Source organism: Falsiroseomonas tokyonensis, from assembly GCF_019024325.1.
GTDB lineage: Bacteria > Pseudomonadota > Alphaproteobacteria > Acetobacterales > Acetobacteraceae > Falsiroseomonas > Falsiroseomonas tokyonensis.
The window spans coordinates 54,696-108,125 of sequence record NZ_JAFNJS010000011.1 but is presented as its reverse complement, the minus strand read 5'-3'; the positions used below and the strand labels follow the sequence as shown (position 1 = coordinate 108,125).

At 71.3% G+C, this 53,430-nt stretch carries 60 protein-coding genes and 1 other RNA gene (2 of these 61 running past the window's edge); 31 read left to right on the top strand and 30 right to left on the bottom strand.

Annotated features, from left to right (window positions below; genetic code table 11):
* Positions 1-638, top strand: the 3' portion of a protein-coding gene (locus J3S20_RS26275; protein ID WP_216839898.1) for a M20 metallopeptidase family protein. Its footprint begins 538 nt before the window's first position; the window shows 638 of its 1,176 coding nt (coding positions 539-1,176); its start codon lies off the left edge, out of view; its stop codon occupies positions 636-638.
* Entirely contained in the window at positions 635-1,618 is a 984-nt protein-coding gene (locus J3S20_RS26270; protein ID WP_216839897.1) for a ketopantoate reductase family protein, read from the top strand. The genes J3S20_RS26275 and J3S20_RS26270 overlap by 4 nt, the downstream gene beginning before the upstream one ends.
* Here J3S20_RS26270 and J3S20_RS26265 read toward each other — a convergent pair.
* Positions 1,600-2,535: a DUF429 domain-containing protein gene (locus J3S20_RS26265; protein ID WP_216839895.1), complete on the bottom strand. Its 936-nt coding sequence runs from the start codon at positions 2,533-2,535 to the stop codon at positions 1,600-1,602. The two genes, J3S20_RS26270 and J3S20_RS26265, sit on opposite strands and share 19 nt — an antisense overlap.
* Positions 2,536-2,608: 73 nt before the next feature.
* Between J3S20_RS26265 and J3S20_RS26260 the strand changes: the two genes are divergently transcribed.
* Positions 2,609-3,199: a cytochrome b gene (locus J3S20_RS26260; protein ID WP_216839894.1), complete on the top strand. Its 591-nt coding sequence runs from the start codon at positions 2,609-2,611 to the stop codon at positions 3,197-3,199.
* 6 nt (positions 3,200-3,205) lie between these two features.
* Here J3S20_RS26260 and J3S20_RS26255 read toward each other — a convergent pair whose 3' ends face one another.
* Positions 3,206-3,442, bottom strand: a complete 237-nt coding sequence (locus J3S20_RS26255; protein ID WP_216839893.1) for a hypothetical protein — start codon at positions 3,440-3,442, stop codon at positions 3,206-3,208.
* Positions 3,443-3,679: 237 nt separating this feature from the next.
* On the opposite strand from J3S20_RS26255, the gene J3S20_RS26250 reads away from it, so the two are divergent.
* Together J3S20_RS26250 and J3S20_RS26245 are read left to right on the top strand one after the other, a co-directional pair.
* Positions 3,680-4,006, top strand: coding sequence for a hypothetical protein (locus tag J3S20_RS26250; protein ID WP_216839892.1), 327 nt, complete (start codon positions 3,680-3,682; stop codon positions 4,004-4,006).
* 66 nt (positions 4,007-4,072) lie between these two features.
* Complete coding sequence (locus tag J3S20_RS26245) at positions 4,073-4,405, top strand: DUF1491 family protein (RefSeq protein WP_216839891.1); 333 nt, start codon at positions 4,073-4,075, stop codon at positions 4,403-4,405.
* 4 nt (positions 4,406-4,409) lie between these two features.
* Here J3S20_RS26245 and upp read toward each other — a convergent pair whose 3' ends face one another.
* From upp to J3S20_RS26200, 9 genes are all read right to left on the bottom strand, one after another.
* Positions 4,410-5,042, bottom strand: coding sequence for a uracil phosphoribosyltransferase (upp, locus tag J3S20_RS26240; RefSeq protein WP_216839890.1), 633 nt, complete (start codon positions 5,040-5,042; stop codon positions 4,410-4,412).
* 25 nt (positions 5,043-5,067) lie between these two features.
* Positions 5,068-5,775 carry an MOSC domain-containing protein gene (locus J3S20_RS26235; RefSeq protein WP_216839889.1) on the bottom strand — a complete coding sequence of 236 codons (708 nt, stop codon included), beginning with the start codon at positions 5,773-5,775 and terminating at the stop codon, positions 5,068-5,070.
* Entirely contained in the window at positions 5,772-7,625 is a 1,854-nt protein-coding gene (locus J3S20_RS26230; RefSeq protein WP_216839888.1) for a peptidoglycan -binding protein, read from the bottom strand. The genes J3S20_RS26235 and J3S20_RS26230 overlap by 4 nt, the downstream gene beginning before the upstream one ends.
* 444 nt (positions 7,626-8,069) lie before the next feature.
* Positions 8,070-9,209 carry a flagellar motor protein MotA gene (locus tag J3S20_RS26225; protein ID WP_216839885.1) on the bottom strand — a complete coding sequence of 380 codons (1,140 nt, stop codon included), beginning with the start codon at positions 9,207-9,209 and terminating at the stop codon, positions 8,070-8,072.
* Positions 9,210-9,213: 4 nt separating this feature from the next.
* Positions 9,214-9,630 (bottom strand): OmpA family protein, encoded by a 417-nt coding sequence (locus J3S20_RS26220; RefSeq protein WP_216839884.1) that lies wholly within the window; start codon positions 9,628-9,630, stop codon positions 9,214-9,216.
* Between the two features lie 95 nt (positions 9,631-9,725).
* Positions 9,726-10,580: an inositol monophosphatase family protein gene (locus J3S20_RS26215; RefSeq protein WP_216839883.1), complete on the bottom strand. Its 855-nt coding sequence runs from the start codon at positions 10,578-10,580 to the stop codon at positions 9,726-9,728.
* A gap of 153 nt (positions 10,581-10,733) precedes the next feature.
* Complete coding sequence (efp, locus tag J3S20_RS26210) at positions 10,734-11,303, bottom strand: elongation factor P (RefSeq protein ID WP_216839882.1); 570 nt, start codon at positions 11,301-11,303, stop codon at positions 10,734-10,736.
* 86 nt (positions 11,304-11,389) lie between these two features.
* The gene (locus tag J3S20_RS26205) at positions 11,390-12,082 is read right to left on the bottom strand and encodes a hypothetical protein (protein WP_216839881.1); all 693 of its coding nucleotides are present in this window, start codon (positions 12,080-12,082) and stop codon (positions 11,390-11,392) included.
* A gap of 301 nt (positions 12,083-12,383) precedes the next feature.
* Complete coding sequence (locus J3S20_RS26200) at positions 12,384-13,400, bottom strand: lysine-2,3-aminomutase-like protein (RefSeq protein ID WP_216839880.1); 1,017 nt, start codon at positions 13,398-13,400, stop codon at positions 12,384-12,386.
* 53 nt (positions 13,401-13,453) lie between these two features.
* Between J3S20_RS26200 and epmA the strand changes: the two genes are divergently transcribed.
* The gene (gene epmA / locus J3S20_RS26195; RefSeq protein ID WP_216839879.1) at positions 13,454-14,587 is read left to right on the top strand and encodes an EF-P lysine aminoacylase EpmA; all 1,134 of its coding nucleotides are present in this window, start codon (positions 13,454-13,456) and stop codon (positions 14,585-14,587) included.
* Here the strand turns inward: epmA and J3S20_RS26190 are convergent.
* The 5 genes from J3S20_RS26190 to J3S20_RS26170 all read right to left on the bottom strand — a co-directional run bounded on the left by J3S20_RS26190 (position 14,573) and on the right by J3S20_RS26170 (position 18,792).
* On the bottom strand, positions 14,573-15,298 hold the full coding sequence (locus J3S20_RS26190; protein WP_216839878.1) for an FkbM family methyltransferase: 726 nt from the start codon (positions 15,296-15,298) through the stop codon (positions 14,573-14,575). The genes epmA and J3S20_RS26190 overlap by 15 nt on opposite strands.
* A 61-nt stretch (positions 15,299-15,359) precedes the next feature.
* Complete coding sequence (locus J3S20_RS26185; RefSeq protein ID WP_216839877.1) at positions 15,360-15,851, bottom strand: peptidase S1; 492 nt, start codon at positions 15,849-15,851, stop codon at positions 15,360-15,362.
* A 147-nt stretch (positions 15,852-15,998) separates the two neighbouring features.
* Positions 15,999-16,865, bottom strand: coding sequence for a PhzF family phenazine biosynthesis protein (locus J3S20_RS26180; RefSeq protein WP_216839876.1), 867 nt, complete (start codon positions 16,863-16,865; stop codon positions 15,999-16,001).
* Positions 16,866-17,390: 525 nt separating this feature from the next.
* A complete protein-coding gene (gene thiE, locus J3S20_RS26175) occupies positions 17,391-18,029 on the bottom strand; it encodes a thiamine phosphate synthase (RefSeq protein WP_216839875.1) in 639 nt (212 codons plus the stop codon).
* A 28-nt stretch (positions 18,030-18,057) separates the two neighbouring features.
* Entirely contained in the window at positions 18,058-18,792 is a 735-nt protein-coding gene (locus tag J3S20_RS26170; RefSeq protein ID WP_216839874.1) for a sulfite exporter TauE/SafE family protein, read from the bottom strand.
* A gap of 59 nt (positions 18,793-18,851) precedes the next feature.
* Here J3S20_RS26170 and J3S20_RS26165 point away from each other — a divergent pair, with 59 nt between their 5' ends.
* Positions 18,852-19,301 carry a c-type cytochrome gene (locus J3S20_RS26165; protein ID WP_216839873.1) on the top strand — a complete coding sequence of 150 codons (450 nt, stop codon included), beginning with the start codon at positions 18,852-18,854 and terminating at the stop codon, positions 19,299-19,301.
* Between the two features lie 81 nt (positions 19,302-19,382).
* Here J3S20_RS26165 and J3S20_RS26160 read toward each other — a convergent pair whose 3' ends face one another.
* Together J3S20_RS26160 and J3S20_RS26155 are read right to left on the bottom strand one after the other, a co-directional pair.
* Positions 19,383-20,294, bottom strand: coding sequence for a class I fructose-bisphosphate aldolase (locus J3S20_RS26160; protein WP_216839872.1), 912 nt, complete (start codon positions 20,292-20,294; stop codon positions 19,383-19,385).
* Between the two features lie 41 nt (positions 20,295-20,335).
* Entirely contained in the window at positions 20,336-20,800 is a 465-nt protein-coding gene (locus J3S20_RS26155; protein ID WP_216839871.1) for a hypothetical protein, read from the bottom strand.
* A gap of 113 nt (positions 20,801-20,913) precedes the next feature.
* Between J3S20_RS26155 and J3S20_RS26150 the strand changes: the two genes are divergently transcribed.
* From J3S20_RS26150 to J3S20_RS26130, 5 genes are all read left to right on the top strand, one after another.
* Entirely contained in the window at positions 20,914-21,132 is a 219-nt protein-coding gene (locus J3S20_RS26150; protein ID WP_216839870.1) for a hypothetical protein, read from the top strand.
* Positions 21,133-21,462 (top strand): cell division protein ZapA, encoded by a 330-nt coding sequence (locus J3S20_RS26145; RefSeq protein ID WP_216839869.1) that lies wholly within the window; start codon positions 21,133-21,135, stop codon positions 21,460-21,462. It abuts the gene before it with no gap.
* Between the two features lie 9 nt (positions 21,463-21,471).
* Positions 21,472-21,628: non-coding RNA, 6S RNA (gene ssrS / locus J3S20_RS26140), on the top strand.
* A gap of 273 nt (positions 21,629-21,901) precedes the next feature.
* Entirely contained in the window at positions 21,902-22,483 is a 582-nt protein-coding gene (locus J3S20_RS26135) for a 5-formyltetrahydrofolate cyclo-ligase (RefSeq protein ID WP_216839868.1), read from the top strand.
* Positions 22,480-23,301: a TIGR00282 family metallophosphoesterase gene (locus tag J3S20_RS26130; protein ID WP_216839867.1), complete on the top strand. Its 822-nt coding sequence runs from the start codon at positions 22,480-22,482 to the stop codon at positions 23,299-23,301. Before J3S20_RS26135 ends, J3S20_RS26130 begins: the two co-directional genes overlap by 4 nt.
* 81 nt (positions 23,302-23,382) lie before the next feature.
* Here J3S20_RS26130 and J3S20_RS26125 read toward each other — a convergent pair whose 3' ends face one another.
* The 3 genes from J3S20_RS26125 to J3S20_RS26115 are packed head-to-tail and all read right to left on the bottom strand — an operon-like array spanning position 23,383 to position 26,525.
* Positions 23,383-24,339, bottom strand: coding sequence for a hydroxymethylglutaryl-CoA lyase (locus tag J3S20_RS26125; protein WP_216839866.1), 957 nt, complete (start codon positions 24,337-24,339; stop codon positions 23,383-23,385).
* A gap of 24 nt (positions 24,340-24,363) precedes the next feature.
* Positions 24,364-25,092 carry a metallophosphoesterase gene (locus tag J3S20_RS26120; protein ID WP_216839865.1) on the bottom strand — a complete coding sequence of 243 codons (729 nt, stop codon included), beginning with the start codon at positions 25,090-25,092 and terminating at the stop codon, positions 24,364-24,366.
* The gene (locus J3S20_RS26115; protein ID WP_216839864.1) at positions 25,092-26,525 is read right to left on the bottom strand and encodes a cryptochrome/photolyase family protein; all 1,434 of its coding nucleotides are present in this window, start codon (positions 26,523-26,525) and stop codon (positions 25,092-25,094) included. The genes J3S20_RS26120 and J3S20_RS26115 overlap by 1 nt, the downstream gene beginning before the upstream one ends.
* A gap of 185 nt (positions 26,526-26,710) precedes the next feature.
* Between J3S20_RS26115 and J3S20_RS26110 the strand changes: the two genes are divergently transcribed.
* Entirely contained in the window at positions 26,711-27,322 is a 612-nt protein-coding gene (locus tag J3S20_RS26110) for a fasciclin domain-containing protein (RefSeq protein WP_216839863.1), read from the top strand.
* Between the two features lie 86 nt (positions 27,323-27,408).
* On the opposite strand, the gene J3S20_RS26105 is transcribed toward J3S20_RS26110, so the two are convergent.
* Both J3S20_RS26105 and J3S20_RS26100 read right to left on the bottom strand, forming a co-directional pair.
* Positions 27,409-27,819 (bottom strand): hypothetical protein, encoded by a 411-nt coding sequence (locus J3S20_RS26105; protein WP_216839862.1) that lies wholly within the window; start codon positions 27,817-27,819, stop codon positions 27,409-27,411.
* Between the two features lie 95 nt (positions 27,820-27,914).
* Complete coding sequence (locus J3S20_RS26100; protein WP_216839861.1) at positions 27,915-29,423, bottom strand: ABC transporter substrate-binding protein; 1,509 nt, start codon at positions 29,421-29,423, stop codon at positions 27,915-27,917.
* Between the two features lie 83 nt (positions 29,424-29,506).
* On the opposite strand from J3S20_RS26100, the gene J3S20_RS26095 reads away from it, so the two are divergent.
* The 13 genes from J3S20_RS26095 to J3S20_RS26035 all read left to right on the top strand — a co-directional run bounded on the left by J3S20_RS26095 (position 29,507) and on the right by J3S20_RS26035 (position 42,546).
* Positions 29,507-30,643, top strand: coding sequence for an NAD(P)/FAD-dependent oxidoreductase (locus J3S20_RS26095; protein WP_216839860.1), 1,137 nt, complete (start codon positions 29,507-29,509; stop codon positions 30,641-30,643).
* The gene (locus J3S20_RS26090; RefSeq protein WP_216839859.1) at positions 30,627-30,923 is read left to right on the top strand and encodes a (2Fe-2S)-binding protein; all 297 of its coding nucleotides are present in this window, start codon (positions 30,627-30,629) and stop codon (positions 30,921-30,923) included. Before J3S20_RS26095 ends, J3S20_RS26090 begins: the two co-directional genes overlap by 17 nt.
* Complete coding sequence (locus J3S20_RS26085) at positions 30,920-32,341, top strand: FAD/NAD(P)-dependent oxidoreductase (RefSeq protein WP_216839858.1); 1,422 nt, start codon at positions 30,920-30,922, stop codon at positions 32,339-32,341. The genes J3S20_RS26090 and J3S20_RS26085 overlap by 4 nt, the downstream gene beginning before the upstream one ends.
* Positions 32,342-32,501: 160 nt before the next feature.
* Positions 32,502-33,617 (top strand): NAD(P)/FAD-dependent oxidoreductase, encoded by a 1,116-nt coding sequence (locus J3S20_RS26080; RefSeq protein ID WP_216839857.1) that lies wholly within the window; start codon positions 32,502-32,504, stop codon positions 33,615-33,617.
* A 33-nt stretch (positions 33,618-33,650) separates the two neighbouring features.
* Positions 33,651-34,634 carry an ABC transporter ATP-binding protein gene (locus J3S20_RS26075; protein ID WP_216839856.1) on the top strand — a complete coding sequence of 328 codons (984 nt, stop codon included), beginning with the start codon at positions 33,651-33,653 and terminating at the stop codon, positions 34,632-34,634.
* Complete coding sequence (locus J3S20_RS26070) at positions 34,627-35,319, top strand: SDR family NAD(P)-dependent oxidoreductase (protein WP_216839855.1); 693 nt, start codon at positions 34,627-34,629, stop codon at positions 35,317-35,319. Before J3S20_RS26075 ends, J3S20_RS26070 begins: the two co-directional genes overlap by 8 nt.
* On the top strand, positions 35,316-35,591 hold the full coding sequence (locus J3S20_RS31000; RefSeq protein ID WP_216839854.1) for a (2Fe-2S)-binding protein: 276 nt from the start codon (positions 35,316-35,318) through the stop codon (positions 35,589-35,591). The genes J3S20_RS26070 and J3S20_RS31000 overlap by 4 nt, the downstream gene beginning before the upstream one ends.
* Positions 35,588-36,946: an NAD(P)/FAD-dependent oxidoreductase gene (locus J3S20_RS26060; protein WP_216839853.1), complete on the top strand. Its 1,359-nt coding sequence runs from the start codon at positions 35,588-35,590 to the stop codon at positions 36,944-36,946. Before J3S20_RS31000 ends, J3S20_RS26060 begins: the two co-directional genes overlap by 4 nt.
* Positions 36,946-38,064 carry an NAD(P)/FAD-dependent oxidoreductase gene (locus J3S20_RS26055; protein WP_216839852.1) on the top strand — a complete coding sequence of 373 codons (1,119 nt, stop codon included), beginning with the start codon at positions 36,946-36,948 and terminating at the stop codon, positions 38,062-38,064. The genes J3S20_RS26060 and J3S20_RS26055 overlap by 1 nt, the downstream gene beginning before the upstream one ends.
* A gap of 32 nt (positions 38,065-38,096) precedes the next feature.
* Positions 38,097-39,656 (top strand): ABC transporter substrate-binding protein, encoded by a 1,560-nt coding sequence (locus J3S20_RS26050; RefSeq protein WP_216839851.1) that lies wholly within the window; start codon positions 38,097-38,099, stop codon positions 39,654-39,656.
* 106 nt (positions 39,657-39,762) lie between these two features.
* The gene (locus tag J3S20_RS26045) at positions 39,763-40,704 is read left to right on the top strand and encodes an ABC transporter permease (protein ID WP_216839850.1); all 942 of its coding nucleotides are present in this window, start codon (positions 39,763-39,765) and stop codon (positions 40,702-40,704) included.
* On the top strand, positions 40,701-41,579 hold the full coding sequence (locus tag J3S20_RS26040; protein ID WP_216839849.1) for an ABC transporter permease: 879 nt from the start codon (positions 40,701-40,703) through the stop codon (positions 41,577-41,579). Before J3S20_RS26045 ends, J3S20_RS26040 begins: the two co-directional genes overlap by 4 nt.
* A complete protein-coding gene (locus J3S20_RS26035; RefSeq protein ID WP_216839848.1) occupies positions 41,572-42,546 on the top strand; it encodes an ABC transporter ATP-binding protein in 975 nt (324 codons plus the stop codon). Before J3S20_RS26040 ends, J3S20_RS26035 begins: the two co-directional genes overlap by 8 nt.
* Here J3S20_RS26035 and J3S20_RS26030 read toward each other — a convergent pair whose 3' ends face one another.
* On the bottom strand, positions 42,547-43,569 hold the full coding sequence (locus J3S20_RS26030) for a zinc-binding alcohol dehydrogenase family protein (protein WP_216839847.1): 1,023 nt from the start codon (positions 43,567-43,569) through the stop codon (positions 42,547-42,549). It lies immediately after the preceding gene.
* 84 nt (positions 43,570-43,653) lie between these two features.
* Here J3S20_RS26030 and J3S20_RS26025 point away from each other — a divergent pair, with 84 nt between their 5' ends.
* A complete protein-coding gene (locus J3S20_RS26025; protein WP_216839846.1) occupies positions 43,654-44,571 on the top strand; it encodes a LysR family transcriptional regulator in 918 nt (305 codons plus the stop codon).
* Here the strand turns inward: J3S20_RS26025 and J3S20_RS26020 are convergent.
* Entirely contained in the window at positions 44,568-45,527 is a 960-nt protein-coding gene (locus J3S20_RS26020; protein WP_216839845.1) for a Bug family tripartite tricarboxylate transporter substrate binding protein, read from the bottom strand. The genes J3S20_RS26025 and J3S20_RS26020 overlap by 4 nt on opposite strands.
* A 104-nt stretch (positions 45,528-45,631) precedes the next feature.
* Between J3S20_RS26020 and J3S20_RS26015 the strand changes: the two genes are divergently transcribed.
* Genes J3S20_RS26015 through J3S20_RS26005 form a run of 3 tightly spaced genes read left to right on the top strand, consistent with a single transcriptional unit; the run spans position 45,632 to position 47,918 of the window.
* Positions 45,632-46,936 carry an FAD-dependent oxidoreductase gene (locus J3S20_RS26015; RefSeq protein ID WP_216839844.1) on the top strand — a complete coding sequence of 435 codons (1,305 nt, stop codon included), beginning with the start codon at positions 45,632-45,634 and terminating at the stop codon, positions 46,934-46,936.
* Positions 46,933-47,106, top strand: a complete 174-nt coding sequence (locus J3S20_RS26010; RefSeq protein WP_216839843.1) for a DUF1289 domain-containing protein — start codon at positions 46,933-46,935, stop codon at positions 47,104-47,106. Before J3S20_RS26015 ends, J3S20_RS26010 begins: the two co-directional genes overlap by 4 nt.
* Complete coding sequence (locus tag J3S20_RS26005; RefSeq protein WP_216839842.1) at positions 47,103-47,918, top strand: phosphate/phosphite/phosphonate ABC transporter substrate-binding protein; 816 nt, start codon at positions 47,103-47,105, stop codon at positions 47,916-47,918. Before J3S20_RS26010 ends, J3S20_RS26005 begins: the two co-directional genes overlap by 4 nt.
* A 3-nt stretch (positions 47,919-47,921) precedes the next feature.
* Here the strand turns inward: J3S20_RS26005 and J3S20_RS26000 are convergent, their stop codons facing one another.
* From J3S20_RS26000 to J3S20_RS25990, 3 genes are all read right to left on the bottom strand, one after another.
* Entirely contained in the window at positions 47,922-48,887 is a 966-nt protein-coding gene (locus J3S20_RS26000; RefSeq protein WP_216839841.1) for a Bug family tripartite tricarboxylate transporter substrate binding protein, read from the bottom strand.
* A gap of 97 nt (positions 48,888-48,984) precedes the next feature.
* Positions 48,985-50,334 carry an MmgE/PrpD family protein gene (locus J3S20_RS25995; RefSeq protein WP_216839840.1) on the bottom strand — a complete coding sequence of 450 codons (1,350 nt, stop codon included), beginning with the start codon at positions 50,332-50,334 and terminating at the stop codon, positions 48,985-48,987.
* Between the two features lie 14 nt (positions 50,335-50,348).
* On the bottom strand, positions 50,349-51,206 hold the full coding sequence (locus tag J3S20_RS25990; protein WP_216839839.1) for an NHL repeat-containing protein: 858 nt from the start codon (positions 51,204-51,206) through the stop codon (positions 50,349-50,351).
* 137 nt (positions 51,207-51,343) lie between these two features.
* Between J3S20_RS25990 and J3S20_RS25985 the strand changes: the two genes are divergently transcribed.
* Positions 51,344-52,297 carry a tripartite tricarboxylate transporter substrate binding protein gene (locus J3S20_RS25985; protein WP_216839838.1) on the top strand — a complete coding sequence of 318 codons (954 nt, stop codon included), beginning with the start codon at positions 51,344-51,346 and terminating at the stop codon, positions 52,295-52,297.
* 4 nt (positions 52,298-52,301) lie between these two features.
* On the opposite strand, the gene J3S20_RS25980 is transcribed toward J3S20_RS25985, so the two are convergent.
* Together J3S20_RS25980 and J3S20_RS25975 are read right to left on the bottom strand one after the other, a co-directional pair.
* Complete coding sequence (locus J3S20_RS25980; RefSeq protein ID WP_216839837.1) at positions 52,302-53,042, bottom strand: FadR/GntR family transcriptional regulator; 741 nt, start codon at positions 53,040-53,042, stop codon at positions 52,302-52,304.
* A gap of 74 nt (positions 53,043-53,116) precedes the next feature.
* A protein-coding gene (locus J3S20_RS25975) for an alpha/beta hydrolase (RefSeq protein WP_216839836.1) crosses the window boundary here: on the bottom strand, positions 53,117-53,430 show its end. 571 nt of this gene lie beyond the right edge of the window; only the last 314 of its 885 coding nucleotides appear in the window; its start codon lies beyond the right edge, outside the window; its stop codon occupies positions 53,117-53,119.

Here is a 53,430-nt window from a genome sequence, read left to right as displayed (position 1 = left end):
TCGCGCGCGGCGCCTGCCTCGCCGCCTCCGATCGCTTCGACCTCGTCATCCGCGGCAAGTCCGGCCATGCCGCGCATCCCTATGCCGCCGTCGATCCCATCGTCGCCGCCAGCGCCTTCGTCGGCCAGGTGCAGACGGTGGTGAGCCGGGAGGTGAAGCCGCTGCATCCGGCCGTCGTCACCATCGGCGCCTTCCAGGGCGGCACCACCTACAACATCATTCCCGAACGCGTGCATCTGAAGGGTACGGTGCGCACGTTGCACGAGGCCGCGCGCAACACGGCCGAAGCCGCGATCCGCCGCCTGGCCGATGGCCTGCAGACATCGATGCGCGTGGCGTGTTCACTCGACTACCAGCGCATGGTGCCCCCGCTGGTGAACGAGGACCGGGTGATGGCGCCGGTGCTGGCCGCCGTGCGCGCGCAATTCGGCGAGGTGATCGACGAGGGCGAGGCCTCCATGGGCTCCGAGGACTTTTCCGAATTCGCCGCGCGCGCGCCGGCCTTCCATCTGCGCATCGGCAGCGGCGCGCCGGGGCGCGACGACCGTTTGCACAATGCCTTCTATCAGCCGGACGAGGCCTGCATCGGCAACGGCGTGCAGGCGCTGGCCCGCGCGACATGGGAGATCCTGGCATGAGGATCTGCGTCTATGGCGCCGGCGCGATCGGCGGCCATATCGCAGGGCGGCTGGCGCGCGGCGGGGCGGATGTTTCGCTGGTCGCGCGCGGCGCGCATCTCGCCGCCATCCAATCGAATGGCCTGACCGTGCAGGCGCATGACGGCACGCATCACAGCCGCCCGAAGGCGAGTGCTGATCCGCGCGAACTCGGGCCGCAGGATGCGGTGATCGTCACAGTGAAAGCGCCGGCGCTGCCCGATGTCGCAGCCAGCATCGCGCCCTTGCTGAAATCCGATACCGCCGTCGCCTTCGTCATGAACGGCATTCCCTGGTGGTATTTTCTCGGACACGCCGGCCCGCATCGCGACATGCGGCTGCCCGCCGTCGATCCCGGTGGCGCGCTGGAGAAGGCGGTGGGCCTGCCGCGCACCATCGGCGGCGTGGTCTACTCCGCGAGCGAGGTCGTCTCGCCCGGCGTCGTGCATTCCGAACACGGCAATATCCGCGTCATCCTCGGCGAACCCGATGGCCGCATCAGCGACCGTGCCAAGGCGATCTCCGCGGTGCTGGAGGCGGGCGGCATGCCGTCTCCGGTGACGCCGGAGATCCGGCTCGAGGTCTGGGCCAAGCTGCTAGGCAATCTCGGCAACGGTCCGATCTGCGTGCTGACGCGCCGCGGCGTGCGCGACAGTTTCGCGGACCCGCTGCTGCGGGACGCCGCGCGGCGCAGCGCGCAGGAGGCGCAGGCGATCGCGGCGGCCCTCGGCGTCACGCTGCCGGATTCGCATGTGGCGCGCGTGGCCGGCGCAAACATGGCGCACAAGCCCTCCATCCTGCAGGACCTCGAGCTCGGCCGGCCGATGGAGATCGAGAGCCTGTTCGCCACCCCGCTGCACCTGGCGCGGCTGACCGGCACGCCGACGCCGCAGCTCGACCTGCTGGTGGCGCTGGCAAAGCAGGCGGCGCGCGCCGCGGGGCTCTATCCCGAGATCACCTGACGCGGCATCTCGGTCTGGCCCAGCACCCATCCCTCCCAGCGGCGGATCCAGGGATCGTCCGGGATGTGGTCGGGCTGGGCGCCGTCCAGCACGGCGATCAGCGCGAGCAGGCCGAGCACGCAGTCCAGCCGGTCTTCACCCGCCGCATCGGCGCCAAAACCATCGGCGATGGCGGCGGCGAGCGCAGGGGAGGGTGTCACACGCAGCCGCGCCATGGCTGCCCGTAGCGCTTCGGCCATCGCCCGCCGCGGCGCCTGCACCCGCTTGCTGCCGGAAAGCTTGAGGCCCAGCTGGCGCAGCGCCTCCGCCGGATAGACCTCGGCCAGCGTGATACGCCCCGAGGCCAGCAGCCCGTGCAGCGGCCCCGCGAAGGGCCAGAGCGCGATCGGCGCGCCGGCGGCCAGCGCGGGCGCGATCCAGTCGCGCCAGGCGGCGATGGCGGCCTTGCCGGACTGGTTGGCGCCCAGCGTCCAGAAGACCGGCGCCCCCGCCGGGCGCAGCGCCGTCGCCCGGTCACAGAGGCGGGAGAGGGAGGCCGCGCCCGCCAGCCCCAGCGCCGCCGCATGCGCCGCCCGCGTCATCCCCTTGATGCCGCGCGCCGGGTAGAAGGGCCGCGCGGGCGAGACCTGGTCCAGCGTCGCGGCGACGCAGAAGAAGCCGGGGTCTTGCGCCAGCCCGGCCAGGAAGCTCGGAAAATCCGGCTCCGGCCGCGCCGCAGCCCAATCCCGCGGCACGCCGAGCGGCAGATCGAGCCCCAGCGCCACCGGCTGGCCGCTGGACAGCAACCGCGGCAGCAACTGCGCGGTATCGCCCACCGGCCGCGGTGCTTCCGCCCGCCAGCTTCCGCCCGCGCGTTCCGCCACGGCCATCCAGCGTTTCGCCGGCGCCAGGCTCCAATCCGCGTGGGCTGCGATCATCGTCCCGGTTTCGCTTCCATGGGCGCGCCTGCCTCATGCCATAATGGCGCAGGGCAGGGGAGAATTCGGGACAATGGAAGGGATCGGCGCGTCACCGCTACAGGCACCAGTCCGGGGGCAGGATGCGCTGCATCCGGACGGCCAGTATTCGCGCACGGCCAAGTGGTTCCACTGGCTGACGGTGCCGTTGCTTTTCGCCGCCTTGTCCACCGGCCTTGTCATCCGCTTCATGAAGGATGACGCCAAGATGCCCTTCTACGCGCTGCATGAAAGCCTCGGCCTGCTGATCCTGGGGCTGGCGGTGGCGCGGCTGGCCTGGCGCGGCATCAGCCCGCCGCCGGCCCTGCCGCCCCACATCCCGGAAGTGCAGCGCCGGGCGGCGGCGATGGTGCATCATGCGCTTTATGCCGCGCTGATCCTGCAGCCGGTTCTGGGCTTCCTGACCACCAATGCCTACGGCTTCCCGCTGCAGGGGCAGACCGCCTTCCTCGGCTTCATCGACCTGCCGAAGTTCATGGAAGCCGCGCCCGGCCTGGCGGGGGTGCTGCATTGGGGGCACAGCCTGCTGGGCTGGGCCTTTCCCCTGCTGCTCGCCGCCCATATCGGCGGGGCCATCTACCATCACGCGCTGCGCCGCGACGGCACGCTGCTGCGGATGTTGTGAGGCGCGCTACTTCAGCGGCTTGTGGGCGCGGTCCAGGATGCGGCCGAACCAGCCCTTCTTCTCCGGCTCCTTGGCCTTCGCGGCCTCGGCCAGCTTGGCGGCGGTATCCTCGGCACGGGCGCGCCTGGCCTTTTCGGCCAGCCACTTGTCGAGACTCATGCCAGCCTTGGCCGCGCGGCGCGCCTCATAGGCGCGCTGCGCCTCGGTCAGTTCCGGGGTCTTCAGGTCCTGCTTCTTCGCCATGGCGAGGTCTCTCCGTCCGCACCGTCAATGGCGCGGCGGGCGCCGCTTCGCAAGATGCCGCCATCCGGGCTGCGGCGATCCTGTAACCCCTGTTGTGGCGGCAGTAGGAAAAAGCAATGGCTGCCATTGTCGCCATGCCGTGGACGTTGCCGAAGCGCCAGCCTCATACTCGGGGCAGAAAATAACGGGGTGCCGAACATGCGGGTCATTTCAATGGCGGTCGTGGCTTTGCTTCCAATGCTGCCTCTCAGCGTGCAGGCGCAGGCCAATCCGCATCAGCTGGTCGTCTGCATCAACCAGCAGGGCGGCTATGTCGCGGATATCCAGCTGTTCAATGGCAGCCCGAATCTCACCCTGCCGATCGGCCGGCGGCATTGCCTCACCGAACCCGCGCCGACCTTCGGACGGAAAGCCATCACCTTCGTCGCCCGCGCCTTCAATGGCTTCGGCTATACGTGGATCTGCGCACCCAGCTACAGCATCACCCCGGGGAACAGCCGCAATGTCGAGGTCTATCTCGGCGGCACGACCTTCCACCCCTCCTGCTCCGGCCCGCCGAATTGAGCACGGGTGCACTCGCCCCGCCCGCCCGGGCTTGCGCACGCAAGGCCATCCGCCGAGTATCCGCGCATGGATCCAAAGGTAAAGGCCGGCATCTGGGTTTCGATGGCCCTGCGGCTGTCCGATATCGCCGGTCGCGCCGGCGCCGTGCTGCGCAAGGGCGACCCCGATAGCGGCGGCATTCTGTGCGTGCTGCGGGCGCGGGATGCGATGGTGGTGCTGTCCCAGGTCCGCGACGCGGAAGGCCGCCCGGCCTGGATGCGCGGCACCGGCACCGTGCCGGTGGACCAGCAGGCGGCCGATGCCTATGTCGAGCGCCAGGTGCGGCGCGACCCGGATCTCTGGGTGGTCGAATTCGACGCGCCCGACCTCAAGCCGCCCTTCGAGGCCAGGCTGATCTGAGTCCCTATTCGACCGTACCGAAGCAGCGGTCCCCGGCATCGCCGAGACCCGGCACGATGAAGCCGCGATGGTCCAGCTTCTCATCCAGCGCGGCGGTGTAGATCGGCACGTCCGGATGCGCGGCGGAAAGCCGCGCCACGCCCTCCGGCGCCGCCACCACGCAGACGAAGCGCAGGCTCGGCGCCCCGGCCTCCTTCACCCGCTGCACCGCCGCCACCGCGCTGCCGCCGGTGGCCAGCATCGGGTCGAACAGGATGGCGCCGCGCGAGCGCACCTCGGGCGGCATGCGCAGCATGTATTGGCTGGGCTTCAGCGTGTGCTCGTCCCGCACCAGGCCGACATGGCCGACGGGGGCCTCCGGCAGCACCTGCATGCCGCCCTCCATCAGCCCGAGGCCCGCGCGCAGCACCGCCACCAGCACCGGCTCGGGCGCCGCCAGAACCTGGTGATCCATCTCCATCAGCGGCGTGGTGATGCGGGCGGTGCGGCTGGGCAAGGCGCGCGTCGCCTCCAGCGTCAGGATGGCGCCGATCTCGGCCAGCAGCCGGCGAAAGCGGGGGGAGGGGGTGGCGGCATCGCGCAGCTCGGCCAGGCGATGGGCGAGCAGCGCGTGGTCAACGACATGCAGCTGGGTCATGGGAAGATCCGGAAGGAAAAGGCCATCAATCGAACAGGCGCACCGTATCGCCCAGCCGGATCATGCCCAGCCTGGCCGGCGCGGCATACATGCCAAGGCGGTTGTCGAAATGCTGCGCCACGCTGCGCAGCACGCGCGGGTCCCGCGCCGCGGTCTCCGGGCAGATGGTGACCATGGCGCAGCGCGGCGCGCCCTCCGCCAGCAGCAATTGCGCGCCATCGCCGAATTCCAGCACGCGGCCGGCCCATTCGGCATCCGGCGCCTCGCTCTCCACCAGGATGTTGATGCGGAAGCGGCGCGCATCCAGCGCCGCGCCATGCAGCGTCTCCAGCAGCGCCAGGCTGCGTGTGGTGATGACGGAAACCGGCATGGAATCGAAGACGCCGCGCCCGACATGCAGCAGCGCGGAAGGTTTGCCGGACTCCGTCGAAAGCCGGTCGGCCAGGGCAGCGTCCTTCAGGTCGAAGACCGCGCCATCCGGCGCCACCACCGCCACCGGCGAACGCCGCGGATCCTCCGGCTGCAGATAGCGCGGCTGGTAGCGGACCATCCCGGACAGCTCCCGCCCCGTCAGCCAGGGGAAGTGGCCGTGATGGCCCTGCTGCACGAAGCCGTATTCGCGGTCCCCCGCCAGGCCTCGCCATTGCAGTTCCATCGCCGGCATCGCCTCGCCGGCCATGGACTTCACCGGGAAGCGGGCGAGGCCCACCACCTTGCCGACCACACTGCTCATCGGGCTGCTCCCGCGCTGCCGGTGGGGGCCGGTTCCAGCCGCAGCTCGATCCGGCGGTTGCGCGCCATGGCCTCCGGCGTCTCGCTATCCTCCAGCGGCTGGGTATCGCCGAAGGCCACCGCGGCCACGCGATTGGCGGGCAGGCCGGACTCGATCAGCAGCCGCGCCACCGCAATCGCCCGCGCCGCCGACAATTCCCAGTTGCTGGCGAAGCGGCCGCCGGCGCGGATGGGGCTGCGATCGGCATGGCCATCGACGCGCAGGATCCAGCCCAGGTCGCGCGGGAACTGCCGCGCCAGGTCCAGCAGCACCTGGCCGATATCGCGAATCTGCTGCTGCCCGGCCGGCGACATCTCCGCCGAGCCGACCGGGAACAGCACCTCCGACTGGAAGACGAAGCGGTCCCCGACGATCCGCACCTCCGGCCGATCGCCCAGCACCTGGCGCAGCCGGCCGAAGAAGTCGGAGCGGTAGCGCTGCAACTCCTCCACCCGCGCCGCCAAAGCCACATTCAGCCGCTGGCCGAGGGCGACGATCTGCGCATCCTTGTCGCGCCCCGAATCCTCCGCTGCCTCCAGCGCCGCGGCGACGCGGGCCAACTCGCTGCGCAGCGCCTCCAACTGCCGGGTCAGCAGCGCCACCTGCACGCGGGCGCTTTCGGAGAGCCGGCCATATTCGCCGGCCTGGGCCTCCGCCGCCGCGCGCCGGCGCTCCTCCTCCGCCGCCCGGCGCCCGGCCTCGCTCGCCAATTGCGCGGCCGCGGCACGGCCCTGCTCGGCCTGGGCGGCGCGGGCATTGGCCTGGCCCAGCAGCTCCAGCGCCTCCCGCCGCGCCGCATCCGCCGCCGCCCGCTGCTGCGCCTCGTCCCCCGCCCGCGCCAGGGCCTGCTCCGCCTGACGCTCCAGCTGCGCGCGCAGGGCCTCCAGCCCCTGGATCTGCGTGGTCAGCCGGGCGATGTCGGACAGCCGCGCCTGGATCGTCGCGCGATCCGCCGTCACCGTCTGGTCCAGCCGCGCCGCCTCCGCCCGCAGCGCCGCCACGTCGCGCCGCGCCGCCTCCAGGCTCGCCCGTGCCTCCGCAAGCTGCGCGGCCAGCGCCTCGGCCTCCCGCTGCCGCGCCGCCAGATCCTGCTGCGCGGCACGCCCCGCCGCACGCTCCGCCGCCAGGTCGCGGTTCAGCGCCTGCGCGTCTCGCTGCGCCGCCTGAAGGCTGGTCCGCGCCGCCGACAGCTCCCGCGCCAGCCCCTCCGCCTCACGCCGCCGCGCCTCCAGCTGCTGCGCCGTCAGCGCCCGCAACTCCACCAGCTCCCGCTCCGTCGCCGCGCGCGCCGCCTGCGTCTCCGCCAGGCCCCGCTCGGCCGCGCCACGCGCCTGCTGCTCTCCGGCCAGATCGCGGCCCAGGGCCTGCACCTCGCCCCGCGCCACCTCCAGGTCCCGCCGTACCGCCTCCAGCGCCGCACGCTCCGCCGCCAGCAGGCGCTGCGCATCGGTCAGCGTGCGCACCGTGCGCGCGGTATCCCCGCCCGCCGCCTCGGCCCGCGCCTGCGCCTCCGCCAGCCGCCCCTCCAGCTCCGCGATCCGCGCCGAGCCGTCCCGCGCCGACAACTCCAGATCCGCCAGCCGGGCCGAAAGCCGGGACCGCTCGGCCCGCGCGGCATCCCGCTCCCCCACCAGCCGATCCCGCTCCTCCCGCAACCCCGACAAACCCGCCAAGGCCGAATCCCGCGCCGCAATCGCCGTCCGCAACTCGTCACTCACCCGACCCAGCGAAGCCCGCAACTCCTCCGCCTGGCCGCGCTCCAGCGACAACAACTCCGACAACTCACTGACCTGCCGGTTCAACCGATCCAAAGCCCTGTCCCGCGACGACAAGGCGACCGACAAAAACCCCTGCCCCAGGACAAACACCAACAGGACGAAAATGATGACCATGAGCAGGGTGGACAACGCATCCACATACCCCGGCCAAGCATCCAATCCCCCCCCACCCCGTCGCCTGCGCCCCCCGATCGCCATGGCGCTAGGACCGTCGCGGTGAGGGGGAGAGGTGGTGCTGGGTGGTTCGCAGGGAGGGCGCTGCCCTCCCTGCACCCTCCCGCGAAGGGGCAGTGGCCCCTTCGAACCCAGGGATGAGGGGCAGGAGGGAGGAGGGGCTCAGCGGGCGCGCGGATGGTGCGGGACCGCCGGCCCCTCCTCCCTCCTGCCCCTTAACGGGATTCCAAAGGGACCACTGTCCCTTTGGCGGGGGTGCAGGGGGCAGCGCCCCCTGCAAGTAACCCGCGCCAACCTCCCCCCTCATCGCGGCGGTTCTTCCGCCAGGGCGGCGATGGTGCGGGCGAGGATTTTGATTTCGTTGCGGATTTCGGTGGTGGCTTGCATGCGGCCTTGGGTCATCTCTTCCAGGATGCGGGCGAGGTAGAGTTCCTGGTTGCGGATGTGGCCGCGGGAGGCGTCGTCGAGGGCGCCTTGGGCGTTGGTCTCGGCCAGGCGGTTCAGTGTGGGGGCGAGCTGGGCCTGGTTTTCGGCCATGCGGGTCATCAGGACCTGGGAGGCGCGCATCTGGTCGGCGAGGATGGAGAGGCGTTCGGTGAGGGTCATCAGCGCCTGGTTGGCCTGGGCGCGGCCTTCCTCCCCGCGGCTGATGGCGCGCTGGAGTTCTTCCATGTTCTCGGCGGATTGTTCGAGCAGGGCCTGGACATAGGCCGGCATGGAGCCTTCGCCGTCGCCGCCGAGCGCGCCGGACGACAGGCGCGTGGCGCTGGCGAGCCAGTCCTCGAGTTCGGAGTAGAAGCGGTTCTGCGCCTGCCCGGCGGTGAGGTCGAGGAAGCCCAGCACCAGGGCGCCGGCCAGGCCGAGCATGGAGGAGGAGAAGGCGATGGACATGCCGCGCAGCGGCTGCGCCAGGCCGGTCTTCAGCTGGTTGAACAGGGCGTTGATGTCGCCGGAGCCCACGGACATGCCGCCGATCACGTCGGAGACTGCGCTGATGGTCATCAGCAGCCCCCAGAAGGTGCCAAGCAAGCCGAGGAAGATCAGCAGCCCGGTGCCGTAGCGCGAGAGTTCGCGGCTTTCGTCGAGGCGGGAGGAGATGCCGTCCAGCACGCTGCGCATCGCCATGGCCGAGAGCGAGAGGCGTTCGGAGCGGCGGCCGGCGAGCATGCTGGCCATGGCGGCGAGCAGGCGGGGCGGCTTGCGGGAGGGGGCGCCGGGGACCGGGTTGCGGAAGGCTTCCAGCCATTCGACTTCGGCGGTCAGCACCAGCACCTGGCGGATGTTCCAGGCGATGCCGAGCAGCAGCACCACGGCGATGACGCCGTTCAGCATCGGGTTGGCGGCGAAGGCGGTGGTGAGTTCGCCGGCGAGCAGCCCGACCAGCACCGCGACCGCCGCGAGGAAGGCGAGCATGCGCCAGAGGTAGGCGGTCGGGCTGGTCATGCGTCTACCTGGTGTTCCGGGGCAGGCCCGGGGGGAGGATGTCCGCGGCATCCGCGGGCGGGTCCAGCAGGCCGAGGCTGCGGAGGTCGATGCGCGTCGGCTCCACGCCCGCTTCCACCAGCGCGTCTCGCACCGCGCGGGCGCGGGCGAGGGAGAGGCGGCGGGCGATGGAGGCGTCGTCGGCCGGGCCGCTGGCCTGGGCGGTGATGGTGATGCGCCCGCGATCCAGCGCGGCGAGGTGCGGGGCGAGGCTTGCGATGGTCTGGCGGGCGGTGGCGTCCAGCGTCGCCTCGCCGCGCGCGAAGCCGAGCCGCCAGCCGCCGTCCGGGCTTTCGGGCAGCGGCTGGCCCGCCGCCAAGGGGGCCACCAGGGGGCTGGCGAGCGGCAGCAGCAGGGCGGCGAGGAGGGTGCGGCGCATCATTCTGCCGCGGAGGCTAAAGCAATCGCCCCGCGGTGGGAATCATCCGATCCAGGTTTTGGCCCTGGTTTCAATATCTTCTCACGGACCCCGCCGGTTCAGCCGGCGGCGGCGGCGCGATGCGCCTGGGCGGCGGCGATGCCTTCCGCCACCACTTCCCGCAGCTTCGGGTGCAGCGCCTGGTTGCCGCAGACCACGTCGCCGGTCTCGTAATGGGTTTCGCCGCCGGCGGGGTCGGAGAGGAAGCCGCCGGCCTCCTTCACGATGACCAGGCCGGCCGCGATGTCCCACTTGTTCAGGCCGAGCTCCCAGAAGCCGTCATAGCGGCCGGCCGCGACCCAGGCGAGGTCCAGCGCCGCGGCGCCGAAGCGGCGGACGCCCGCCACCTGCGGCATCAGGCGCGCCAGGGTCGCGCTGAATTCGGCCTTGCGGGTGATCTTGCCGAAGGGGATGCCGGTGGCGAACAGGGCGCTGCCCATGTCGCGGCGGGCGGAGACGCGCAGGCGCTTGTCGTTGAGGAAGGCGCCCATGCCCTTCTCGGCCCAGAACATCTCGTTGCCGGCGGGGTTGTAGATGCAGCCGGCCATGAGTTCGGAGGTGTTTTCGCCGGTGCGCTTCTCGACGCCGACCGAGATCGCCCAGTGCGGGATGCCGTGCAGGAAGTTGGTGGTGCCGTCGAGCGGGTCGACCACCCAGCGCCATTCCCAGTCGTCATTGCCGGACTGGCCGGACTCCTCCATCAGGAAGCCCCAGCCGGGGCGGCCGCGGGACAGTTCCTCGCGCAGCGTCTGTTCGGCGCGCAGGTCCGCCTGGCTGACGAAATCGCCGGCGCCCTTGGCGGTGACCTGCAGGGATTCGACATCGGCGAAGTCCCGCAGCAGGCGGCGGGCCGCCTTCTGCATCGCGGCCTGGAGGACCGACATGGCGGGGGAGAGGCGGGGCGAGACGGCCATGGGGGCAGCGATTCCGGAATGAATGAGCAGGTCTTGGGAGGCCCCCCAGAGCCCTCTCCCCCTGCTTGGGGGGAGAGGGTCGCGCAGGCTCGGCGCGCAGCGCCTAGCCGAAGCGGGTGAGGGGGGCTTCCGGGAGCAGGTTAGGCTTTGGTCTTAGCTCTTGGCGCGTTCGTAGTACGAACCGTCTTCCGTCTTCACCACGATCTTCTCGCCGACGGTGATGAAGGGCGGCACCATGGTCTTCACGCCGTTGGACAGCACGGCGGGCTTGTAGCTGCTGGTGGCGGTCTGGCCCTTCACGACGGGGTCGGCCTCGACCACTTCCAGCGTCACCTGCTCGGGCAGCGTCATGGCGACGGGCTCGCCCTCGATCAGGCGCACGCCGACGGTCATGTTCTCGACCAGGAAGGGCAGGCGCTCGCCGAGGATATCCTTCGGCACCTGGGTCTGCTCGTAGGTCTCCGGGTCCATCAGGACGATCATGTCGCCCTCGGCGTAGGAGAAGGTGAACTCCTTGTCCTCGGTCTGCAGACGCTCGACCGTATCCGCGGTGCGCCAGCGCTGGTCCTTCTTGGCGCCGGTCTTGATGTTCCGCATGTCCACCTGGATGATCGCGTTGCCCTTGCCCGGGATCATGATGTTCTGGCGGATGATGGTGTAGCGCTGGCCCTCGAACTCGATGACCATGCCGGCACGCATCTGGTTGGCCTGCATCTTCGCCATGGTGGGGTAGTCCTGAATGAGCGGTGGGAATGTGGGGCGCGGATACAACGGCGGGCGGCCAGGGGCAACCTTCAGCAGGCGATGCGTCAGCCTCGCCTTACCCGTCGCCCACCGTGCTGCGCCTTCAGGTCGAGACTGATCGGTACATCGCCGCTCTGTATCAGCACCTTATCAAGATCGACCGGGAGTAGTCCGATTTCAGCCGCCAGTTCTGATGGACGCAACGCCCGGACCTTAAGTACTCGCTGAAGCGTCCGGTTTTTATTGCGAAGCGCGTTGATAATCTTAAAATCCGTCGTGAGGAAATATTCGATGCCATGGACTTGCGCGCTGTGAACATGCCAGGCGTCCAAAGTGTGATGGCTGCCTAACTGCGCCACCAGCGTTTTAAACGGTTCGTCAGAAATGTGTTTGAGCCACTCCTGGTGCTTTTGTTTAGTGCTGAATTGTTCCGTTATATCGCAGCCGAGTCGATGAATATCATGCAGTTGCTCATTAAATGGGGTGAATTTATACTTTACTGCTCGATCATAAATTCCATAGCCCATATAGCGGCCTGCGGTTTGGCGCCACTGCTCACTGCGGAGTTCACGTGACTGATGAAGGATAAGAAGATCGAGCTGGGAGAGCAGCGCTATGCCATCCAGAAAACGCAATTCCTGTCCAATTGCCGTGTCTTTGTCCGCAAACTTTCGCGGAACTCTAAATGTCTTGACTCCATCAACCTGTAGCGGACCCCAAGGAATAGTCGACTTGACCGACACCGTGACGTGAGTCACCGAATGCGCGAGTACAGAGTTGTCGACCAGCAGCCGAAGCGGTCCGTTGGCTGTCAGCTGCGCCTTTGCAGCAGCGACGCTACGACTGATCTCGTTCAGGGTTGCTCATCCGCCATATGGGTTGTGTAAGGTCAATGTGATCGACAAATTGAACGCTTTCGGCCATGCAGCCGTAAGCGCTGCCAACTGCTCGACTTTGGGGCGTTGGTCGTGAGGGACACTTGATCGTTGGGGTTGTCACGGACCCCTCGTCACATTTGATGCGCACATGTGGTCATTCGATGCGGCATTCCAAGCATTTTCACGATAAGGCAGCGGCATCCGCCCAGCCAGGCCCAATCGGTGCCTTCCCCCCGCCATTCGGCCGTTCCTGCACATAGGTCGGCCAGGCCAGCCCCGTCACCCGGAAGCGCAGTTCCGACAGTATCGCCCGCCCTTCCTCCGGCGGCACCGCGAAGCGCGCGGTGCCCGGCGCCGGGTCCAGCTGGTGCAGATAATAAGGTTTCACCCGCCCCCGCAGCATCGCCCGGAACAGCTCTTCCAGCGCCGCGGCGGAATCATTCACCCCGCGCAGCAGCACGCTCTGCCCCATCAGCACCACCCCGGCCCCGGTCAGCCGCCGAAGCGCCGCCATGGCCTCCGCCGTGAACTCCCGCGCATGATTGGCGTGCACGCACAGATACAGCGGCTTCTCAACCGTCAGCGCCGCCGCCAGCGCCGCATTAACCCGCCCGGGATCGGCCACCGGCACCCGCGAGTGGATCCGCAAAATCTCGATATGCGGAATGGCGGAAAGCCGCTCCAGCAGCCAGGACAGCCGGCGCGGGCTCAGCATCAGCGGGTCGCCGCCGGTCAGGATCACCTCCCGCACCTGCGGGGTCCGCGCGAACCAGGCGATCGCGGCTTCCAGCTGTTCCGTCGTCAGCAGCCCGCCATCCGGCCCCACCACCTCCCGCCGGAAGCAGAAGCGGCAATAGACCGGGCAGGCCAGCAGCGGCTTCAGTAGCGCGCGGTCGGGGTAGCGATGCACCACGCCGGGCACCGGGGTGAAGGGCGCATCCGCCGTCGGGTCCTCGATCTCATGCGGCGCGGTCCGCAACTCCGCCGGATCCGGGATGTATTGCGCGGCGATCGGGTCGCGCGGATCGGCGGGGTCGATCAGCGCCGCCATGGCCGGCGTCACCGCGATGGCATAGCGCGCCTGCACCGCCTCGATGCCGGCAAAATCGGCCTCCGGGCGCAGCAGCCCGGCCTCGGCCAGGCTGGCGGCGTCGCGGAGGGTGCGGGAATGGTTTCGGGGCGCGGCGGGATGGGGCATGGTCCGCGCTGCTAAACCCCAACCCCACCGCATCAACAAGGGGGAACGCATCCATGCCCGAGGCTCCCATCCCCGCCGAGACGCCCCGCCGCCCCTGGACCCGCGAAAGGCTCGCCGCCCGGCTGCCCTTCCTGCGCCGCCGCGCGGCACTCACCGCCGCGGTGCGCGGCTTCTTCCATTCGCGCGGCTATCTGGAGGTCGAGACCCCCTGCCTGGTGCCGGCGCCGGGGATGGAGGTGCATCTGCGCGGCTTCGCCACCGACTACCGCCCGCATCTCGGCATCGGCCAGGACACCACGCTCTGGCTGCGCACCTCGCCGGAGCTCGCCCTGAAGCGGCTGCTGGTCGGCGGCGCCGGCAAGGTCTTCGAGCTCGCCCGGGTCTGGCGGAACGGGGAGGCGAGCCCGCGCCACGCCCCCGAATTCACCATGCTGGAATGGTATGCGCCGGATCTCAGCCTGGCCGGGCTGATGGAGGAGACGGAACTGCTGCTGCGCTCCGTCTGCCCCGGCCTGGTCGGTCATGGCGAGGTGACGGCCGACTTCGCGCTGCCCTTCGAACGCCTGACCATGGCCGAGGCCTTCGGCCGCCACTGCCGCGGCATGGACATCCTGGGCACGGTGGATGCCCGGACCGGGGAGGGCGATGCGGCAAGACTGCGCGCCAATGCCCGCAAGTCGGGCCTGGAGGTGCCGGATACGGATAATTGGGAGGATGGCTTCTTCCGCCTGGTGATGCGCTATATCGAGCCCGCCATCGGCCGCGGCCGCGCCACCTTCCTCACCCATTGGCCCGCGCCCCAGGCGGCGCTCGCCCGGCGCGACCCGCGCGATGGGCGCGTCGCGCTGCGCTTCGAGTTGTTCGCGGCGGGGCTGGAGCTCGCCAATGCCTTCGAGGAACTGACCGACCCGGTGGAACAGCGCGCCCGCTTCGAACGCGACGTGGCGCAGCGCCGGGCGGAGACCGGGGAGGATGGCTGGGACGTGGACGAGGATTTTCTCAATGCGCTGGAGGCCGGCATGCCGCCTGCCTCCGGCATCGCGCTGGGCTTCGACCGGCTGGCGATGCTGGCCAGTGGGGCCACGGATATTGAGGACGTGCTCTGGTTGCCCGCCATCCCGCGCGGCCCGCAGCAGGCTTTGGCGGCGCCGCCGAAGCTGCTGGCCGGCCCCTCAGCCGTAGGCTAGCGCGGCCTGGATGGCGGCGGAGCGTTCGGCCGGCCAGGCGAAGAAGGTGAAGACGTAGGGGTCGCTGGCGGCGAAGACCGCCGGGTCCGGCGAGGCCACCTGCATGGTCGCGGCATCGAACTCCGCGTGCTTGTGCCATCCGCCGTCGAGGGCGAACCAGGTCTCGTAGCCCAGGCCGGCCAGCAGCGCCGGCACCTCCCGCGTGCTGCCGGGGCGGTGGCGTTCCTCCACCTCCAGGCTCAGCACCGGGCGGCAGCGGGTGAGGGTGGCGCGGCCGCCTCCCAGCACCTCGGCCTCGAAACCCTCGGCATCCAGCTTCACATGCATCAGGTCGCGCAGGCCGAGCGCATCGATGGTGGTCACCGGCACGGCATGGCGCTCGACGGTGACGGAGTCGAAGCCCGCATAGCTTTTCGCGGTGGAGGCCCATTGCTCCTGCGCCACCCCGTCCAGCACGGGCACGGACAGGGTCAGCTGGCCGGGCTGCGCGCCCAGCGCCTCCGGGTGCAGTTCGATCTGCGGCGGGATGGCGCCGTATTCGGCGTGGATGGCGGCCTGCAGCCGGGCGAAGGCGCTGGGCAGCGGCTCGAAGGCCAGCACCCTGGCGCCGGGCAGGCGGGAGAGTGGCAGGGTCAGCAGCCCGTCATGCGCGCCGATATCGAGGATGCTGCCCGGGCGGTGCAGCTTTTCGTGAAAGGTCAACTCGTCCATGCGCCGGCCGGCCCTCTTGGTCAGACCCGTCCATGTGGGGTGGCCGGCGCGGAACGCAGCCTCAGTTCGGCGGCACTTCCGAAATCCGCAGCTGGGCCGGCACGCGCGACCCGCGGTCGTAATGGCCGATCCAGATGTCGTACTGGCCGGATTGCGGCCGGCGGAAGATCAGACCGGGATCGGTGCCCCGGAAATCGTCATTGCAGGCCCAGGTGCCGTCCGGAAGGTTCACCACAAGCGTCACATCGGCGCGGGAGACCGCCGAGAGATACAGCGGCAGCCCCTGGCCGGCGCGGTAGTTCAGCCGCACATCCGGCGCATTGGCGATGGAGCCCACGCATTGCGACCCGCCGAGGCGCTCGGCCGGCAGCCCGCCGCCGGCGGTCACGTTCACCACGAAGGGGTCGGGCGCGAAATTGGCGCTGAGATTGACCGTGCCGAAGGAGGGACGCCGATTGTAGTCCTGCGCGAAGCTTGGCGTCGGCGCGAGGCTGAGGGCCAGCGTCGGCGCGGCGGACAGCGCCAGCAGCATGGCGATGTGTCGGGGCAGCATGCTTGGTCTCCGGGTGGCGGCGCGGGATGCCGCGGCGCGGGTGGACATTTCCCCAATCCTTTGGGCCGGCTGCATCCGCCGCGCCGTTGCGGATCGTAATCCATTCCTGGCCGACGCCAAGGCTGCCGCGGCTTCGGCCCGCCGGGATCAGAGAAAAAGCCGCCCCTCGCTGACCGGCACCACGCCGCCGCCGAGGCTGACGCGGATGCCGCTTCCCGGCACGGCGCGGGCTTCCAGACGCAGCAGGCTGGGCCGGCCCATCTCGATGCCCTGCTCCACCTCCAGCGCCAGGGATTCGCCGCCGAGGCGATGCAGCAGCAGCCCGGCCAGCGCCACATTGGCGCTGCCCGTCGCCGGGTCCTCCACCACGCCGGACAGCGGCGCGAACATCCGCGTGCGCAGCCGGCCGGGACCCAGCCGGGTGAACAGATGCAGTCCGATGGCGCGTTCCGCCGGCAGATGGGCGCGAAACGCCGCGGCATCCGGCGCCGCGGCGGCCAGGTTCTCGGCGTCCGCCACTTCCGCGATGGCAAAGGGCACGCCGCAGGAAGCGAGCACGGGCGTGCCCACCAGGCCCGGCAGGCCGGCGCAGGCGGCTAGGCCCGCCGCGGGCAGGCTCTCCCCCAGCGCGAAGGGCTGCGGCGCGGTGATCTCGGCGCCGGTCACCTGGCCCGACGCCTCGCGCAGCAGCCGGGCGGTCACGGCACCCGCCGGCTGGTGCAGCGTCAGCCTGTCCCCGCTCAGGCCCAGCCTGCGGGCCAGCAGCACGGCGGTGCCGACGTTTGGATGGCCGGCGAAAGGCATTTCCCGCGCCGGGGTGAAGATGCGGATGCGGGCGCTCGCCTCGGCCGCATCCTCGGCCAGGACGAAGACGGTCTCGCTGAGGGCGAATTCCCGCGCGATGGCCTGCATCCGCGCCGGCTCCAGCGCCGCGGCGCCCTGCACCACGGCCAGCGGATTGCCGCCATGCAGGGTGGTGGTGAAGACGTCGCAGGTTTCGAAAGGCAGGGTCATCGGGGCATTTCCGGACTGTTCAGCCGGTCCATGCTGCTCTGTCCCGGCCATTGGCGGGAAGGGTGCGGCGCTTGCAAAGGGATTTCGTCTCGCGCTGCATCGGCCGGTCGGGCTGGCGCCTCGCGCTCGGCGTGCTGGCCGCGGCGCTGGCGGCGGATCTTGCGCCGGTGCTGGCCTTCATCCTCTTCGCGCTGGCGATGGGGGTGGCGGAGGCACGGCCGGAGGCGATGGCTTCGTGGGACCTGCTGCGCAGCCTGGCGGTGCCGCTCGTCCTGCTGCCCTACGTGCTGCTGCTGACCCTGATCGGCGGCCTGCCGCTGCATCTGCTGCTGGTGGCGCGGGGCTGGGAGAGGGGGTGGGGCCACCTGCTGGCGGGACCGCTCGGCGGGGCCGCCGTGCTCGGCAGCGTCGAGGCGATGACCGCGGGCGAGATCGGCTTCCTGCTGCCCCTCGGCGCGCTGGCCGGCCTGGCCGGGGCGCTGGCCTTCCGCGCCGTCTGGCGGCCGCTTCCCCCCGAATGGGCCCTCAGGCTGAGGCGATGGCCGCATTCATCGCCCGCACCCCGGCCGCTGGGCCCTCGGGGTGGTTCCAGATGGCGCCGACCACGGCCAGGAAATCCGCCCCGGCGCGGACCAGCGGCGGGCAGTTTTGGGCGGTGATGCCGCCGATGGCGACGCAGGGCAGCTCGAACATCTCGGACCACCATTCCAGGATCTCGGGATCGGCCTGGTGCACCGTCTCCTTGGTCCCCGTCGGGAAGAAGGCGCCGAAGGCGACATAGTCCGCGCCCGCCTCGCCGGCCTCCATCGCCAGGTGGCGGGAGGCATGGCAGGTCACGCCGATCATCGCCTCTGCCCCCAGCAGCTTGCGGGCCGCCACCGGGTCGCCATCGCCCTGGCCGAGATGCACGCCATCGCAGCCGGCGCGCTTCGCCAGGTCCATGCGGTCGTTCATCAGCACCGCCACGTCGCGCGCCTGGGCCACGGGGATCAGCGCCTCCGCCGCGCGCAGCACCGCCTCATCCGGTGCGCCCTTCAGGCGGATCTGCAGCGCGGCCACGTCGCCGGCATCCAGCGCACGGGCCAGGCTGTCCGCGAAGGCGGCCAGGTCCGGCAAGGCGGGCGGGGTGATGAGGTAGAGGCGGCAGGCGTCAGGGTCGGGCATGGCCGGTCTGTGGCGCCAGCCGGGGGCCTCACGCAAGCCCCCTGATGGCCAGATGGGCGCCGAGTGCCAGCAGGCTGCCGAAGAAGATGCGGCGGAAGAGCGGCGGTGGGATCAGCCCGCGCAGCCGGCTGCCCAGCGCCAGCCCTGCCAGCGTCGGCGGCAGCGCCAGCAGCGAGGCCCCGGCCGAGATGGGCGTGAAGCTGCCCTGCCAGGCCAGCGCCAGGCCCAGCGCCAGCGTCGCCACCAGGAAGGAAAGGCCCAGCGCCTGCACCAGCGCATCCCGCGGCAGGCCCAGCGCGCCGAGCCAGGGCACCACCGGCATGACGAAGACGCCCGTCGCCCCCGTCACCAGCCCGCCCGCCAGCCCGATCGGCGCCGCGCTCAGCCGCTCCATGCGGGGTGACAGCGCAACGGGCGGCGCGAGGAGCCCCCAGCCGCCATAGGCCGCCAGCGCCAGGCCGAGCAGCCCCAGCGCCAGCGCGCCCCCGCCGGTCAGCAGCCCGATTCCCGCCAGCGTGCCGGGCACCAGCAGCAGCAGCATGGGCCAGAGCCGGCGCAACAGGTCACGCCAGCCGGGGCCGCTGGCCTGCAGGATATTGGTGACCAGGGAGGGCAGCAGCAGCAGCCCTGCGGCCTCCGCCGGCGGCATGGCCAGCGCCAGCAAGCCGATGGCGATGGTCGGCAGGCCGAGGCCGATCAGCCCCTTGGCCGCGCCGGCGATCAGGAAGACGAGGCCGATGACGGCGAGGGTTTGCAGGTCCATGTGCGACAGCCTGCCGCATCCGGCGGCCGATGGCTTCGGTGCCGGCCGAAGCTTTCGGCTTGATCCAGATCACGGAAGCGGCGCCCGGCCAGGCGCATCCTTTTGACACCGTTCCGAGCGGCGGCGGGCCGCCTTGGCCCATCTCCCAATCGAACCCGGCCGAACGCGAGTCGCGGCGCCTCGGCCTGATCGCCGGCCTGGTCGTCGCCGCGTTGGCGATCAGCATCCTGGCCTACAACAATCTGCGCGGCGGGCAGGCGGAGGCGGCGCGCGGCCGCTGGACGGCCGACAACCGATGCGGCGGCTGCCACGACGTGGCGGAGACGGCGCAGCCCACGCGCCGCAGCGGCACGCCGAGCTTCGTGCTGCTGGCGCAGGGCCGGCTGAGCCGGGAGTCCATCGAGGCCTTCCTGCAGCGCCCGCACGCCGCCATGCCGCCCTTCACCCTCTCGGCGGAGGAACGGCACAACCTGGCCGCCTATATGGCCAGCCTCGCCCCTTCGCGCTGAGGTCCTGAAACGCCAACAGCCGGATCCTCACGGACCCGGCTGCGGCGAAGTCCCGGGGCCGAGGCCCCGGTGGCCGAAAACTCAGTGCTTGTAGACGTTGATGATGGCGGCCAGCAGCGCCAGGGCATCCGCCTTGGAGCGCTGGAAGGCGTTGCGGCCCATGATGGAGCCATTGCCGCCGGCGGCATGGATGGCGCGCACCTCGTCCAGGATCGCCTCGGTGCCCTTGGCCTCGCCGCCCGAGAAGACCACCAGGCGACGGCCGCCGAAGCAGGCCTGCACGATGTGCTTGAAGCGGGCGGTGGCGTCGTCCTCGATCGGGCTCGCCTGGTAGGTCTTCTTCGCCGCATCCAGGCTGATGGCGGAGGTCGGCGGCTTCACCTTGATGATGTGGGCCCCGGTCAGCGCCGCCATATGCGCGGCATAGGCGCAGATATCGAGCGCCGTCTCACCCACCTTGTCCAGCATCGGGCCGCGCGGATAGGACCAGACCACCACGGCGAGGCCGACCGACTTGGCCTCCTCGGCCAGTTCGCGCAGTTCCTCGATCATCTCGAACTGGTATTCGGAGCCGGGGTAGATGGTGAAGCCGATGGCCGAGCAGCCCAGCCGCAGCGCATCGCCGACGCTGGCGGTCACGCCCTGGTCCTTGGTGGTGGACAGGCTGTTGCTGCTGTTCATCTTCAGGATGGTCGGGATGGTGCCGGCATAGGTGGAGGCACCGGCCTCGATCATGCCGAGCGGCGCGGCATAGGCGTTCAGCCCGGCCTCCAGCGCCAGCTCGAACAGGTAGCGCGGGTCATAGGCGGCGGGATTCGGCGCGAAGGAGCGGGCCGGGCCGTGCTCGAAACCCTGGTCGACCGGCAGGATGACCATGCGGCCGGTGCCGCCCAGCTTGCCGGCCATCAGGATGCGGGCGAGGTTCGCCTTGGTCCCGGGATTGTCGCTCTCATACCAGGACAGGATTTCCTGGACCTTGGGCGTCAGGCGCATTTCTTCGAATCCTCTCGGCGGGCGGCAATGGATGCCCGCGTTTAGCGCAGGGATGGCGCGGTGTCATGCGCTGGCGCGGCTGCTTTCGCGCACCAGTCGGTCAGTTTTGCGCGGGCGAAGGGGCGCCGGAGGTCCAGCGCCTGCAGGTCCAGTGCGGGGGGGCGGACCGGCAGGACCAGCGCACCGGTTTCCCCGGCAGCCTCACATAGGGACGCGAAGGCGGGACAACCACCCTCCAGCACGATCCGCCGGCAGCCGGCCCGCAGCGCCGCCAGCGCATCGCCGGCCGCGGCCCCGCAGCACAGCGCATCGGGGAATCCGGGCGCCAGCGCCACCAGCGCCCGCCAGGCCAGCGGCCCGAGGAAGCCGGCCGCCCCGGGCGCCGAGAGCAGCAGCACCGAACCCGGCTTCACCTGGCTGGACAGCCATCGCAGTTCCGCCGCGGAGCGGATGGTGATGGCGGGCGGCAGCGGGGGCGCGCCGAAGCCGCCCGAGACCATGCTCACCGTTGACCCGCCGCGCCGTGCATGCAAAGCGTTGAGCATGCCGGAACCGGTGGCGACAAGGCGCATGTGCGCAGTCGCTGCGGCTGGCCTGTGAACGGTTTGGGGGCTTCCGGGTGTCAGCTACGCGTGCGGAGACGGGCGACCCGACCAGCCGCGCCCTGGCGCGGCTCGAGGAGGCGGTGGAGCGCCTGGCGGAGGCCGCCGCCCAGCCGCGCGGCCCTGCGGGCGCCCCCAGCGTAGAGGGCGTGCCCCGTGCCGCCGTCGCCGCCATCGCGGACCGGTTGGACGAGACGATTGCGCGGCTGCGCGCGGCGCTCGGAGAGGATCAATAGATGGGTCAGGTCACCGTCCGCGTCGGCGGCTACAGCCACCCCGTTTCCTGCGAGGACGGGCAGGAGGCACATCTCGTCTCCCTGGCCGGCGAGGTGGACAAGCGGGTCAATTCCATCAAGGCGATGGGCGGCCAGTTCGGCGAAAGCCGGCTGCTGCTGCTCGGCGCCCTGCTGCTGGCGGATGAGGTGCACGACCTGAAGGTGGCCCTGTCCCAGGCGCGCGCCGGCCAGAACATGGCCGCCCCCCAGCCGGACCCGAAGCTGGCCGAGCGCCTGGCCCGCATCGCCGACCGCATCGAGGGCATTGCCCAGACCCTCGACCGCCCCTAAGTGGATAGAGCGGGGCTGCCCGGTTGGTGAGGCACTTTAACCCCCGGGGCCAATGAGCATCCTCCGGGGGCTGGCGCTGCCCAGGCCGTGGTCTGGGCATCTGGTTCCCACCTGCACCAGCAGGTCTCAGGAGGGTTATCACGCCCACGGCCATGGTGGCTCCGCAGCTTTTTTCTGACCCTCAGACGGCGGGCGCGCGCTCCACGCGCTTGCCTTCGCGCCCTGCACATGGGCGCCTCGGCCCGCAGTCCTGCTGGGCGCGGGCCGCCGTCGCGGCCTCGGCGCGCCGGGCGCGCCGCAGGTTGATCCCCCTCCTGCTCACTGACGCGGGCTCCGCTTTTTCTCCCTCTCCCCCTCTTGGGGGGGGTCGCGGCGCTGCCGCGACGCCGCAGGCTGGTCGGGGTGGGAGGGAGCGCGCTGCCCATCCGGGCAGAACCCCATGATGCTCTGCCCCGAACTCCTTGCCGCCCTGAAGGCCGAAGCCCGCAAGCGCGCGCTCGCCCGCCGCGCCGCCTGCGACCCCGCCCTCGGCGCCGCGCTGACCGAGCACCTGCTGCGCAACGCCCCGCCCCCGCCCGGCGCCATCATCGCCGGCTTCTGGCCGATGGGCGCCGAGATCGACATCCGCCCCCTGCTGCACGCCCTGCACGCAGCCGGCCACCGCATCGCCCTGCCGGTCACACCGAAGCGCGGCCAGCCGCTGCATTTCCGCGCCTGGCAGCCGGGCGACACCCTGGCGCGCGGCCCGCTCGGCACCAGCCAGCCCGGCGTGGAGCAGCCGGCGCTGACGCCGGACTGGCTGCTGGTGCCGCTGCTGGCCTTCGACCGTGCCGGCCAGCGCCTGGGCTATGGCGGCGGCTATTACGACCGGACGCTCGCCAGCCTGCCCGGCGCCACCGCCATCGGCGTGGCCTATGCGGCGCAGGAGGTTGACGAAGTGCCCGCAGGGGTGGACGACGCGCCCCTCGACGCCGTCGCGACGGAGCGGGGCGTGATCTTCTGCGGAGCCGCGAAAGCTTGAGAATCCTGTTCCTCGGCGACCTCGTCGGCCGCTCCGGCCGCGACGCCGCCGGTGCCGCCATTCCCGTGCTGCGGGACCGGCTGTCGCTCGACCTGGTCGTGGTGAATGCGGAAAACGCCAGCCACGGCTTCGGCCTGGCGCCCGAGATGGCGCGCGCGCTGTTCACCGCTGGCGCGGATGTGCTGACGCTGGGCAACCACGCCTGGGACCGCAAGGAAATCTTTTCCTATATCGAAACGGAACCCCGGCTGATCCGGCCGCTGAACTATCCGCCGGGCACGCCGGGAAAGGGGGCCTTCGTGGCGGTGCTGGCCGATGGCCGGAAGGCGCTGGTGGTGCAGGCCATGGGGCGGCTGTTCATGGATGCGCTGGACGACCCGTTCCGCGGCGTGCAGGCCGCCATCGCCCCGCATCGCATGGGGGCCGGCGGCACGGTGCAGGCGATCCTCGTTGATTTCCACGCGGAGGCGTCGTCGGAGAAACTGGCCATGGGCCACAGCTTCGATGGCAAGGTCTCGCTGGTGGTGGGCACGCATACCCATACGCCGAGCGCGGACCACCAGATCCTGGTCGGCGGCACCGGCTACATGACGGATGCCGGCATGTGCGGCGACTATGACAGCGTCATCGGCATGCAGAAGGGCGGCGCCGCGCTGCGCTTCTGGAAGAAGGTGCCGGGCGAGAAGCTGGCGCCCGCCGAGGGCGAGGCGACGGTGTGCGGGGTGTTTGTCGAGACCGATGATGCCACGGGGCTCGCGACACGGATCGAGCCGCTGCGGATGGGCGGGCGGTTGAGCCAGGTGATGCCGGGGGTCTGAGGCGGAGGCCCCCCACCCAACCAGCCCTTGGCGTTGCGGCAGTGCCGCAACCCCCCCTAAGCAGGGGGGAGGGCTTGAAGGTCAGGCGGCTTGGCGGAACCGCGCCAGCGTGCCGCTGCGGAGCATGGTGCTGGGCAGGGTGCGGCCGACCACATCCTCGGCCAGCCGCCCGGCCTCGACCAGCGCCTCCAGATCGATGCCGGTGGCGATGCCCATCTCCTCGCAGAGCAGCACCAGCTCCTCCGTCGCGATATTGCCCGGCGCGCCCGGCTGGCCCGCGAAGGGGCAGCCGCCGAGGCCGCCCACCGTGGTGTCGAAGCGGGACACGCCGAGCCGCAGCCCGGCATGGGCATTGGCGATTCCGAGGCCTCGCGTGTCGTGCAGATGCAGGATGAGGGACAGGTCCGGCCAGCGTGCGCGAACCTCGCCCAGCACGCGCTCGATCCGCGCCGGCGTCGCCCAGCCCATCGTGTCCGCCAGCGTCGCCTCGCGCAGCGTCAGGCCCTGTTCCGCGCCGATGGCGAAGGCATCCGCCAGCGCCTCGACCACCTTGGCCGGCGGCACATCGCCCGAATAGTTGCAGCCGAAGGCGGCCTGCACGCTGATCCGCGGCACCGCCACGCCGGCCGCCAGATGCGCCGCCACATTGGCGCGCTGGGCTTCCAGATTCTTCGCGCGGTCGCGATTCAGGTTCTTCAGCGAGAAGGCCTCGCTGGCCACCACGGTGACCGCGCCCTCCACCTTCAGCCGGTCCTTGAAGGCGAGCGCGCGGTTCAGCCCGGCCGCGTTGAACCACAGCGCGGTGTAGGTCACGCCCGGCCTGGGCGCGAAGCCGGCCACCACGGCCTCCGCATCCGCCCAGCCCGGCACCAGCTTGGGCGAGACGAAGGAGCAGACCTGGATGTGATGCAGGCCGGTGGCGGAGAGCGCGTCGACCAACGCCACCTTGCGATCCGTGGGGATCGGCCCCGGCTCAATTTGAAAACCCTCGCGCGGGCCTTCCTCGCGGATTTCGACGGTGCTGGGCAGGTCGGTCATGGCAGTGCTCCCTCGACGACCGTTCTAGGCCCAGGAGGGCAAGTCGATCCAGGCCAGGTGCCCGCCCTTGCCGGCGCCGCAATCGAGGAAGATGCACCGCCCGCCCAAGGCCCCCTCCGCCACGAAGGGGCGGCCGTCCAGGCTGCGGCGGTCGTGGCCGCAGACCACGGTGACATCGGCAGGGATCTTGTCGACCCAGTCATGCACCCGGTCCGGAAAGCCATCCTGCCGCATGCGCCCGGTGACCTGGCCGAACAGCGCCCGGGTCACCAGCCCCTGCGCCTTCTGCGTCCCGGCATCCTGCGGCGGGGCACTATGCAGCATGCCGGGGTGATAGCCGCCATGGACAAAGATGCGGCCGCCATCGCGGATCCAGGCGGGGGCGCGGGCGATCTCCTCCACCGCGCGCGCCTTCAGCAGCTCGCCATCCGGCGCGGCATCCAGCTGCGCCAGGGTCCGGCCCAGCCCCTCGGGCTGGATGCGCAGCGGGGTGCCGGTCAGGGCGCGGCGCAGCTTGTGGTCGTGGTTGCCAAGCAGGAACAGCCCCTGGCCGCGGTCGATCAGCGCGAAGATGCGGCGCAGCACCTCCGGACTGTCGGGCCCATGGTCGGTCAGGTCGCCCAGCTGCAGCACGAACATATCGGCCGCCAGCGCGCCCTCTATGGCATGGATGAAGGCCTCCGCATCGCCATGCACATCGGCCACCACGCGCAGCCCGGCGAAGCCGCGCCACAGATGTTCCGGGCGGCGCATCACGCGCGGAGCGCCGCGAAGGCTTCGAGCGCCCGGGCCCGGCCCTTTGCATGGTCGACGACCGGCCGCGGATAGGAGGTGCCGAGCCTGACGCCCGCCGCGGCCAGCACCTCGGACGGTGCCTCCCAGGGCTTGTGCAGGAAGGCATTCGGCAGCCGGGCCAGTTCCGGAACCCAGCGGCGCACATAGCGGCCCTCGGCGTCGAACTTCTCGCCCTGCAGGATCGGGTTGAAGACGCGGAAATAGGGCGCCGCATCCGTGCCGCAGCCCGCCACCCATTGCCAGGAGGCGCTGTTGGAGGCGAGGTCGGCATCCACCAGCGTGTCCCAGAACCAGGCGGCGCCATCCTGCCAGGGCTGCAGCAGGTGCTTCACCAGCAGGCTGGCGGCGATCATGCGGACGCGGTTGTGCATCCAGCCGGTCTGCCACAGCTGGCGCATCCCCGCATCCACCACCGGATAGCCGGTGCGCCCCCGCTGCCAGGCGGCCAGCAGCGCCGCATCCGCCTGCCAGGGGAAGCGGGAAAACTCCGCGCGCAGCGGCACCTCCGGCAGTTCCGGCCGGTGCCAGAGCAGGTGGTAGGAAAATTCCCGCCAGAGGATCTCCTTCAGAAAGGTCTCGGTCTGCCCGGCCTCCGCCCCCGCGGCGCGGGCGGCATGCCAGACCTGGCCCGGCGAGACCTCGCCCCAGTGCAGATGCGGCGAAAGGCCGGAGGAGCCCTCGATGCCCGGGATATTGCGATCCGTTCCATAGCGGCCCAGCGCGCCGGCGACGAAGCGCGCCAGCCGCGCCTGCGCCCCGGCCTCGCCCGGCTGCCAGGTCTTGTCGAAACCCCGGGCCCAGTCGGGCTCACCGGGTACGGGATAGAGGCCCAGCGCCTCCAGCGTCTCGCCGCCCGGCGGATGCGGCAGGCCGGCCAGGCGATCGGGCGCGGGCCGTGGCGCGGGCGGGTCGCCGGCGGCGAGCAGCGTCTTGGCGAAGGGCGTATAGACGGCATAGGGCTTGCCGCTGGCGGCGCCGAAGCCATGCGGTTCCCGCAGCAGGGCAGTGGTGTGCAGGGCCAGGCTGCGGCCGCCATCGGCCAGCGCCTCATGCACCCGCCGGCTCTGCGCCCGGGCCCAGGGTTCGTATCCGCGGCCGGCATGCACCGTGCCGGCGCCGATGGCCGCCGCCAGGGCCGGCAGCACCGTCTCTGCCCGGCCGCGGGCCAGCAGCAGGGGGGCGCCGCGCGCGGCGAGGTCCCGACCCAGCGCAGCCAGGCTGCCGCGCAGCCACCAGCGGGCGGCGCCGCCGGGCCGATGCGGGCCGGCGGCCGCGTCATCCAGCACGAAGACCGGCAGAAGGGGGCGCCCGCCTGCCACGGCGGCCAGCAGGGCGGGATGGTCGGAAAGGCGAAGGTCGTGGCGGAACCACAGCAGCGAGGGCTCGGTCATCCCCGCCATGTAGGATGGATTGCGCGGGAAGGGAGCCATGGCGGGTGCCTAGGGCGGCGGATGCGGTGACCAATTCGGTTCGGTGCGGTTGAACCATTCCGTAGCGGCGGCGTTCTGCCCCCGACCGCAATGCCAGGCCGCCCCCGAGGCTTCGGCTGTGCGGGCCACTGATAAGGAAAGCCCCCATGATCCAGACCAGCCTGCCGCGCCGCGGCTTCCTGACGATCGGTTCGATGGTTGCCGCCGGCACCCTGGCGGCCCCCGCCGTGCTGCGCGCCCAGACCGTGCCGCCCACCCGCACCCTGGCCGATACCATGGCCGGCGACAGCCGCTTCTCCCGCTTCCTGGACCTGATCACCCGCGCCGGGATGGTCGAGGACTTCCGCTCCGCGCAGCCGATGACGGTCTTCGCGCCGATCGATGCCGCCTTCCAGGGCGCGCCCGCCAACCTGCTGCAGCAGCTGACCGGCAGCGGCAGCCAGTCGGGCGGCAGCCAGGAGAGCGTGGATCGCCAGCGCCTGGCCGCGCTGATCAACTACCACATCGTGCCCGGCGCCTTCCGCTCCACGGAGCTCACCGGCGCGGAGCGCCGCCTGACGACGCGCAACGGCTCCGACATCGCGTTGGCGATGGCGAATGGCGCGGTGACGCTGCGCAACCCGTCCCCGGGCCAGCAGACCGCGGGCTTCGGCTCCGCGGGCATGAATGTCGCTGCCCAGCCGGCGCGCGTGGTCGCGGCCGATATCGTGGCCAGCAACGGCGTGATCCACGGCATCGACCAGGTCATCTGGCCGTAATAGCCGGCCAGTACTTGCCAGGATCGGCCCGCCCGGCTTCGGCCGCGGCGGGCTTTTTCGTGCGCGACGCGTTTGCCGCGGTTCGGTCAGCAGGTGATGCGCAGCGCGCTCTGGACCGCGGCGGCGGAGGGCGGCTGGGACCCCGCCGTCCCCGAGAAGCTGCCGATGCGGAGCGAGACATTGGCCCGCGCGGGAACCGATTGCGGGGTCCGGACCTCGCTGAAGCTGAAGCGCTCAAGGCCGCTGATGGAGACCAGGGCCGTGATGTTCTGCGCCGTCTCGTTCCTCACGCTGATGGTGTAGTCGATGAACATCACGCCGTAGCCGCCGCCCGGCCGCACCGTGGACAGCACGGTCGATCCCTCCAGCCGGTTGTTGCAGTAGCGGTTGCTCTGGGCCTCGGCAGGGCCGGTGAGGCTGGCCAGGGCGGCCAGCGTGGCCATGCCGAGGCCGGCCATGCAGAGTGTGGAACGAACGAGGATCGAAGGGCTGCGCATCTGCTGTCTCCGGCGTCTTCCTCTCCTCTGAACCCAGCCTCACCTTGTGGCAATCCAGCCCCGCCCGATGGCCGCCATAGGGGCGGCCTATTCCCTCAATCCAGCCGCGTCGCCGCCGTGATGGCGGGGCCCAGGTTCAGCGAGCCCTCCAGCCGATAGCCCAGGTTCAGCCCGGCGCGCCGCACCCAGACCTGCTTCAGGTCGAACAGCGGCAGGCTGCAGCCGGCTTCCATCACCTTGCGCTGCGCCGTGGCCCATAGCGCCAGCTGCCGCGCCTCATCCGGCTCCGCCCGCGCCGCGTCGATCTCGGCATCCGCCGCGCTGCAATGGGCGAAGTTCAGCGACATGGTCGGTTGCCCCGGCGCGCTGCGCGAATGGTAGAACTGGCTGAGGTAGCTGTCCGCCACCGGATAGCGCGCTGCGCCGTAGAAGGTCAGCTGCGACAGGTCCTGGCGGATCCGCGCGTGATAGGTCGCGTGTTCCACCACCTCCATGTCCAGCCGGATATTGGCGCGCCGCAGCTGCGCCTGCACCACCTCCATGATCGGCTGCTGCGCGGAGTTGGAGGAGACGACGGCGCGGATGGTGACGCCATCCGGATGCCCGGCCTCCGCCAGCAGGGCGCGGGCGCGGGCCAGGTCGTGCGGGTAGCGCGGCACATCCTCCGTCGCGCCGAGATAGCCGGGCGGCACCGGGCTGACCCAGGGGGTCGCGACATCCAGCCCGACGAAGCGGGCGATGCCGGGCGCGTCGATCGCATGCTGCACGGCGCGGCGCACGCGGGGATCGTTCAGCGGCGCGCTGCGGCTACTGATCAGCAGGGTGCGGAATTCGCCGGGCGAGAAGACCTCCACCACCGTATTCGGATGCGCGCGCATCCGCTCCACCCAGCGCTGCTCGCGCCGGCCGATGAAGAGGTCGAGCTCGCCCGCGGTGAAGGCGAGCTCGCGCGTGGCGTCGGAGGTGATGAAACGCAGGTCGATGGCGCGGATCGCCGGGCGGCCGCGCCAATGCGCGTCATGCGCCACCATCCGCGCCGCGCCACCGCCGGCGCGTTCCAGCCGGAAGGGGCCGGTGCCCGGCGCCTGCCCGCCCGCATCGGCGCGGCGGGAGACGATCATGCCGCCATGGTAATTGGCGAAAAGCCCGAGCGCGCCGGCCACCGCCTGGCGCAGCGTGACGCGCACCGTCATCGGGTCCAGCACCTCGATGGCCGTCACGGGGGCATAGTCGCCGGAGAAGGCGCTGCGGGCGCGATCGGCGGCGCGGCGCAGGGAGAAGACCACGTCCTCCGCTTCCATCGCCGTGCCGTCATGGAAGCGGATGCCGGGGCGCAGGCGGAAGGTGAAGCTGAGGCCATCCGCGCTGCGGGTGAAGCTTTCGGCGAGGTCAGGCTCCAGCTTCGCCGGATCGGCGGAGCCGGGCGGGAAGCGCACCAGCCCGTCATAGGCCCAGGCGAGCGGCGCCTTGTCCTGCGTCGCGCTGGCGCGATGCGGGTCGGTGGTGCCCATGTCCTGCGCGATCAGCCCGACGCGCAATGTCTGCGCCATCACGGCCGAGGGCAGCGCGAAAGCCAAGGCGAGGGCCAGCAGCCTGCTGCGCATTTGTCCTGTCCTTCCCAAGAGCCTTTGCGGCCCGAAACCTTCCCGGCTTGCAGGATGGGCCCGGCCGCGCCACCCTCGCAAGCATGTCATCCTCCGGTCTCTTCGACGTCGCGGTGCTGGGCGGCGGCATGGTGGGCTCCGCCATCGGCTTCGGCTGCGCCGAACGCGGCGCGCGCGTGGTGGTGCTGGACGAGGGCGATGTGGCGCTGCGCGCGGCGCGCGGCAATTTCGGCCTGGTCTGGTCGCAATCGAAAGGCGACGGCATGCCGGCCTATGCGGCCTGGACGCGACAGAGCGTGGCGCTGTGGCCGGCGCTGGCGGAGCGTGCCTCGGCGCTGGCGGGGCGGGATGTGCAGTATCGCGCGGTGGGCGGGCTGACCTTCTGCCTGGACGAGGCGGAATTCGCGGCGCGGCAGCTTTTCGTGCAGCGGATGCACAACCAGGGCCAGGAAGGCCTGCAGATGCTGGATCGCGCGCAGCTGCAGGCGCTGATGCCGGGCTGCCCGCTGGGGCCGGAGGTACGCGGCGCCAGCTACCAGCCGGCCGATGGCCATGTCGATCCGCTGACCCTTTTGCGGGGGCTGCAGGCGGGGATGCGCGCGGCGGGTGGGGTGCATCTGCCGGGCGCCGCGGTGCAGGCGGTGGAGCCCATCGCCGGGGGCTATCGCGTGACGCGGGAGGATGGCAGCCAGGTCGAGGCGCAGCGCATCGTCGTCGCCGCCGGCGTCAAGACGACGCCATTGGCCAGAATGATCGGGCTGGATGTGCCGGTGCGGCCGGTGCGCGGCCAGAACATCGTCACCGAACGCCTGGCGCCGATCCTGCCCTTGCCCGCGAGTGCCATCCGCCAGACCGGCGACGGCACCGTGCAGATCGGCGTCACCAGCGAGGATGACGGCAGCTTCGCCACCGCCACCACCACCGCGGCGCTGGCCACCATGGCGGCGCGCGCCTTGCGCGTGCTGCCGGTGCTGGCGCAGGCGCGCATGGTGCGCGGCTGGGCGGCGCTGCGGCCGATGACGCCGGATGGCTTCCCCGCCTATGCTGAGAGCACCACGCATCCCGGCTGCTTCGTCGCCACCTGCCATTCCGGCGTGACGCTGGCCGCCGTGCATGCGGGGCCGCTGGCGGAGGCGGTGCTGGCCGGCGTGCTGCCCGAACATGCGCGCGACCTGCATCCGGATCGCTTTGTTGGAATGACCCATGTTTCGTCGCACTGACCCCCCTGACTGCACCATTGTCTGGGAGGGGCGGGAACTGCCGGCGCGGGCTGGCGAAAGCCTGGCCGTGGCGCTGCTCGCGGCCGGCATCACGACATTCCGCGAAACGCCGGTGACGGGCGCGGCGCGCGGCCCGCTGTGTTTGATGGGCGCCTGCTTCGACTGCCTGGTGCAGGTGGAGGAGGCGCAGAATATGCAGGCCTGCCTGGTGCCGGTGACGCCGGGATTGCGGGCGCAGATGCAGCACGGCGCGCGCGGTTTTGTGGAGGACGCCGCATGAGCGTCGCCGACGAATGGACCGCCGAGGGCGCCGCGAAACCGCCGGTGGCGGAGACCACCGATGTGCTGGTGCTCGGCGCGGGACCGGCGGGCATGGCGGCCGCGACCGAGGCGCGCGCGCATGGCATGCGCGTGCTGGTGCTGGACGAGAATGGCGCGCCGGGCGGGCAGGTGCATCGCGCCGTCGAGGCGCGTCTGGCAAAGGGCGCGGTTGAGAAGCGTGACGCGAAGGATGACCAGGACAAGGACGGCGCCAAGCTTGCCGCGGCCTTCCGGGCCTCGGGCGCCAACTACCGCCCGAACGCCACCCTCTGGGCGGTGGAGCCGGAGGGCAAGGTCTTCTGGTCCGAGGGCGGCGCGGCCCGATCCATCCAGGCGGAGCGGCTGATCCTCTGCGCCGGCGCCACCGAACGGCCGCTGCCGATCCCGGGCTGGACCCTGCCGGGGGTGATGAGCGTGGGCGCCGCGCAGATCGCGCTGAAGACCGGCGGGCTGGTGCCGGAGGGCGCGGTCTGGCTGGCCGGGCAGGGGCCGCTGCTCTGGCTCTATGCCGTGCAGGCGCTGGCCAAGGGCGGGAAGATCGCGGGCATCATCGACCTCTCCCCGCCCGGCGGCCTGCAGCGCGCCCGGCCGCATCTGCTGCGGGCGCTGAAGGCGCCGGAATATCTCTGGCGCGGCCTTGTGTGGCAGCGCCAGGTGAAGCGCACGGTGCGGGTGATTCCGGCCCGCGAATTGCGCGCGGAAGGCGAGGGCCGGCTCGCCCGCATCCTGGTGGATGGCGTGGCGCATCCGGCCGATCTGTTGCTGCTGCATGATGGCGTGGTGCCGAATACCCAGGTGACGCGGGCCATCGCCGGCCTCACCCATGGCTGGGACCCGGTGCAGCGCTGCTGGCGGCCGGGGCTCGACCTCTGGGGGAATACCGCGGTGCCGGGGGTGATGGTGGCGGGCGATTCGGCTGGCATCGGCGGCGCCCGCGCGGCCGCGCTCTCCGGCCGCATTGCCGCGCTGGAAGCCGCTCGCGCGCTGGGCCGCATCACCACCGACGAGCGCGACGGCCGCGCCGGCCCGCTGCGCCTGCTGCGCGACCGCCAACTGGCGCCGCGCCTGTTCCTCGACGCGATGTTCCCGCCGCTGCCCGAGGCCGCCATCCCCGACGAGACCATCCTCTGCCGCTGCGAGGAGGTGACGGCCGGGCGGGTGCGCCAGGCGGTGGCACTCGGCTGCCTCGGCGCCAACCAGACCAAGGCCTTCACCCGCGCCGGCATGGGCCCCTGCCAGGGGCGGATCTGCGGGCCGTCGGTGCATGGGGTGATCGCCGCGGCGCGCGGCGTGGAGGGGGGCGAGGTGGACCCGTTCCGCACCCGCTTCCCGACCAAGCCGCTGACGCTGGGCGAGCTGGCGGCGCTGGCGGGATGAGGGGCGCCTCTGCCCTGGGCGATAGCCCTCTCCCCCCGCTTGGGGGGAGAGGGTTGGGTGAGGGGGGCTCCGCAGGACATGCGCCTGTCCGTGTACTGGCACGTCCCCCCCACCCAACCCTCCCCCCCATAAGAGGGGGAGAGGGCTTCAGGCCTCGCCCGTGAAAAAGGCCCTCGTCATCGGCGGCGGGCTGCATGGTCTCTCCACCGCCCTCCACCTGGCCCGCACCCCCGGCTGGCAGGTCACGCTGCTGGAACGCCGCCATGTCGGGCGCCATTCCAGCGGGGTGAATGCGGGCGGGGTGCGCCGTCTCGGCCGCGCTTTGCCGGAAATCGCGCTGTCCGTCATCGCCGCCGAGATGTGGCACGGCATCGAGGCGCTGGTCGGCGATGATTGCGGCTTCCGCGCCACGGGCCAGGTGAAGGTGGCCGAGAGCGCCGCCGACATCGCGAAGAACGAAGCCCGCGTCGCGCAGGTCCGCGCACTAGGCTGGACGCATGAGGAGGTGGTGGACCAGGCCGAAGTCCGCCGCCTGCTGCCCGCCGTCTCCCCGCATGTGGTCGGCGCCATCGTCACGCGGGATGATGGCTCGGCCGACCCCATGCGCACCGTCATGGCCTTTCGCCGCGCGGCCGAACAAGCAGGCGTCGTGATCCACGAGGGCGTCGCCGTCACCGGCCTGGAACGCACGGCCGAGGGCACCATCCGCGTCGCCACCGACCACCAGATGTTCGAGGCGGAGCGCGTGGCCAATTGCGCCGGCGCCTGGGCGCCCGACCTTGCCGCGCTGGCCGGCGAGACCATCCCCTGCGGTACCAAGGCCAGCATGATGATTGTGACGGAGCGCCTGCCGCCCTTCGTCGATCCCACTGTTGGCTGCAGCTCTCGTTCTCTCTCCTTCAAGCAGACCGCCGCCGGCACCGTGGTGATCGGCGGCGGCCATCAGGGCCGCAACGACAAGGCGACCGAAACCTCCACCGTCCTCTTCGGCAGCCTGGCCCATGCGGCGCGGATCGCGGCCGAGATCTTCCCCTGCGTGGCCCAGGCCCGCATCGTGCGTAGCTGGACGGGGACGGAGGCGCGGCCGCCGGACGACATGCCGGTGATCGGCGAAAGCCGCAGCCTGCCGGGGCTTTTCCACTCCTTCGGCTTCTCCGGCCACGGCTTCCAGCTCTCGCCCGCCGCCGGCGCCGCGGTGGCGGAGCTGATGGCGCGCGGGGCCACCAACCTGCCGGTGGCCGCCTTCAACCAGGATCGCTTCACCGTTCCGGCTTGATGCGCGGCGCATGCTGGCGCAGGCTTCCCGGCGATGACGAACCCAGCCCTGGAGCTGCGCGGCCTGCGCACCGAATTCCGAATCGGCGGCCGCTGGCACCCGGCCGTGCGTGACCTGTCCCTGACCCTGATGCGGGACGAGACCATGGCCCTGGTGGGGGAAAGCGGCTGCGGCAAGTCCGTCACCGCACTCTCCGTCATGGGGCTGGTGCAGCCGCCCTTCGGCCGGGTGGCCGCCGGGCAGATCCTTCTGGATGGGCGGGACCTGGCGGGGCTTTCGGACCAGGCGTTGGAATCCGTGCGCGGCGATCGCATGGCGATGATCTTCCAGGAACCGATGACCAGCCTGAACCCGGTGATGACCGTGGGTGACCAGGTGGCCGAGGTTCTGCGGATCCACCGCGGCATGGACCGCAAGGCGGCGCGCGCCCGGGCGAAGGAGCTGTTCGAGGAGGTGAAGATCCCCTCCGCCGCGCAGCGTCTGGACGAATATCCGCACCAGTTCTCCGGCGGCATGCGCCAGCGCGTGATGATCGCGATCGCGCTGGCCTGCGAACCCGCCGTGCTGCTGGCGGATGAGCCGACCACGGCGCTGGACGTGACCATCCAGGCGCAGGTGCTGGGGCTGCTGGCGGATCTGCGCGCGCGCTTCGGCATGGCGGTGCTGTTCATCACGCACAATCTGGGCGTGGTGGCGCAGATCGCGGACCGCGTCGCGGTGATGTATGCCGGCGAGATCGTCGAGCAGGGGCCGGTCGAGGCGATTTTCGCGAAGCCGCAGCACCCCTATACGCGGGCCCTGTTTTCCGCCATCCCGCGGCTCGATCAGCCGGGCCAGGCGCTGTCCGCCATCCCCGGCCGCGTGCCGCCGCTGGATGCCATGCCCGCCGGCTGCCGCTTCGCGCCGCGCTGCCCCATGGCGCGCGCGGGCTGCGAACAGGAACAGGTGCTGGCCCAGGTCGCACCCGCGCATGCCGCGCGCTGCCATGTTGCGACAGGAGAATTGGCGCATGCTTGACCCCGTGGGCCGCGTCGCCCTGATCACCGGCGGGTCGCGCGGAATCGGGCGGGAGGTGCTGCGCCGGCTGCATGGCTCCGGCTGGCTGGTCAGCGCCGGCATCCGCAATGCCGGCAAGCTGGTGGCGGGGCCGGACCTGATGCTGCACCGCTGGGATGCCGAGGCCGAGGGCAGTTCCGAGGCCTGGGTCGCCGCCACCATGGCGCGCTTCGGGCGGATCGACGCGGTGATCAACGCGGCCGGCATCAACCCCAAGGGCCTGCTGCTGGATCCGGACGAGTCGGCGCATGACGCCATGTGGCGCGTTAACGTCAAGGCGCCCATGCGCGTCATCCGCGCCGCCTGGCCGCATCTGGTCGCCAGCGGGGAGGGGCGGGTGGTGAACCTTTCCTCACTCTCCGGCAAGCGCGTGGCGAATGAGAATATCGGCTATGCCATGAGCAAGTTCGCCGTGGTGGCGCTGACGCAGGAGGTGCGGCGCCTGGGCTGGGAACACGGCATCCGCGCCACCGCCGTCTGCCCTGGCTTTGTCGCCACCGAGATGACGCTCGGCGCCAAATTCCCGCGTGAGGCGATGAGCCGGCCGGAGGATGTGGCGGCGCTGGTCGAGATGGTGCTGCGCCTGCCCAACACCGCCTCGGTGGGGGAGCTCAAGGTGAATTGTCGTTTCGAGGCCCTGTTGTGACGGCGACGAGACTGGTTGACCAGGACCGGCCCGCCCTCATCTTCAGGGTCGATGGCGTAGAGGTTCCTGCGAAGCAGGGCGATACGCTGTTGACGGCGATGCTGACAGCCGGCCTTGGCCATGTCCGCACCAGCGAATTCGGTGATGGCGGCCGTGCCGGCTTCTGCTGGATGGGCGCCTGCCAGGATTGCTGGGTGGTGGTGGCAGGGCAGGGCGTTCGGCGCGCCTGCACGACGTTGGTCGAACCCGGGATCGAGGTGATCAGGCGATGAAGGCTGTGGTTGTAGGCGCCGGCCCTGCCGGTATTCGGGCGGTGGAACAGCTGGTGAGGGCGGGCGTCACGCCCATCTGGATCGACGAGGCGCCGGATGGCGGCGGCCGCATCACCCAGCGGCCGCCGGCCGGCTTCAGCCGCGGTGCCTCCGCCCTGTATGGCGCCGATTCCGGTCGCGCCAGGCGCCTGCATGCCACGCTGGATGCGCTGAAGCCGCGCACCGATTGGCGGCCGGATACGCTGGTCTGGAACATCCGCCCGGAAGACCGCGTGCTGCATACGCTGACCAACGGCGCCGCGCAGGACGAGGTGCAGTACGACGCGCTGATCCTCTGCACCGGCGCCATGGACCGCGTGCTGCCGCTGCCGGGCTGGACGCTGCCGGGCGTGACCTCGCTGGGCGGGGCGCAGGTGGCGCTGAAGTCGCAGGGCGTGGGCGTGGGCGCCAACCCCGTGCTGATCGGCACCGGGCCGTTGCTGTGGCTGACGGCGCTGCAATATGCCAAGGCCGGCGCGAAGCCCGCCGCTGTGCTGGACACCACCGATCTCCTCACCAAGGCGCGCTTCGGCGCCGGCATGCTGTGGAACCTGCCGACGCTGCTGCGCGGCATGGGCCTCTATGCGCAGCTGAAGCTGCGCGGCGTGAAGCTGTACGAGGACATCACGCCGCTGGCGATCGAGGGTGTGAACGGCGTGACCGCCGTGCACTGGCGCGACGCCGCCTGGAAGGAACATGTCACGCCCTGCGATGCCGTCGCCATGGGCTGGGGGCTGAAGCCGGAGGCGCAGCTGGCCGATCTCGCCGGCGTGCCCTTCGATTATGATGGCACGCAGCAGAACTGGGTGCCGCGCAAGGATGCCGCGGGGCGGTCGCCGGTGGCGGGCGTGTATCTGGCCGGCGATGGCGCGGGCATCGGCGGCGTCGATGTGGCGGAGCTCGGCGGCGCACGCGCCGCGCTGGCCTTGCTGGCGGATGCGCACCTGCCCTCCGACATGGCGCTGACCCATCATCTCGATGGCCGGCTGCGCACGGAGCGTCGCTTCCGTGCCGCGCTGGAACAGGCCTTTCCCTATCCGGCGCGGCTTGCCGCGCGGATGGATGACAGCACCTCCGTCTGCCGCTGCGAGGTGATCACGGCGGGCGAGCTGCGCCGCGCGGCGGCGGCGGATGCGCCGGAGATGAACCGCGCCAAGGCCTTCTCCCGCGTCGGGATGGGGCGCTGCCAGGGCCGCCTCTGCGGCACGCCGGCGGCCGCCGTTCTGGCGCGGGAACTGCAGGTGGAGGTGCCGGAAGTCGGCCGGCTGCGGGGCCAGCCGCCGGTCAAGCCGGTGCCGCTGCAACAGGTGGATTGATGGTCCAGGCGGATGTGCTGATCGTCGGCGGCGGCGGCGCGGGCTGTTCCGCGGCGCTGCACCTGGCGCAGCGTGGCGTGCGCGTGGTGCTGCTGGAACGCGGCCTGGTCGGTGGCCAGGCGACCGGCGTGAACTACGGCGGCGTGCGCCAGCAGGGGCGCGACCCTGCGGGCCTGCCGCTGGCCCGCAAGTCGCGGGAGATCTGGTCGCGCATCACGGAACTGACCGGCGCGGATGTGGAGTTCGACCCCTGCGGCCATCTGAAGCTGGCGCGCAGTGAGGCGGATGAGGCGGAGCTGCTGCGCTGGAACGCGCTGGCCGAGGAATATGGCCTGCGCCCGCGCATGATCGGCCGCAATGCCATCCGCGAGCGGCACCCCTATTTCAGCGACGTCGTCGTCGCCGGCAGCCTGATGGAGGAGGATGGCAGCGCCAACCCCCGCCTGCTGGCCCCCGCCTTGGCGCGCGCCGCCCGCGCCGCCGGCGCCGAGATCCGCGAGCATCACGCGGTGACCTCGCTCGCGCATGACGGCCGTCAATTCGAGGTGGTGGCGAAGGAGACGCGATTCACCGCGCCCTGGCTGCTGAACTGCGCCGGCTTCTGGGGCGGCGAGATCGCGGCCCGCTTCGGTGAGCCGGTGCCGATCGAGAAGCTGCATCCGAACATGCTGGTGACGGAGCCGCTGCCCTATTTCCTGCGCGAGAGCCTGGGCGTGGTCGGCGGCGATCTCTATCTGCGCCAGATCCCGCGCGGCAATGTCATCTTCGGCGGTGGCCGCGGGGAGAGCGATGCCGGCATCACCCGCACGCGGCCGCGCCCCGATGCCGCCTTCGGTGCCATGCGGCGCGCCATCGCGGTCATCCCGCGCCTGGCCGATGCCATGGTGATCCGCAGCTGGACCGGCACGGATGGGGAGCTACCGGACCATTTCCCGGTGCTCGGCCCGTCCGCCACCACGCCGGGCCTGCTGCATGCCTTCGGCTTCTGCGGCGAGGGCTTCCAGACCGGCCCCGGCGTTGGGGCGGTGCTGTCCGATCTGGTGATGGATGGCGCCACGGATGTGCCTCTGGGCGCATTCGATATCGGGCGCTTCACGGCGGCGCAAATAGCGGTCTAAGCTCCCCGGCAAGGCAAACGGGGAATAATTTCATGCGGGGAATTCGGGCGGCGCTGCTTGGCAGCGCCTTGGCCGTGGCATCGGCCATCGGGCTGAACGGTGCCGCTTTCGCGCAGGGGCAGACGCTGCGCGTCGGCATGGCGGCGCAGGATGTGGGGCGGCTGGATCCGCATTTTGCCGTCTCCACCATCGACCGCGTCGTCGTCGCCTGGATGTTCAACGGGCTGGTGCGCTTCAAGCCCGGCTCCATCAACCCGGCCGAGATCGAGCCCGACCTGGCCGAGCGCTGGGAGAGCAGCGCGGACGGCAAGACCTGGACCTTCCATCTGCGCCGCGGCGTGCAGTTCCATGGCGGCTTCGGCGAGCTGACGGCGGAAGACGTCGTGTTCTCGCTGCGCAAGGCCGGCACCGCCGCCACCAGTGCCTTCGCCGCCGACTACCGCGCGATCGAGAGCATCGAGGCGGTGGACAGCCACACGGTGCGCATCGTGCTGCGGGAGAATATCCCGAGCATGCTCGGCATCCTGACCAACTACTCGGGCGGCTACATCGTCTCGAAGCGCGCGGTGGAGCAGCGCGGGGATACCTTCGTGCGCAACCCGGTCGGCACCGGCCCCTTCGCGCTGGACCGCGTGACGCCGAACCAGTCGGCGGAGCTTGTCGCACATGCGCAGTATTTCCGGGGCGCGCCGCAGATCGGGCGCATCAGCTACCGCTTCATCCCCTCCGACGCATCCCGTGACCTGGCCTTCCAGAATCGCGAACTGGATCTGAACTACGGCCGCGCCGACCAGACCTGGGTGAACCGCACGCGCGCGGTGCCGAATACGGTAGTGGATGTCTTCGAGCCGGGTGAGCTCGCCATCATCAACCTGAACACGCAGCAGCCGCCCTTCAACGACATCCGCATCCGCCAGGCGATGGCGCATGCGGTGAACCGGGCGGAGCTGGTGCGCTTCCGCGGGCAGGATGTCTCGCGCGAGGGGCAGTCGCTGGTGCCGCGCGGCTATCTCGGCTTCAGCGCGGATAACGGGCTGCTGCCGGCCGACCCGGCCCGCGCGCGCGCGCTGCTGGCAGAAGCGGGCCACCCCAACGGCATCACCATCCGCGCCATCCACACGCAGCTGCCGGAGATGCTGAACATGATGCAGGTGGTGCAGCAGCAACTGCGCCGCGCCGGCATCACGCTGGACCTGCAGGTGGTGGAGCACGCGACCTTCCACCAGCAGATCCGCCAGGACCTGTCGCCGATGGTCTACTACTCCGCGGCGCGCTTTCCGGTGGCCGACATCTACCTGACGCAGTTCTTCCACGGCCGATCGCGCGTGCGCACGCCGACGGCGGTGACCAACTTCTCGCATTGCGACCAGGCGGACAGCCAGATCGATGCGGCGCGCGTCAGCACGGATCCGGAGGAGCAGAAGCGCCTCTGGGCCGAGGCGCAGCGCATCCTCGTGCAGAACGTGTGTGGCGTGCCGTTGATCGAGACGCTGCTGGTCTTCGCGCGGCGGGACAACCTGGATTATGGCTATGAGCTGAAGGGCTCGATGAGCCTGGGGCCGCTGATCACCGAAGCCTCGCGGCTGCGGTGAGGGGCGCGGCCCCCACCCCAACCCTCCCCCGTAAACGGGGGAGGGAGCAGTGGCTCTTTTCCCCCTCCCCCGCTTCGCGGGGGAGGGTTGGGGTGGGGGCAGTGCCATGACCGGCTTCGTCATCCGCCGCCTTCTGGCCGCCGTGCCCACGCTGATCGCGGTGCTGACGCTGGTCTTCATCATCGTCCGCATCGTGCCTGGCGACCCCGCGCTGGTGATCCTGGGCGACCAGGCGACGCCGGAGGCGATCGCGGCGCTGCGCACGCGGCTTGGCCTCGATCGGTCGCTCTGGGCGCAGTATTTCAGCTTCATCACCAGCGCGCTGATGGGCGATTTCGGCGTCTCCATGGTCACCGGGCGCTCCATCACGGCGGAGGTGGCGGCGGTGCTGCCGCATACGCTGGACCTCACCATCGCCTCGATGATCTTCGGCGTGGTGGTGGGCGTGCCCGTCGGCATCTGGGCGGCGCTGAACCGCAACGGCGTGGTGGATGTGGCGGCGCGGGTGCTGTCGCTGCTGGGGCTGTCCTTCCCGGTCTTCGTCTCCGGCATTTTTCTGCTGCTGGCCTTTTCGCTGCACTGGCGGTGGTTTCCCGTCATCGGCGGGGCGGATCTCGCCGATTACGGGGACCGGCTGCACAAGCTGGTGCTGCCCACCGTCGCGCTCGGCCTGATCATGGCGGCCTACATCACGCGGGTGACGCGCAGCGCGATGCTGGCCTCGCTGGGTGAGGACTATATCCGCACCGCGCGCGCCAAGGGCGTGCCCTGGCGGCGCGTCGTCTGGGTGCATGGGCTGCGCAACGCCTCCATCCCCATCGTCACGGTCGTGGGCCTCTATGTCGGCATCCTGCTCGGCAATTCCGTGCTGACGGAGATCGTCTTCAACCGGCCGGGGTTGGGCAAGATCATCGTCGGGGCGCTGAACCAGCGGGACTATACGATGCTGCAGGGGCTGATGGTGATCTACTGCTTCCTGATTGTCGTGGTGAACCTCATCACCGACCTGCTCTATGGCGTGATCGACCCACGGGTGAAGGCGGAATGAGCACCACCTCCGAACTCGTCGCGCCGCCCGCGCCCACCGGCTGGAAGCGCGCGCTCGGCAAGGCGCGCAGCAACCCGACCACGGCGGTCGGCGTGGTGATCTGCCTGCTGATCATGGCGGCCGCAATCTTCGCGCCCTGGCTCGCGCCCTATGACCCGGCGGAGCAGGACATCTTCAACCGGCTGCAGCCCCCCTCCGCCGAGTTCTGGCTCGGCACCGACCAGTTCGGCCGCGACATTCTCTCGCGACTCATGTGGGGCGGGCAGATCTCGCTGACGGTCTCGCTCGGCGCCATCTTCGCCGCCGCCATCATCGGCGGCGCCATTGGCCTGGTCTCCGGCTATATCGGCGGGAAATTCGACCTGTTCGTGATGCAGGTGATGGACGTGCTGCTGTCCTTCCCCTCGCTCATATTGGGCCTGATCGTGGTGGCGCTGCTGGGGCCGGAGCTGGTGAACCTGGTGGTCGCCATCGCGCTGACCGCGGTCGCGCCCTTCGCCCGCGTGGCGCGCGCGCCGACCATGGCGCTGAAGGAGCGCGCCTTCGTCGAGGCCGGCCGCGCGCTCGGCTTCAGCCATACCCGCGTGCTGTTCCGCCACATCCTGCCGAACATCCTGTCCGAGGTGATGGTGATGGGCACGCTGTGGCTGGCCACCGCCGTCCGCGTCGAGGCCTCGCTCTCCTTCATCGGCCTCGGCGTGAAGCCGCCGACGGCGACCTGGGGCGGCATGACTCGCGACGGTTTTGAGAACATCCTGGATGCGCCGTGGCTCGCCGTGTTTCCGGGCATCGCCATCCTGCTGCTGGTATTAGGGCTGAACATGGTGGGCGACGGCCTGCGCGACGCGACCGATCCGAAGCTGCGCAATGAGTGAACCGGTCCTCGTCGTCGAAGGCCTCCGCAAGCACTTCGTGGCGAAGAAGGGCTTTCCGAAGCCGCGCACGGTGCGCGTGCGCGCGGTGGAGGACATCTCCTTCACCATCAAGGCCGGCGAAGCCTTCGGCCTGGTCGGCGAATCCGGCTGCGGCAAGTCCACCGCGGCACGTGCCCTGCTGCGACTGATCGAGCCCGATGCCGGCACCGTCACTTGGAAGGGCGAGAATGTCCTGACGGCCAAGGGCGCCGCGCTGAAGGCGCTGCGCCGGCGCATGCAGATCGTCTTCCAGGACCCCTATTCCTCGCTCGACCCGCGGCAGTCCATCGGCGATGCGCTGATGGAGCCGATGCGCGTGCACGGCCTGGCGGAGGGAAAGGAAGCACGCCGCCGCGCCGCCGCCCTGCTCGAGGAGGTGGGCCTGCCGCCCGCCGCGCTGGATCGCTTCGCGCATGAATTCAGCGGCGGCCAGCGCCAGCGCATCGGCATCGCCCGCGCTCTGACGGTGGAGCCGGAGCTGATCGTGGCGGATGAGCCGGTCTCGGCGCTCGATGTCTCCGTGCAGGCGCAGGTGCTGCTGCTGATGCAGGATTTGCGCAAGCGGCGCGGCCTGTCCTTCCTGTTCGTCAGCCACGACCTGTCGGTGGTGCGCTGGTTCTGCGACAGGGTCGCGGTGATGTATCTCGGCCGCATCGTGGAGGAGGGACCGGCCGGCCGCGTGCTGGCCAATCCGCTGCACCCCTATGCGCAGATGCTGCGCGATGCCTCGCCGATTCCCGATCCGTCACGCCGCGGCGTGTTGCCGCGCATCATCGGCGAAATCCCCTCCGCCGCGAACCCGCCGCCCGGCTGTCCCTTCCACCCGCGCTGCGTCCACGCCATGCCGCAGTGCTCCACGCAGATGCCGGCCTGGACCGCGGCGGCAGGCGACAACCAGGGCGGCGTTGCCTGCCACCTGCACGGCTGATCAGGCTTCGGCGAAGCCTTCCAGCACGATCTTGCCGCGCGCCGTGCTGCTTTCCACCGCGGCATGGGCGCGGCGCAGATTGGCGGCGGTGATCGGGCCGTAGTGCTCGCCCAGCGTGGTGTGCAGCTGGCCGGCATCCAGCATGCGGCTGACCTCCACCAGAAGCTCGTGCTGCGCCTGCATGTCCGGCGTCTGGAAGCGGGACCGGGTGAACATCAGTTCCCAATGCAGCGAGGCCGCCTTCAGCTTCAGCATGCGGAAATCCGGCGTGGTCTTCGGGTCGTCGATCAGGCAGATGGCGCCCTGCGGCGCGATGATCTCGCAGATCGCGGGCCAATGCGCCTCGGTATGCGTGGTGACGAAGATGGCGGTCACCGGAAGGCCCAGCGCCTTCACCTGCGCCGCCAGGTCGCCGGAATGGTCCAGCACCTCATGCGCACCCATCTGCCGCGCCCAGGCCTGCGTTTCCTTCCGGCTGGCGGTGGCCAGCACGCGCAGCCCCGTGAGCTGGCGGGCCAGCTGCACGGCGATGGAACCCACGCCGCCGGCGCCGCCGATGATCAGCACCGCCTCCTCGCGCCTCTCCGTGCCACGCGGAATCCGCAGCCGGTCGAACAGCGCCTCCCAGGCCGTGATGGCGGTCAGCGGCACGGCGGCGGCCTCGGCGAAGGAAAGCTTTGCGGGTTTGGGTCCGACGATCCGCTCATCCACCAGGTGCAACGCGCCATTGGTGCCAGGGCGGGTGATGTCGCCGGCGTAGAACACCGCATCGCCGGGGCGGAACAGCGTGACGTCCGGCCCCACGGCGCGCACCACGCCGGCGGCGTCGTAGCCGAGCAGCGTGGGCTTGCCCTCGGGGTCGGCGCGCATGCGCACCTTGGCATCCACCGGGTTCACCGAGATGGCGCGCACCTCCACCAGCAGGTCGCGGCCGGTGGGCGGCGCCGGGTCGGGCAGGGTGACATCGACCAGGCAGTCGGGATCGCTGGAGGGCAGGCTTCGCGTATAGGCCACGGCGCGCATGATTCGGTCTCCTGTGCTGGCGGAGGAGATGGACCCTGCAGATGCGGTTGAAAATGACCCTCCGCGGCGAAACACTCTCAGCAGATGATCAGCAATCCGCCCTTCGACCTGCTCGACCTGCGCCTGGTGCAGCGCGTCGCGCAGGCCGGCAGCCTCTCCGCGGCGGCCGCCGCCCTCGGCATGACCCCGGCGGCCGCAAGCCGGCGCCTGACGGTGCTGGAGGCACGGCTGGGCCAGCGCCTATTCGCCCGCACCACCCGCCGGCTGCGGGCCACGGCGGAAGGCGAGGCCTTCCTGCCGCATGTGGAGCGCATCCTCGCCGCGACGGCGGAGGCGGAGGCGGCGTTGCCGGGCGGGTCCGGCGCGCTCTCCGGCACGCTGCGCCTGACCGCGCCCGCCACCTTCGGCCGCAAGGTGCTGGCGCCGGTGATGGCGGAGCTGCTGGCGGCGCATCCCGGCCTGCGGCTGGACCTGCTGCTGACGGATACGGTGCTGGACCTGGTGGCGTCCGGCCGCGACGCGGCGGTGCGGATCGCGCCGCTCAGCGGCCAGACGCTGACGGCGCGGCGGCTGGCCTATAACCGGCGCCTGCTCTGCGCCGCGCCGTCCTGGCTTGCCCGGCATGGCGTGCCGGCGGATCGGGCGGCGCTGCTGCGGCAGGATGCGCTGCTGCTGGAAGGGGTGGATGGCTGGGTGCTGGTGCCGCCGCGTGGCGGGCCGCCGGAACGGGTGCGCCCGGTGCCGCGCATGGTCTCCAACAGCAATGAGGCGCTGCGCGAGGCCTGCCTGGCGGGCCTCGGCATCGGGCTGCATTCCACCTGGGATGTGGGGGAGCATCTGCGGCGGGGGGAGCTGGTGGCGCTGCCGGCGGCGCTCGGCCTGCCGGAGCAGCTGGGCATCTGGCTCGTCTTCCCCGGCGGCACCGCCCCGCCCGCGCGGGTCAGGGCGCTGACGGAGCTGCTGGTCCGGCGCCTGGGGCCGGTGCCGCCCTGGGATGCTTAGTCCACGCTGGCGCCGGAAAGCTGCACCGCGCGCTGCCACTTGCGCAGCTCCGCCGCATGGAAGGCGCTGGTCGCCGCCGCATCCGTGCCGATCACGGTGGCACCCAGTTCCTGCAGCCGATCCCGCACCTGCGGCCGGGCGAGGGAGGTCTGCATCTCCGCCGAAAGCTTCTGCACAATGGGCGCCGGCGTGCCGGTGGGCGCGAAGACGATGACCCAGGCCGCGGCATCGAAGCCCGGCACGGTTTCCGCCACCGAGGGCACGTCCGGCAGTTTCGCCGCGCGCGTGCCGGAGGTCACGGCAATGGCGCGCAGCTGGCCGGCGGAGAGGAAGCCGGGCAGGGAGGGCAGGCCCTCGATCGCCACCTGCACCTCGCCCTGCATCACCGCCTGGATGGCGGGCGACCCGCCGCGGAAGGGGATGTGCGTCATCTCGATCCCCGTGGCCGCGCGCACCAGCTCAAAGGCCAGGTGGCTGGTGGAGCCGGCGCCGGAGGTCGCGTAGTTCAGCGTTCCGGGCCGCGCCTTGGCCGCCTGCACCAGGTCCGCCAGGCTGCGGATCGGGCTGTTCGGGTTCACCACCATCACCTGGGGGAAGGAGACCAGGTGGCTGACCGCGACGAAATCCTCGACCTTGTAGGGCAGGGTGCGGAAGAGGAAGGGATTGATGCCCATGGTGCCGGGCGAGCCCACCAGCAGCGTATAGCCATCGTTCCGCGACCGGGCGACGAATTCCGTGCCGATATTGCCGGAGGCGCCGGTGCGGTTCTCGACGATGAACTGCGTGCCGATCCGCTCCGACAGGTCCTGCGCCACCAGGCGGATCACAACATCCACGGCGGAGCCGGCGGCGAAGGGGTTCACGCAGCGCACGGGGCGGTCCGGATAGGTCTGGGCCAAGGCAGGCAGCGCCGGCAAAGCGAGACCGGCGGCGAGCAGGCTGCGGCGTGCGAGCATGAAAGACCCCCTTTTGTGACCACTGGGATACAACGACAAGCCCAGCGCCCCCTCCTGTCAAGCCGCGGATTGGCAGGCCGCGCCGCGCGCGCCATACCGGTCGCATGCAGAGCTTCGATGTGGTGGTGGCCGGCGCCGGCGCGGCCGGCATGGTGGCGGCGCTGGCGGCGGCGGATCAGGGCGCGCGCGTGGCGCTGCTGGAACGCGATCTGGCGGCGCCTACCACGCTCTCCGTCTCCGGCGGGCTGATTTCCGCCGCCGGCACGCGCTGGCAGGACGCGGCCGGCGAACAGGATTCGCCCGCGCAATTTGCCGCCGATGTGCACGCGAAAAGCGGCGCGGCGGTGGATGCGGTGCTGCTGGCGGCGGTGACGCAGGGCGCGGCGGAGGCGGTGGATTTCCTCGCCGATGTGGCGGGGCTGCCGATCCATCTGCACACCGCCTCCCGCTGGCCCGGCCATTCGGCGATGCGCCTCCATGCGACGCCGGCCGAGAGCGGCGCGGAATTGCAGGCGCTGCTGCGCGAAGCCGTCGCGCGCCAGCCGGGCATTCTGCTCCACGACGGCGTCGTGGTCACCGGACTGCGGCCGCAGGGCGTCTTGACCAGCGCGGGCGAGATCGATGCCGACGCGGTGGTGCTCGCCACCGGCGGTTTCGGCGGCGCGCCGGAGTTAGTGGCGCGCTACTGCCCGGAGGCGGCGCGCGCGGTGCATGTCGGCGGCCGCCATGCGGATGGCGCCGGCATCGGCTGGGCGGCGGCGCTGGGGGCGGAGCTGCTCTGCATGGATGCGTACCAGGGCCAGCCGCATGTCTCGCCGCATCTGGTGGAGGGCGTGCGGCCGCGCTTCGGCGCCGCCCTACCGTCGCTGGGCGCGGTGCTGGTGAACCGGCTCGGCAATCGCTTCGTGGCGGAGGATATCGGCCCCTCCGAGCTCACCGCGCATCTGCTGGCACAGCCCGACGGCGTGGCGGTGGAAGTGTGGGGGGAGGCCGCGCAGCAGGCCGCGCTGGCCGGCGGGCCTTTCCGGCGCGCGGTGGAACTCGGCGCAGTCGCGCGCTGCGCCGATCTTTCCGCGCTGGCCGCGCGCTTCGGCCTGCCGGGGGCGGCGTTGGCCGAAAGCCTGGCGGGGCCGGACCGTTTGGGGCGGCGTCGCTGGGAACCGCTGGTCGCGCCCTACTATGCGGCTGAGGTCACCGGCGCGCTGGCGCATACCCAGGGCGGTGTCCGCGTGGATGCCGATGCGCGGGTGCTGCGCGCCGATGGCAGCGCGATTCCAAACCTGTTTGCCGCCGGCGGCGTGGCCTGCGGCATTTCGGGCCGCGGTGCCGCGGGCTACGTGCCGGGCAATGGCCTGGCGCAGTCCTTCGCGCTGGGCCTGCGCGCCGGCCGCGCGGCGGCGCGCGAATGATCGAGAGCCCCTGCAACAAGGTCTGTGAGATCGACACGCCCACCGGCCTCTGCCGCGGCTGCGGCCGCACCACGCTCGAGATCGCCGTCTGGACGCAGCTTTCCCCCGCCGCACGCCGCGCGCTGATGCTGCAACTGCCAGTGCGACTCAAACTGCTGGAAAAGGCATGACGCGCTTCATCGCCAATGCCCGCATGTATGCCGTGGCGCCGGAGGCCGAGGCCGCCTGGCAGGCGCTGATCGCCCATGTGGCGGCCGAGGCCGAGGTGGCGCTGGACTACGAGCCCTATCCGGCGCCGCAGCCGCTGGAGGTGCTGTGGCGCCGCCCGGATCTTGGCCTGGTGCAGATGTGCGGCTACCCGATCGCGCTGCGGATCGCCGATGTGGTGCCCATCGCCGCGCCAATCCCCGCGCTGGACTGGGCGCAGGGCCGCGCCGCCTATCGCTCCGACCTGATCGTGCGGGCCGATAGTTCCTTCATCCGACTGGAGGACACGTTCGGGCACCGCGTCGGCTGGACCGTCACGCATTCCCATTCCGGCTTCAACGCACCGCGCTACCACCTGCTGCCGCATCGCCGGGCGGATGGCGCGCCGCTGTATCGCGAGAGCCTCGGCAACCTGGTCACCGCGCGCGCCGTGCTGGATGCGGTGCTGGCGGGGCGGATCGAGGTCGGGCCGCTCGATGCCTATTGGCACGCGCTGATCGCGCAGTACCGGCCGGGGATCACTGCCGGCATCCGGGTGCTGGAGAGCACGGCGCTGGCGCCCATGCCGGCTTTCGTTGCCTCACCCGCTCTGCCGGCCGAGGCGGTGGCGCGGCTGCGCGCCAGTTTCGCGGCGGCGGCGACGCGTCCCTGGTTCACGCCGCACGCTGCGGCGCTGCGCCTCGCCGGCTTCGCGCCGGTGACGCAGGCGGATTTTGCCAAGACGCTGGAATGGGATCGGGCGGCGGTGGCCGCGGGCTATCCCATTCCAGCCTGAGGCTCAGGCCGCGCTGATGCCGAAGCGGCGGATGATCTCGGCGTAGCGTGCCGCATCCTCCCGGATCGCCGCCTGCAGCACCTCCGGCGCCTCATCCGTCGCCTCGACGCCCAGCGCCGCCAGGCGCGCCGCCACATCGGGCCGCTTCACCGCCTCCCGGCTCGCGGCATTCAGCCGGGTGAGGATGGCGGGATCCGTGCCGGCGGGGGCCAGCAGCCCGTGCCAGCCCACGGCGGTCAGGTCGCCAAAGCCCAGTTCGCCCAGGGTGGGCACGTCGGGCAGGGCGGCGGCGCGGGCCTCGGGGCTGACCATCAGGGCCTTCAGGCGGCCGCCGCGGACATGATCCGTTACCGCGCCGATATTGATCATCACGCCCTGCAGCTGGCCGCCCATCAGGTCGTTCAGCGCCAGCGCGCCGCCACGATAGGGCACGTGGGTCCAGGCGGTGCCGGAGGCACGCGAAAGCTGTTCGACCAGCAGATGCGCCAGCTGCCCGTGGCCCGGCGTGCCGATGGCGGGCGGCCGGCGCCGGCTGGCGGCGAACCAGGTGGCGAAATCCGGCGCCGGGTCATCCGCCCGCACCACCAGGATCTGCGGCACGCGCACCGTGCGGTGGATGGCCGCGAAATCCAGCGGGTCGAAGCCCAGCCGCGGCGTCAGCGATCCGGTGATGGAGAGCGTGTCGGCGCCGGCCAGCAGCGTGTTCCCATCCGCCGCCGCACGCGCCGCCGCCGCATAGCCGATATTGGAGCCGCCGCCGGCCAGGTTTTCGACCTGCACCGGCTGGCCGAGGATGTCGGTCAGGGCGCGGGCGGAATGGCGCGCCACGATGTCCTGGCTGCCGCCGGGCGCCACCGGGACGATCAGGCGGATCGGGCGATCCGGCCAGGTGCTGGCGCGGGCGAGGGCGGGCGCGGCGAGCAGGCCGGCGGCGAGGGCGAAGAACGGGCGGCGCGCAATCTGCGGCATGTCGGGATCCCCAGCCGGCAATCCACGCCGGCGGGCGGTAAATACGCGGTGGAATAGCGGATTGCAATATCTCACAATTCACGAACGTATTTCGTGATTATCGTGCCGAGAGCGTGACGAGCCCCGGCAGCGCCTTGCCCAGCCGCAGCTGCGCCAGCAGGTCCGCGGCTGCGGCCGGCCCCACCATCGGCTGCGCCAATTCCATGAACTTCGCGTCCAGCTCCGCCTCGCTGAGCGGCGCGTCGGGGTCGCCCTTGCGGGTGGGCTGGTGGTGGCGCAGCACCCGGCCATCCGTCAGCGTGACTTCCAGGTTCGCGGCGCGGCGGGCCGGGTAGTCCGCGGCCAGCGCCGGGTCCAGGCTGACGGTCACCTTCGGCATCACGGCGCGGAGGCGTGGATTGGCCAGGTTCTCGGGCGTGAAGGCCGCGATCCGCACGCCGCCGAGCACCAGCAGCGCGGCCAGGCAGTACTGCGCCGAGAAACGCGCCTGCTGTTCGGTCTCCACAACCGGCCGGTCGCACACATCCTTGGTGGCGGAATAGCCGCCGAGATGGATGGCGGCGACGTCCTCCGCCGTGAAGCCGTGCGCCGACTGCAGCGCCGCGAGGGCATCGAGCCCCGCGAAGATATGGCCGCAGCAGCCGTGGTTCTTGAAGGTCATGCTGGTGATGGCGGTCTGTTCCCCCAGCCCCGCCAGCGCCTTGTCCCATTTGCCGCTGTCCTCGCTGGTGGCCGCCGCGAAGCCGACCGGCCCGTGCAGCACGTCCAGCGCGCCGGTGACGCCCGCCGAGGCCGCGAGGGCCGCCAGCGCCCCGGCCTCCGCCGCATGGCCGGGATGCAGCGGCTTACTCATGCCCTCGCCGCGAAACGCCTGTTGCAGGCCGCCGGCCATGGTGGCGGCGGTGGCGAGCGCATGGGCCATGCGCGTCTCATCGAGACCCAGCACCACGCCCACCGCGGCGGCGGCGCCAAAGGTGCCGACGGTGCCGGTGGTGTGCCAGTAGCGGTAGTGGCTCGGCTGCACCGCGACGCCGATGCGGCAGCCCACCTCGTAGCCCGCGGTGATGGCGCGCAGCAGCAGGTCCATGTCGCCGCCCCTGGTCTGGGCGGCGGCCAGCGCGGCGGGAATGGTCGGGCAGGCGGGGTGGTAGCCGGCATCCCGAAAGATGTCGTCGAATTCGACGGTGTGGCTGGCGGTCGCGTTCAGCAGGGCCGCGTGGCGCAGCGCGCCCGGCTGGCCATCCACGTAGCAGATGGCGCGGCCGCTGCCGCGCTGGTCGGCCAGCACGCCGGCCATGAGCGTCGCCGGCGGCTGGGCGCAGCCGGGCAGCAGGGCGGCGAACCAGTCGACCAGGGCACGGCGGGCATGGTGTTCGACCTCCGCCGGCAGGGGACGGTCGCGCCAGCTCGCGGCGTGCGCGGCCAGGCGGATCAGCGGATTGTCCATGAGCAGTCCTGTTCTCAGCGCGGTGCCAGCCGCGTCACCCAGTTCTCGGCGATTTCCGCCAGCAGGATGCATCCCCCCGCGCCCAGCGCCAGCCCATGCCCGCCATTCAACACCGGGCGGCAGCGGCCGATGAGGCGCCCCTCGGGCGAGAACAGCGACAGGCGCGGGATCTGGTCCGTCACAAGGATGCGGCCCTCGGCATCCACGGCGATGCCCATGGGATGATAGAGATCTCCCGCCTGCCAGAGGAAGCGGCCCTCGGTGTCGAAGGCCTGGATGCGGTTGTTCTCCCGGTCGCAGACGATCACCTCGCCCTTGCGGCCGAAGGCGAGGTCATGCGGCGTGGTGAACTGGCCAGGCCCCGTGCCGGGCTCGCCCCAGCGCAGCAGCGGGCGGCCATCGGCACTGAAGCGATGCACCAGGGAATGGCCGTAGCCATCGGCCACAAAGATATCGCCCGAGGGATGGATGGCGGCGCCGGCCGGGTGGCTGAAGGGCTGGCCCGGCCTGTTGCGGGTCCCGAGGCAGAGCAGGGTGCGGCCGTCGGCATCCAGGATGCGGATCTCGTGCCGGTCGCGGTCGGTCACCAGGATCTCGTCGCCCGGGCCGATGGCGATGCCGTGGCCGTCGCTTACCTCCGGCAGCGGCATTTCGCGCAGCAGCGTGCCGTCCGGAGCGATGACGGCGATGCCCGGCGTCGCGGCCTGCCGCGCATAGGGCTCGTAGCGCAGCAGCACATGGGCATTGCCCTGGCTGTCCACCGCCACGTCGCTGACCACGGCGCCCGCGAAACGCGTGCCGCGGACGCCCCAGGGGCGCTCCACCTGGTAGGTCGTCTCGCTCAGCGCGACGACGAGTTTGTCCTGGGTCATGGATGCAAGTCCCTCCGGCGATGGGCAGATCGAAATGCAAGTGGTATGCCGATCCGGCGTCCGGCGTACCTGCCACAGAGCGGGAGCCGGCGCGAGGAAGACCCGCACGGCTGGAACCGATGAGACAGGACCGCCGCATGATCCTCACCCGTCGCCTTGCCCTGGGCGCCAGCCTGCTGGCTATGCCGCGCCTGGCGCGCGCCGCCTGGCCCGACCGGCCGCTGACCATCATCGTGCCCTTCGCCGCCGGCGGCGGCACCGACATCTCCGCCCGCGTCATGGCCCAATACCTGGAGACGGAGCTGGGCCAGCCCGTGGTGGTGCAGAACCGGGGCGGGGCGGGCGGCGAGATCGGGCTGAACGCCATCGCCGATGCACGGCCGGATGGCTATACGCTCGGCATCATCAACACCCCCGGCATCGTCACCATCCCGATCGAGCGCCGCCCGCGCTGGTCGCTGGACAGTTTCACCTTCATCGCCGGGGTGGTGGACGACCCGGCGACCATCGCGGTGCATCCCGAGAGCCCGATCCGCAGCATCGCGGAGCTGGTGGAGGCGGCGCGACGGGAGCCGGGGCGGGTCACCGTGGGCGACCAGGGGCCGGGCTCGGCCGGCAGCATCAGCGTCATGCTGCTGGAACAGGCGGCGGGGGTTCGGTTCGAGCCGGTGGCCTATGCCGGCACGGCGCCCGGCGCGCAGGCGCTGATGACGCGGGAGATCACGGCGGCCACCGCCAATCTCGGCGAGAGCCTGACCTTCGCGCAGCGCCAGCCCTGGCGGACGCTCGGCGTGATGTCCGCGGAGCGCCACCCGATGGCGCCCGATGTGCCCACCTTCAAGGAGGCTGGCTACGACATCCGCGGCGGGTCGCTGCGTGGGCTGGGCGGGCCGAAGGGGATGCCGGCGGAGGTGGTGGCGCGGATTTCCACGGCGCTCGACAAGGTGCTGGCCAACCCCGCCTTCCGCGCCAGCAGCGAACGCGCCTTCCAGCCGCTGCGCTACCTCAATTCCGCGGACTACGTCGCCTTCCTGCAGCAGGCGGATGCGACGCATCGCGCGCTATGGCGGGAGCGGCCCTGGGGGCGGTGAGGCGCTACACCGCCGCCTGCGCCGCCAGCTTGCGGTAGCGCTCCCGCGCCGCCTCCAGGTGCCGCCGCATGGCGGCCCGCGCGGCCTCGGGATCGCTGGCGGCGATCGCCTCGGCCACCGCCCGATGCTCGCCGCGCACCTGCGCCAGGTACTGCTTCCGCTCCGCCTCGCTGCGCTCCACCAGGCCGAGCGCGCGGCGCGGAATCGCGTGGCGGCCGAGCACTTCCAGGAAGCGCAGGAAATGCGGATTGCCGGTGGCCAGGAAGATCGCCCGGTGCAGGGCGAAGTCCGCCTCCGCCGCATCGCCGCCGGCGGCCACCGCGGCATCGAAGGTGGCCTCCGCCTCGTCGATCAGCGCCAGCGCGGCGGGGCTGCGGCGCTCGGCGGCCAGGCCCGCCGCCTCGACCTCGAGGGCCAGGCGCAGTTCCAGCACCTGGATGACCTGCTGCAGCCCCTCGGCCTCGCTCGGCGTGAGGCGGAAGATGCCCTCGCCGGGGCGTTCCGTCACGAAGGCGCCGACGCCCTGGCGGGTGACCACCAGCCCCTCCGCCCGCAGCGCCGCCACCGCCTCCCGCACAACGGTGCGGCTGACGCCGGCCTCCCGCATCAGGTCCTGCTCGGTCGGCAGGCGGGCGCCGGGGGCGAGGCGGCCGGAGCGGATTTCTTCCGCCAGGCGATGAACCAGGGCGCCGGTGAGATTGGCGGCGGGGCGCAGCGGCGCCATGCCGATGTCGCGGCGCATCATGAGTGAAAGGTCCGGCGGGGCAAGGTCATCGTATGATATGACAAGCTGCGCCGCCGGACGTCAACGTGACGGGATCAGGCCACCTTCTCCGACGAGACCCCGGCCTCCGCCGCCGAGATCAGCCGCCCCTCGAACCACAGCGCGGCGCAGATGGCGGACATGGCCCGGCCGTCGTGCCCGACGCCGGCCACCGGCACCAGCTTCCACCGGCAAGGCACGCCGCGCCGCGCCGCCTCCGCCTGGCCGGCCGAGAGGTAGTTGTGCGCCCGCGCGAAGCGATGCGGGCCCTGGGCCAGGGCGGCGGGCTGGGAGGGGAGGGAGGGGCCATCCGTCTCGATATCCTGGTCGCCGGCCAGGATGGTCATGGGGAAGGCCAGCAGCGCCTCGA

Bases quoted from the DNA above. Each gene is read 5' to 3' on its own strand.
- J3S20_RS26270 (WP_216839897.1), top strand. From the start codon at position 635: ATGAGGATCTGCGTCTATGGCGCCGGCGCGATCGGCGGCCATATCGCA.
- J3S20_RS26265 (WP_216839895.1), bottom strand. From the start codon at position 2,535: ATGATCGCAGCCCACGCGGATTGGAGCCTGGCGCCGGCGAAACGCTGG.
- J3S20_RS26260 (WP_216839894.1), top strand. From the start codon at position 2,609: ATGGAAGGGATCGGCGCGTCACCGCTACAGGCACCAGTCCGGGGGCAG.
- J3S20_RS26255 (WP_216839893.1), bottom strand. From the start codon at position 3,442: ATGGCGAAGAAGCAGGACCTGAAGACCCCGGAACTGACCGAGGCGCAG.
- J3S20_RS26250 (WP_216839892.1), top strand. From the start codon at position 3,680: ATGCTGCCTCTCAGCGTGCAGGCGCAGGCCAATCCGCATCAGCTGGTC.
- J3S20_RS26245 (WP_216839891.1), top strand. From the start codon at position 4,073: ATGGATCCAAAGGTAAAGGCCGGCATCTGGGTTTCGATGGCCCTGCGG.
- upp (WP_216839890.1), bottom strand. From the start codon at position 5,042: ATGACCCAGCTGCATGTCGTTGACCACGCGCTGCTCGCCCATCGCCTG.
- J3S20_RS26235 (WP_216839889.1), bottom strand. From the start codon at position 5,775: ATGAGCAGTGTGGTCGGCAAGGTGGTGGGCCTCGCCCGCTTCCCGGTG.
- J3S20_RS26225 (WP_216839885.1), bottom strand. From the start codon at position 9,209: ATGACCAGCCCGACCGCCTACCTCTGGCGCATGCTCGCCTTCCTCGCG.
- J3S20_RS26220 (WP_216839884.1), bottom strand. From the start codon at position 9,630: ATGATGCGCCGCACCCTCCTCGCCGCCCTGCTGCTGCCGCTCGCCAGC.
- J3S20_RS26215 (WP_216839883.1), bottom strand. From the start codon at position 10,580: ATGGCCGTCTCGCCCCGCCTCTCCCCCGCCATGTCGGTCCTCCAGGCC.
- efp (WP_216839882.1), bottom strand. From the start codon at position 11,303: ATGGCGAAGATGCAGGCCAACCAGATGCGTGCCGGCATGGTCATCGAG.
- J3S20_RS26200 (WP_216839880.1), bottom strand. From the start codon at position 13,400: ATGCCCCATCCCGCCGCGCCCCGAAACCATTCCCGCACCCTCCGCGAC.
- epmA (WP_216839879.1), top strand. From the start codon at position 13,454: ATGCCCGAGGCTCCCATCCCCGCCGAGACGCCCCGCCGCCCCTGGACC.
- J3S20_RS26190 (WP_216839878.1), bottom strand. From the start codon at position 15,298: ATGGACGAGTTGACCTTTCACGAAAAGCTGCACCGCCCGGGCAGCATC.
- J3S20_RS26185 (WP_216839877.1), bottom strand. From the start codon at position 15,851: ATGCTGCCCCGACACATCGCCATGCTGCTGGCGCTGTCCGCCGCGCCG.
- J3S20_RS26180 (WP_216839876.1), bottom strand. From the start codon at position 16,865: ATGACCCTGCCTTTCGAAACCTGCGACGTCTTCACCACCACCCTGCAT.
- thiE (WP_216839875.1), bottom strand. From the start codon at position 18,029: ATGCCCGACCCTGACGCCTGCCGCCTCTACCTCATCACCCCGCCCGCC.
- J3S20_RS26170 (WP_216839874.1), bottom strand. From the start codon at position 18,792: ATGGACCTGCAAACCCTCGCCGTCATCGGCCTCGTCTTCCTGATCGCC.
- J3S20_RS26160 (WP_216839872.1), bottom strand. From the start codon at position 20,294: ATGCGCCTGACGCCCAAGGTCCAGGAAATCCTGTCCTGGTATGAGAGC.
- J3S20_RS26145 (WP_216839869.1), top strand. From the start codon at position 21,133: ATGGGTCAGGTCACCGTCCGCGTCGGCGGCTACAGCCACCCCGTTTCC.
- J3S20_RS26135 (WP_216839868.1), top strand. From the start codon at position 21,902: ATGATGCTCTGCCCCGAACTCCTTGCCGCCCTGAAGGCCGAAGCCCGC.
- J3S20_RS26125 (WP_216839866.1), bottom strand. From the start codon at position 24,339: ATGACCGACCTGCCCAGCACCGTCGAAATCCGCGAGGAAGGCCCGCGC.
- J3S20_RS26120 (WP_216839865.1), bottom strand. From the start codon at position 25,092: ATGCGCCGCCCGGAACATCTGTGGCGCGGCTTCGCCGGGCTGCGCGTG.
- J3S20_RS26115 (WP_216839864.1), bottom strand. From the start codon at position 26,525: ATGACCGAGCCCTCGCTGCTGTGGTTCCGCCACGACCTTCGCCTTTCC.
- J3S20_RS26110 (WP_216839863.1), top strand. From the start codon at position 26,711: ATGATCCAGACCAGCCTGCCGCGCCGCGGCTTCCTGACGATCGGTTCG.
- J3S20_RS26105 (WP_216839862.1), bottom strand. From the start codon at position 27,819: ATGCGCAGCCCTTCGATCCTCGTTCGTTCCACACTCTGCATGGCCGGC.
- J3S20_RS26100 (WP_216839861.1), bottom strand. From the start codon at position 29,423: ATGCGCAGCAGGCTGCTGGCCCTCGCCTTGGCTTTCGCGCTGCCCTCG.
- J3S20_RS26095 (WP_216839860.1), top strand. From the start codon at position 29,507: ATGTCATCCTCCGGTCTCTTCGACGTCGCGGTGCTGGGCGGCGGCATG.
- J3S20_RS26090 (WP_216839859.1), top strand. From the start codon at position 30,627: ATGTTTCGTCGCACTGACCCCCCTGACTGCACCATTGTCTGGGAGGGG.
- J3S20_RS26085 (WP_216839858.1), top strand. From the start codon at position 30,920: ATGAGCGTCGCCGACGAATGGACCGCCGAGGGCGCCGCGAAACCGCCG.
- J3S20_RS26075 (WP_216839856.1), top strand. From the start codon at position 33,651: ATGACGAACCCAGCCCTGGAGCTGCGCGGCCTGCGCACCGAATTCCGA.
- J3S20_RS26070 (WP_216839855.1), top strand. From the start codon at position 34,627: ATGCTTGACCCCGTGGGCCGCGTCGCCCTGATCACCGGCGGGTCGCGC.
- J3S20_RS26060 (WP_216839853.1), top strand. From the start codon at position 35,588: ATGAAGGCTGTGGTTGTAGGCGCCGGCCCTGCCGGTATTCGGGCGGTG.
- J3S20_RS26055 (WP_216839852.1), top strand. From the start codon at position 36,946: ATGGTCCAGGCGGATGTGCTGATCGTCGGCGGCGGCGGCGCGGGCTGT.
- J3S20_RS26050 (WP_216839851.1), top strand. From the start codon at position 38,097: ATGCGGGGAATTCGGGCGGCGCTGCTTGGCAGCGCCTTGGCCGTGGCA.
- J3S20_RS26045 (WP_216839850.1), top strand. From the start codon at position 39,763: ATGACCGGCTTCGTCATCCGCCGCCTTCTGGCCGCCGTGCCCACGCTG.
- J3S20_RS26040 (WP_216839849.1), top strand. From the start codon at position 40,701: ATGAGCACCACCTCCGAACTCGTCGCGCCGCCCGCGCCCACCGGCTGG.
- J3S20_RS26035 (WP_216839848.1), top strand. From the start codon at position 41,572: ATGAGTGAACCGGTCCTCGTCGTCGAAGGCCTCCGCAAGCACTTCGTG.
- J3S20_RS26030 (WP_216839847.1), bottom strand. From the start codon at position 43,569: ATGCGCGCCGTGGCCTATACGCGAAGCCTGCCCTCCAGCGATCCCGAC.
- J3S20_RS26025 (WP_216839846.1), top strand. From the start codon at position 43,654: ATGATCAGCAATCCGCCCTTCGACCTGCTCGACCTGCGCCTGGTGCAG.
- J3S20_RS26020 (WP_216839845.1), bottom strand. From the start codon at position 45,527: ATGCTCGCACGCCGCAGCCTGCTCGCCGCCGGTCTCGCTTTGCCGGCG.
- J3S20_RS26015 (WP_216839844.1), top strand. From the start codon at position 45,632: ATGCAGAGCTTCGATGTGGTGGTGGCCGGCGCCGGCGCGGCCGGCATG.
- J3S20_RS26010 (WP_216839843.1), top strand. From the start codon at position 46,933: ATGATCGAGAGCCCCTGCAACAAGGTCTGTGAGATCGACACGCCCACC.
- J3S20_RS26005 (WP_216839842.1), top strand. From the start codon at position 47,103: ATGACGCGCTTCATCGCCAATGCCCGCATGTATGCCGTGGCGCCGGAG.
- J3S20_RS26000 (WP_216839841.1), bottom strand. From the start codon at position 48,887: ATGCCGCAGATTGCGCGCCGCCCGTTCTTCGCCCTCGCCGCCGGCCTG.
- J3S20_RS25995 (WP_216839840.1), bottom strand. From the start codon at position 50,334: ATGGACAATCCGCTGATCCGCCTGGCCGCGCACGCCGCGAGCTGGCGC.
- J3S20_RS25990 (WP_216839839.1), bottom strand. From the start codon at position 51,206: ATGACCCAGGACAAACTCGTCGTCGCGCTGAGCGAGACGACCTACCAG.
- J3S20_RS25985 (WP_216839838.1), top strand. From the start codon at position 51,344: ATGATCCTCACCCGTCGCCTTGCCCTGGGCGCCAGCCTGCTGGCTATG.
- J3S20_RS25980 (WP_216839837.1), bottom strand. From the start codon at position 53,042: ATGATGCGCCGCGACATCGGCATGGCGCCGCTGCGCCCCGCCGCCAAT.